The 57,100-nt window shown below is 70.2% G+C and carries 49 protein-coding genes (1 of these 49 running past the window's edge); 14 read left to right on the top strand and 35 right to left on the bottom strand.

The window, feature by feature from the left end; all coding sequences use genetic code 11:
• The 3 genes from RMT89_RS01715 to RMT89_RS01725 form a co-directional block, all read right to left on the bottom strand.
• A protein-coding gene (locus RMT89_RS01715) for a cation acetate symporter (protein ID WP_315882086.1) crosses the window boundary here: on the bottom strand, positions 1-897 show its 5' portion. The gene continues 696 nt to the left of window position 1, outside the view; 897 of the gene's 1,593 nt are visible here — the first part of the coding sequence; the start codon lies at positions 895-897; the stop codon falls past the left edge of the window.
• Positions 894-1,415 (bottom strand): DUF485 domain-containing protein, encoded by a 522-nt coding sequence (locus RMT89_RS01720; protein ID WP_315882087.1) that lies wholly within the window; start codon positions 1,413-1,415, stop codon positions 894-896. Before RMT89_RS01720 ends, RMT89_RS01715 begins: the two co-directional genes overlap by 4 nt.
• A gap of 164 nt (positions 1,416-1,579) precedes the next feature.
• The gene (locus RMT89_RS01725; protein WP_315882088.1) at positions 1,580-3,703 is read right to left on the bottom strand and encodes a DNA topoisomerase IV subunit B; all 2,124 of its coding nucleotides are present in this window, start codon (positions 3,701-3,703) and stop codon (positions 1,580-1,582) included.
• A 439-nt stretch (positions 3,704-4,142) separates the two neighbouring features.
• Between RMT89_RS01725 and RMT89_RS01730 the strand changes: the two genes are divergently transcribed.
• The gene (locus tag RMT89_RS01730) at positions 4,143-4,373 is read left to right on the top strand and encodes a hypothetical protein (RefSeq protein ID WP_250071150.1); all 231 of its coding nucleotides are present in this window, start codon (positions 4,143-4,145) and stop codon (positions 4,371-4,373) included.
• A gap of 112 nt (positions 4,374-4,485) precedes the next feature.
• On the opposite strand, the gene RMT89_RS01735 is transcribed toward RMT89_RS01730, so the two are convergent.
• Positions 4,486-5,346 carry a serine protease gene (locus RMT89_RS01735; protein WP_315882089.1) on the bottom strand — a complete coding sequence of 287 codons (861 nt, stop codon included), beginning with the start codon at positions 5,344-5,346 and terminating at the stop codon, positions 4,486-4,488.
• Between the two features lie 353 nt (positions 5,347-5,699).
• Here RMT89_RS01735 and RMT89_RS01740 point away from each other — a divergent pair, with 353 nt between their 5' ends.
• Positions 5,700-6,284: a hypothetical protein gene (locus RMT89_RS01740; protein WP_315882090.1), complete on the top strand. Its 585-nt coding sequence runs from the start codon at positions 5,700-5,702 to the stop codon at positions 6,282-6,284.
• Positions 6,285-6,319: 35 nt separating this feature from the next.
• Here RMT89_RS01740 and RMT89_RS01745 read toward each other — a convergent pair whose 3' ends face one another.
• From RMT89_RS01745 to RMT89_RS01755, 3 genes are all read right to left on the bottom strand, one after another.
• On the bottom strand, positions 6,320-6,670 hold the full coding sequence (locus RMT89_RS01745) for a hypothetical protein (protein WP_315882091.1): 351 nt from the start codon (positions 6,668-6,670) through the stop codon (positions 6,320-6,322).
• Between the two features lie 75 nt (positions 6,671-6,745).
• Positions 6,746-6,976, bottom strand: coding sequence for a hypothetical protein (locus RMT89_RS01750; protein WP_315882092.1), 231 nt, complete (start codon positions 6,974-6,976; stop codon positions 6,746-6,748).
• On the bottom strand, positions 6,976-7,185 hold the full coding sequence (locus tag RMT89_RS01755; protein WP_315882093.1) for a hypothetical protein: 210 nt from the start codon (positions 7,183-7,185) through the stop codon (positions 6,976-6,978). Before RMT89_RS01755 ends, RMT89_RS01750 begins: the two co-directional genes overlap by 1 nt.
• 194 nt (positions 7,186-7,379) lie before the next feature.
• Here RMT89_RS01755 and RMT89_RS01760 point away from each other — a divergent pair, with 194 nt between their 5' ends.
• The 4 genes from RMT89_RS01760 to RMT89_RS01775 all read left to right on the top strand — a co-directional run bounded on the left by RMT89_RS01760 (position 7,380) and on the right by RMT89_RS01775 (position 9,315).
• A complete protein-coding gene (locus RMT89_RS01760) occupies positions 7,380-7,640 on the top strand; it encodes a hypothetical protein (protein ID WP_315882173.1) in 261 nt (86 codons plus the stop codon).
• Positions 7,612-8,139: a DUF6879 family protein gene (locus RMT89_RS01765; RefSeq protein ID WP_315882094.1), complete on the top strand. Its 528-nt coding sequence runs from the start codon at positions 7,612-7,614 to the stop codon at positions 8,137-8,139. Before RMT89_RS01760 ends, RMT89_RS01765 begins: the two co-directional genes overlap by 29 nt.
• 23 nt (positions 8,140-8,162) lie before the next feature.
• Positions 8,163-9,011 (top strand): helix-turn-helix transcriptional regulator, encoded by an 849-nt coding sequence (locus RMT89_RS01770; protein ID WP_315882095.1) that lies wholly within the window; start codon positions 8,163-8,165, stop codon positions 9,009-9,011.
• 91 nt (positions 9,012-9,102) lie between these two features.
• Complete coding sequence (locus RMT89_RS01775; protein ID WP_315882096.1) at positions 9,103-9,315, top strand: hypothetical protein; 213 nt, start codon at positions 9,103-9,105, stop codon at positions 9,313-9,315.
• 212 nt (positions 9,316-9,527) lie between these two features.
• Here RMT89_RS01775 and RMT89_RS01780 read toward each other — a convergent pair whose 3' ends face one another.
• The 9 genes from RMT89_RS01780 to RMT89_RS01820 form a co-directional block, all read right to left on the bottom strand.
• Complete coding sequence (locus RMT89_RS01780) at positions 9,528-9,917, bottom strand: hypothetical protein (protein WP_315882097.1); 390 nt, start codon at positions 9,915-9,917, stop codon at positions 9,528-9,530.
• Between the two features lie 141 nt (positions 9,918-10,058).
• Positions 10,059-11,009: a tyrosine-type recombinase/integrase gene (locus RMT89_RS01785; protein WP_315882098.1), complete on the bottom strand. Its 951-nt coding sequence runs from the start codon at positions 11,007-11,009 to the stop codon at positions 10,059-10,061.
• Positions 11,010-11,068: 59 nt separating this feature from the next.
• On the bottom strand, positions 11,069-12,604 hold the full coding sequence (locus RMT89_RS01790; protein ID WP_315882099.1) for an RNA polymerase sigma factor: 1,536 nt from the start codon (positions 12,602-12,604) through the stop codon (positions 11,069-11,071).
• A gap of 429 nt (positions 12,605-13,033) precedes the next feature.
• Positions 13,034-13,921: a FadR/GntR family transcriptional regulator gene (locus tag RMT89_RS01795; RefSeq protein WP_315882100.1), complete on the bottom strand. Its 888-nt coding sequence runs from the start codon at positions 13,919-13,921 to the stop codon at positions 13,034-13,036.
• Positions 13,922-14,084: 163 nt separating this feature from the next.
• On the bottom strand, positions 14,085-15,869 hold the full coding sequence (locus tag RMT89_RS01800; protein WP_315882101.1) for an ABC transporter ATP-binding protein: 1,785 nt from the start codon (positions 15,867-15,869) through the stop codon (positions 14,085-14,087).
• Positions 15,870-16,005: 136 nt separating this feature from the next.
• Entirely contained in the window at positions 16,006-16,764 is a 759-nt protein-coding gene (locus RMT89_RS01805) for an NUDIX domain-containing protein (protein WP_188292918.1), read from the bottom strand.
• A 174-nt stretch (positions 16,765-16,938) separates the two neighbouring features.
• Positions 16,939-18,987 carry a glycogen debranching N-terminal domain-containing protein gene (locus tag RMT89_RS01810; RefSeq protein WP_399497433.1) on the bottom strand — a complete coding sequence of 683 codons (2,049 nt, stop codon included), beginning with the start codon at positions 18,985-18,987 and terminating at the stop codon, positions 16,939-16,941.
• Positions 18,988-19,485: 498 nt separating this feature from the next.
• Complete coding sequence (locus RMT89_RS01815; protein WP_315882103.1) at positions 19,486-20,946, bottom strand: DUF4192 domain-containing protein; 1,461 nt, start codon at positions 20,944-20,946, stop codon at positions 19,486-19,488.
• Positions 20,947-21,149: 203 nt separating this feature from the next.
• Entirely contained in the window at positions 21,150-23,306 is a 2,157-nt protein-coding gene (locus tag RMT89_RS01820) for a RecQ family ATP-dependent DNA helicase (RefSeq protein ID WP_315882104.1), read from the bottom strand.
• A gap of 458 nt (positions 23,307-23,764) precedes the next feature.
• Between RMT89_RS01820 and RMT89_RS01825 the strand changes: the two genes are divergently transcribed.
• Complete coding sequence (locus RMT89_RS01825; protein ID WP_315882105.1) at positions 23,765-24,391, top strand: hypothetical protein; 627 nt, start codon at positions 23,765-23,767, stop codon at positions 24,389-24,391.
• A gap of 220 nt (positions 24,392-24,611) precedes the next feature.
• Here RMT89_RS01825 and RMT89_RS01830 read toward each other — a convergent pair whose 3' ends face one another.
• The 3 genes from RMT89_RS01830 to RMT89_RS01840 form a co-directional block, all read right to left on the bottom strand.
• A complete protein-coding gene (locus tag RMT89_RS01830; protein WP_315882106.1) occupies positions 24,612-25,250 on the bottom strand; it encodes a hypothetical protein in 639 nt (212 codons plus the stop codon).
• 68 nt (positions 25,251-25,318) lie between these two features.
• Entirely contained in the window at positions 25,319-26,020 is a 702-nt protein-coding gene (locus RMT89_RS01835; RefSeq protein ID WP_315882107.1) for a ribonuclease HII, read from the bottom strand.
• Positions 26,021-26,102: 82 nt separating this feature from the next.
• Positions 26,103-26,726, bottom strand: a complete 624-nt coding sequence (locus tag RMT89_RS01840) for a TetR/AcrR family transcriptional regulator (protein WP_315882108.1) — start codon at positions 26,724-26,726, stop codon at positions 26,103-26,105.
• A gap of 184 nt (positions 26,727-26,910) precedes the next feature.
• Here RMT89_RS01840 and RMT89_RS01845 point away from each other — a divergent pair, with 184 nt between their 5' ends.
• Entirely contained in the window at positions 26,911-28,458 is a 1,548-nt protein-coding gene (locus tag RMT89_RS01845; protein WP_315882109.1) for an MFS transporter, read from the top strand.
• Between the two features lie 395 nt (positions 28,459-28,853).
• Here RMT89_RS01845 and RMT89_RS01850 read toward each other — a convergent pair whose 3' ends face one another.
• From RMT89_RS01850 to RMT89_RS01860, 3 genes are all read right to left on the bottom strand, one after another.
• Positions 28,854-29,756 carry an ADP-ribosylglycohydrolase family protein gene (locus tag RMT89_RS01850; RefSeq protein WP_315882110.1) on the bottom strand — a complete coding sequence of 301 codons (903 nt, stop codon included), beginning with the start codon at positions 29,754-29,756 and terminating at the stop codon, positions 28,854-28,856.
• 12 nt (positions 29,757-29,768) lie between these two features.
• Positions 29,769-30,428 carry a histidine phosphatase family protein gene (locus RMT89_RS01855; protein WP_315882111.1) on the bottom strand — a complete coding sequence of 220 codons (660 nt, stop codon included), beginning with the start codon at positions 30,426-30,428 and terminating at the stop codon, positions 29,769-29,771.
• A 106-nt stretch (positions 30,429-30,534) separates the two neighbouring features.
• Positions 30,535-31,140 (bottom strand): YdbC family protein, encoded by a 606-nt coding sequence (locus tag RMT89_RS01860; RefSeq protein WP_315882112.1) that lies wholly within the window; start codon positions 31,138-31,140, stop codon positions 30,535-30,537.
• 155 nt (positions 31,141-31,295) lie between these two features.
• Between RMT89_RS01860 and RMT89_RS01865 the strand changes: the two genes are divergently transcribed.
• Positions 31,296-31,829, top strand: coding sequence for a TerD family protein (locus tag RMT89_RS01865; RefSeq protein WP_315882113.1), 534 nt, complete (start codon positions 31,296-31,298; stop codon positions 31,827-31,829).
• Between the two features lie 67 nt (positions 31,830-31,896).
• Here the strand turns inward: RMT89_RS01865 and RMT89_RS01870 are convergent, their stop codons facing one another.
• Together RMT89_RS01870 and nrdR are read right to left on the bottom strand one after the other, a co-directional pair.
• The gene (locus tag RMT89_RS01870; RefSeq protein ID WP_315882114.1) at positions 31,897-34,791 is read right to left on the bottom strand and encodes a vitamin B12-dependent ribonucleotide reductase; all 2,895 of its coding nucleotides are present in this window, start codon (positions 34,789-34,791) and stop codon (positions 31,897-31,899) included.
• 168 nt (positions 34,792-34,959) lie between these two features.
• The gene (gene nrdR, locus RMT89_RS01875; protein ID WP_315882115.1) at positions 34,960-35,517 is read right to left on the bottom strand and encodes a transcriptional regulator NrdR; all 558 of its coding nucleotides are present in this window, start codon (positions 35,515-35,517) and stop codon (positions 34,960-34,962) included.
• A 576-nt stretch (positions 35,518-36,093) separates the two neighbouring features.
• Between nrdR and lexA the strand changes: the two genes are divergently transcribed.
• On the top strand, positions 36,094-36,873 hold the full coding sequence (gene lexA, locus RMT89_RS01880; protein ID WP_250079895.1) for a transcriptional repressor LexA: 780 nt from the start codon (positions 36,094-36,096) through the stop codon (positions 36,871-36,873).
• A 147-nt stretch (positions 36,874-37,020) separates the two neighbouring features.
• Here lexA and RMT89_RS01885 read toward each other — a convergent pair whose 3' ends face one another.
• From RMT89_RS01885 to RMT89_RS01900, 4 genes are all read right to left on the bottom strand, one after another.
• Positions 37,021-39,009: an ATP-dependent DNA helicase gene (locus RMT89_RS01885; protein ID WP_315882116.1), complete on the bottom strand. Its 1,989-nt coding sequence runs from the start codon at positions 39,007-39,009 to the stop codon at positions 37,021-37,023.
• 271 nt (positions 39,010-39,280) lie between these two features.
• On the bottom strand, positions 39,281-40,096 hold the full coding sequence (locus RMT89_RS01890) for a GNAT family N-acetyltransferase (RefSeq protein ID WP_315882117.1): 816 nt from the start codon (positions 40,094-40,096) through the stop codon (positions 39,281-39,283).
• Positions 40,097-40,213: 117 nt separating this feature from the next.
• Positions 40,214-41,962, bottom strand: coding sequence for an IucA/IucC family protein (locus tag RMT89_RS01895; protein ID WP_399497454.1), 1,749 nt, complete (start codon positions 41,960-41,962; stop codon positions 40,214-40,216).
• A 913-nt stretch (positions 41,963-42,875) separates the two neighbouring features.
• Positions 42,876-44,270: a diaminobutyrate--2-oxoglutarate transaminase family protein gene (locus RMT89_RS01900; protein WP_315882175.1), complete on the bottom strand. Its 1,395-nt coding sequence runs from the start codon at positions 44,268-44,270 to the stop codon at positions 42,876-42,878.
• Positions 44,271-44,773: 503 nt separating this feature from the next.
• Here RMT89_RS01900 and RMT89_RS01905 point away from each other — a divergent pair.
• Entirely contained in the window at positions 44,774-45,994 is a 1,221-nt protein-coding gene (locus RMT89_RS01905; protein ID WP_315882118.1) for a hypothetical protein, read from the top strand.
• A 136-nt stretch (positions 45,995-46,130) separates the two neighbouring features.
• Positions 46,131-47,297: a hypothetical protein gene (locus tag RMT89_RS01910; RefSeq protein WP_315882119.1), complete on the top strand. Its 1,167-nt coding sequence runs from the start codon at positions 46,131-46,133 to the stop codon at positions 47,295-47,297.
• 67 nt (positions 47,298-47,364) lie between these two features.
• Here RMT89_RS01910 and hflX read toward each other — a convergent pair whose 3' ends face one another.
• The 6 genes from hflX to miaA form a co-directional block, all read right to left on the bottom strand.
• Entirely contained in the window at positions 47,365-48,858 is a 1,494-nt protein-coding gene (hflX, locus tag RMT89_RS01915; protein WP_315882120.1) for a GTPase HflX, read from the bottom strand.
• A gap of 154 nt (positions 48,859-49,012) precedes the next feature.
• Entirely contained in the window at positions 49,013-50,476 is a 1,464-nt protein-coding gene (locus RMT89_RS01920) for a M1 family metallopeptidase (RefSeq protein ID WP_315882121.1), read from the bottom strand.
• Positions 50,477-50,559: 83 nt separating this feature from the next.
• A complete protein-coding gene (locus tag RMT89_RS01925) occupies positions 50,560-52,689 on the bottom strand; it encodes an HD domain-containing protein (protein WP_315882122.1) in 2,130 nt (709 codons plus the stop codon).
• 297 nt (positions 52,690-52,986) lie between these two features.
• Complete coding sequence (dapF, locus tag RMT89_RS01930; protein WP_315882123.1) at positions 52,987-53,856, bottom strand: diaminopimelate epimerase; 870 nt, start codon at positions 53,854-53,856, stop codon at positions 52,987-52,989.
• A gap of 51 nt (positions 53,857-53,907) precedes the next feature.
• Complete coding sequence (locus RMT89_RS01935) at positions 53,908-54,411, bottom strand: hypothetical protein (protein WP_315882176.1); 504 nt, start codon at positions 54,409-54,411, stop codon at positions 53,908-53,910.
• Between the two features lie 108 nt (positions 54,412-54,519).
• On the bottom strand, positions 54,520-55,458 hold the full coding sequence (miaA, locus tag RMT89_RS01940; protein ID WP_315882124.1) for a tRNA (adenosine(37)-N6)-dimethylallyltransferase MiaA: 939 nt from the start codon (positions 55,456-55,458) through the stop codon (positions 54,520-54,522).
• Between the two features lie 183 nt (positions 55,459-55,641).
• Here miaA and RMT89_RS01945 point away from each other — a divergent pair, with 183 nt between their 5' ends.
• Positions 55,642-55,884, top strand: coding sequence for a hypothetical protein (locus tag RMT89_RS01945; RefSeq protein WP_315882125.1), 243 nt, complete (start codon positions 55,642-55,644; stop codon positions 55,882-55,884).
• A gap of 25 nt (positions 55,885-55,909) precedes the next feature.
• Complete coding sequence (locus RMT89_RS01950) at positions 55,910-56,233, top strand: antitoxin (RefSeq protein ID WP_315882126.1); 324 nt, start codon at positions 55,910-55,912, stop codon at positions 56,231-56,233.
• Between the two features lie 108 nt (positions 56,234-56,341).
• Here the strand turns inward: RMT89_RS01950 and RMT89_RS01955 are convergent, their stop codons facing one another.
• Positions 56,342-57,052, bottom strand: a complete 711-nt coding sequence (locus tag RMT89_RS01955) for a class III extradiol dioxygenase subunit B-like domain-containing protein (RefSeq protein WP_315882127.1) — start codon at positions 57,050-57,052, stop codon at positions 56,342-56,344.
• Positions 57,053-57,100 lie beyond the last annotated feature (48 nt).

The following is a 57,100-nucleotide window of genomic DNA, read 5'->3' on the forward strand; positions in this document are numbered from 1 at the left end:
GCCGAGGACGATCGTCATCAGGTAGAAGCCACCGATCAGCCCGATCGACCAGACCACCGAACGCCGGGCCGCCAGGGCGGTCGGCACGGTGTAGAAGCGGGACAGGATGTGCGGCAGTCCCGCGGTACCGAGCACCAGGGCGAGTCCGAGGCTGATGAAGTCGAAACGCGCGGTCCAGTCGGCGCCGTACTTGAGTCCGGGCGCCAGGAACGATTCACCGTGGCCGCTGCGCTCGGCCGCCGTGAGCAGCAGTTCGTCGAAGTCGCCGTGGAACCGCACCAGGACGAGCACGGTCAGCGCGATGGTGCCGCCGAGCAGCAGGACCGCCTTGACGATCTGGATCCAGGTGGTGGCTCGCATCCCTCCCAACGACACATAGATCACCATGAGCGCGCCGACGCCGATGACGGTCCAGGTCTGCGCCGCCTCGCCCTGGCCGCCGAGCAGCAGCGCGACCATGCTGCCCGCACCCACCATCTGCGCCACCAGATACAGAACGGACACGGTGACCGAGGAAGTTCCCGCCGCGATCCGCACGGGGCGTTCGCTCATCCGCGCGGCCACCACGTCGGCGAGGGTGAACCGGCCGCAGTTGCGGACCAGTTCGGCGACCAGGAAGAGAACGACCAGCCAGGCCACGAGGAAGCCCACGGAGTACAGCAGTCCGTCGTAGCCGTAGAGCGCGATGAGTCCGGAGATGCCGAGGAAGGAGGCGGCCGACATGTAGTCACCGGCGATGGCAAAACCATTCTCCATCGGCGAGAAGAGCCGCCCGCCGGCGTAGAACTCCTCCGCCGAACCGTGCCGGTGGCGGCTCACCCAGGTCGTGATCGCCAGTGTGACGGCGACGAACGCGCTGAACAGCAGGAGCGCCAGGGTCTGGTGATCCCCCGTCACGAGATGCCGCCCCTGATGCCACGGGTCAGCTCCTGGGTGTCCCAGCGCAGTTCGAGCGCGGCACGGTCGCGGCGCAGGCGCGCGTGCCGGGAGTAGGCCCAGGTGAGCAGGAACGTGGTGAGGAACTGCCCGAGCCCGGCGAGCATCGCCACGTTCACCGCGCCGACCACGGGTTGGGCCATCAGCCCCGGCGCGGTGGTGGCGGTCACGACATAGCCGACGTACCAGGCCAGAAAGCCGATGACGGCCGGTACCACGAACCTCCGGTACTGGCTGCGCACTTCCTGGAAGGCGGCGCTGCGCTGCACCTCCAGGTAGACGTCCGCGGCCGTGGTCCCGTCCGCGCGCTCCGCACGGCCCTGCGGTACGGCGGCGGGGGTGTCGTCCGACTCGCCCCAGCCGGAGGCGAGGGCGTCGTACCAGGGGTCGTCGTACCGCACGCTGCCGGGCGCCTCGACCGGGTCCGACCTGTCGGAACCACCCTCGCGCGCGCGGGAGTGACCGTTGCTTGAGTGCATGCCCAAGGATGGACAGAACGGGAAGATCCCCGACTCTTGTTCCCCTCGCGCTTCACCCCATCAGGTGATGTGTCCCGCAGAGGGCTGCGCGCGACCCTTCGCATACGCGTAGGCCGGGGTGGGGCGTGACCGCGGACCGGCCACTCCCCACCCCGGCCAGGGCTCTACGCGTCGATACGCGAGCGGTCCAAGGTCGCCGCCGAGGAGGAGATGAACTCCTTGCGCGGTGCCACGTCGTTGCCCATCAGCAGGTCGAAGACCTGCTCGGCCGCCTCCAGGTCGGAGAGGTTGATGCGGCGCAGGGTGCGGTGGCGCGGGTCCATCGTGGTCTCGGCCAGCTGGTCGGCGTCCATCTCACCGAGGCCCTTGTAGCGCTGGATCGAGTCCTTGTAGCGGATGCCCTTGCTCTGGAACTCCATGAGCTTGTCGCGCAGTTCGCGGTCCGAGTACGTGTAGACGTACTTGTCCTGCCCCTTCTTGGGCTGGACGATCTCGATCCGGTGCAGCGGCGGTACGGCCGCGAAGACGCGCCCCGCCTCGACCATGGGCCGCATGTAGCGCTGGAACAGCGTCAGCAGCAGACAGCGGATGTGGGAGCCGTCCACATCGGCGTCGGTCATCATGACGATCTTGCCGTAGCGGGCCGCGTCGATGTCGAAGGTCCGGCCCGAGCCCGCTCCTATGACCTGGATGATCGCGCCGCACTCGGCGTTCTTCAGCATGTCGGTCACGGACGACTTCTGGACGTTGAGGATCTTGCCGCGGATCGGCAGCAGCGCCTGGAACTCGGAGTTCCGGGCGAGCTTGGCGGTGCCGAGCGCGGAGTCTCCCTCGACGATGAACAGCTCGCTGCGCTCGACGTCGTCGCTGCGGCAGTCGGCGAGCTTGGCGGGCAGGGAGGACGACTCCAGGGCCGTCTTGCGGCGCTGGGCGTCCTTGTGCTGACGGGCCGCGATGCGCGTGCGGGCGGCGGCGACCGCCTTCTCCATGACGACCCGGGCCTGAGCGGCCGCGTCCCGCTTGGTGGACGTCAGGAACGCCTTGAGCTCCTTGGTGATCACGCTGTTCACGATGCGGCGGGCCGCCGAGGTGCCGAGGACCTCCTTGGTCTGGCCCTCGAACTGCGGTTCGGCCAGGCGCACGGTGACGACGGCGGTGAGGCCCTCCAGGGCGTCGTCCTTGACGATGTCGTCCTCGGCGACGCGCAGCAGCTTCTTGGCGCGCAGGACCTCGTTCATCGCGCTGGTCACGGCCGTCTCGAAGCCCGCGACATGGGTGCCGCCCTTGGGGGTGGCGATGATGTTCACGAACGACTTCAGAGTCGTGTCGTACCCGGTGCCCCAGCGCATGGCGACATCCACGTCGAGCTCGCGGGTGACCTGGGTGGGCGTCATCTGGCCGTGCTCGTCCAGGACGGGGACGGTCTCCTTGAAGGTGCCCTGCCCGGAGAAGCGCAGGACGTCGTTGACCGGCTTGTCGGTGGCCAGGTACTCGCAGAACTCGCTGATGCCGCCGTCGAAGCGGAAGGACTCCTCGCCCTTGCTGCCGTCCTGGCCGAGGCCGAGCTCGTCGCGGACGACGATGGTCAGGCCAGGTACCAGGAAGGCCGTCTGTCGGGCGCGCTGGTGCAGGTGCTCCAGGGAGAGCTTGGCGTCCTTGAGGAAGATCTGACGGTCGGCCCAGTAGCGCACGCGCGTGCCGGTGCGCGTCTTGGGGATCTTCTTGGTCTTGCGCAGTCCGCCCTTGGCCTCGAACCTGGCGTCGGCCCCCTCGCCGGCGAAGGCTCCGGGGACGCCGCGCCGGAAGCTGATGGCGTGGGTGTGGCCGTTGCGGTCCACCTCGACATCGAGCCGGGCGGACAGGGCGTTCACCACGGAGGCGCCGACGCCGTGCAGGCCGCCGGAGGCGGCGTAGGAGCCGCCGCCGAACTTGCCGCCGGCGTGCAGCTTGGTCATGACGACCTCGATGCCGGACAAGCCGGTCTTGGGCTCGACGTCGACGGGGATGCCCCGGCCGTTGTCCCGGACCTCGACCGAGCCGTCGTCGTGGAGGACGACATCGATGTGGTCGCAGTACCCCCCGAGGGCCTCGTCCACGGAGTTGTCGATGATCTCCCAGAGGCAGTGCATCAGGCCGCGGCTGTCGGTCGACCCGATGTACATGCCCGGGCGCTTGCGCACGGCCTCAAGGCCCTCAAGGACGAGCAGGTGCCGCGCGGTGTAGTTGGAACCGTCCCGGTCTGCTCCTGCCAGCAGCGCTGTGGACGGCACGGACGTCTCGGCGGTCACGCGGTTCGCTCCTCGCTGAATTTCAGATGGTGCCCTTGTGGGTAAGGGCGCGGCTTCGGTTGCCGCTCAGAGGGTACCGAGGCCTGGTAGAGCCGATGTAACGCCACCCTCGTCTGTGGGCAGACTAGTCCAGAGTCGCATACATGTTCGATCCCTCGATGGGGTGAAGTACATATCACGTTCCCTTCCAGGCATGAACCATTTAGGCTCCGGGCACGTCCTCATGAACAAACCGGCAATCCAGCCGGGAGGACCGACACTGACCGACAGCGCGAACCCGTACGACACACAGACACGCAATACGGCACATTCGCCGCCAACCGGCAGCAGCCAGCCGCTGGAAAGATTTTTTCAAGGAAAAGCCCCGAGCGGGAACGTTTTCCGACTGGTTGGATGTTGACCCTGGTACGACAGCTCGTCGAGCTAGAGAAGAGGCGACGTGACTACTGTTCTGACCCCCGCGAGCCCGCTGACGGCCGCCGACCGCTGCGACCGTTGCGGCGCTCAGGCTTACGTGCGCGTCGTCCTGCTGAGCGGCGGAGAACTGCTCTTCTGCGCCCACCACGGCCGCAAGTTCGAGCCGGGACTCAAGAAGATCGCCGCTGAGATACAGGACGAGACGGAGCGACTGACGGCCGCTCCCGCCACCGCCTCCGAAGAAGAGCGCTGACAACTCGCGTCCACGACGAGCCAGCTCCAGGCATTAGGCCGGCGTAAGGGCGGCTGCCCCTGTTCCTTCAGGGGCAGCCGCCCTTACGCGTGGCCGAGCCGCGCAGACTCGCTCAGGAGGCCGTACGCGGCCCTCGCGCGGCGCTGACGTCCCAGCGCAGGGTCTTCAGGGCGTCGGACACACGCGTGTACACCCCCGGGCTCCCGGGGCGGCCGCAGCCGCTCCCCCAGGACACCAGCCCGACCAGCCGCCCCTGGGCGACCAGCGGCCCTCCGCTGTCCCCCTGACAGGCGTCCCGGCCGCCCAGCACCTCTCCGGCGCACAGCATGCTGTCGGCGAGGTAGGAGCCGTCCCCGCCGCCGGGATACGCCCGCTCGCACAAGCTGTCGGACAGCACCTGCACGCGTGCCGCCCGCAGACCGGACGCGTAGTCGCCACTGCCGGTCATATCGCCCCACCCGTAGACCACGGCCGGCGTGCCCGGCCTGTACGCCGTATCCCCGGCCGCCGCCATCCCGATCACCGACCCCTGGGGCAGCGGCTTGTCGAGGGTGAGCACGGCGAAGTCCCCGGCGTTGGTGGCGTCGTCGTATCCCGGATTCACCCAGGTCTCCCGTACGCCGATCTCCTGGCCCTCGTCCGAGCGCAGATCCGTGCGGCCCGCGACGACGCTGAGGTCCTCCAGTTGGTCCGGCGGTGCCCCGAGGACGTCCTCGCGCAGACAGTGGGCCGCGGTGAGCACAGTGGACGGGCCGACGGCGACGCCGCCGCAGAACTGCCCCGAGCGCGTACCTCCGAACCGGTCACGGCTGGACAGCGCCACCGTCCAGGGGCTGTCGGACACATCGACCGGGAACCCGCCGACGACGACGCTGTCGGCGGCCGCCGGCGCGGCGGACGCGAGTGGTATGACGGCCGCGGCGGCAGCCAGGACCAACGGCCCGGCCAGCGCCCGGACAAGGGGACGACGCATGCGCGCTCCTCACTCAGGGGTGGTCATGAGACACCCAGAGTGATCCACCCGGCCGCGCCCCGCACCCGCGCGGGCACCCGAAAGGCCCGGCTCCCGCTCGGGGAACCGGGCCTTCGACGCCGTACGACCGCGACCTAGTCGAGGTAGTCGCGCAGTATGGACGTGTGAGCGCTGCGCTTGACCTGCATAGATGCAGGTGACGGACGAGCGTGACGGTTGAAATATTTTGGATTGAGCTGCTGATGAACAGCTTGGCTCCCGTGATGGCCAGTGTATGAGGGCGGCGGCCAGCACCGGCCGGACGCATTATGGATGCAGAAGCAGGGGGGCCATCCGCGAAGAAGATCGTCATCATGCACAAGACCGCGAGCATCGCAGTCGTGGTGGCCCTCGTCCTCGGCGGTGCCGCCGCTTGCGGGGACGGTGACACCGTCAGCGAGACCTCGCCGACCAGCCCGCCGCCCGGCATCACGTCGCCCAGCACGCCGCAGGAGGCGACGACACCGCAGTCACCGTCACCGCAGACGCCGCGTGAGTTGAAGATGGGGCAGACCATCTCCGTCACGACCGAGGACGGGCCTGCCGAGATCACCCTGCTGGCCGTCCACAACTCCACCGCGATCGGCGACGACAAGGCGGACGCCGGACAGCAGTACGTCGTCTACTCGATGCAGGTCAAGAACCTCGGCACGAACGAGTGGGACACCTACTGGCTAAGCAACCCGCGCTGGTCCGGCGCCAACGGGGAAGCCGACAGCCCTGTCTTCGTGGTCGGCCCCGAGGACCCCAAGCTGATCCCGTACGACCCGTTCACCAGCACGCCCGCCCCGCGCCCTGGCGAGCACATCAAGGCGACGGAAGTACTGGGGGTCCCCAATACTCCCGGGACGCTGCAGTTCGAGGAAGGCACCGCCCAGTTCAACATCATCATCAAGTAATGGAGGGGCCGGGGTGGCAAGCAAAGCCCGCTGACTCACAGTTGCCGCCTCCGGCTGAGCCGGTAGATGCCGTACGTGACCCCAAGGATGACGTCCACGGCCGCCCACAAGCCGATGATCAGGCCGACACCGATCGCGGTTCCGACGTCTCCCGCATCCCGGCACAGCTCAAGCGCATCGCCCGTCAGCCCTTCACAGGAAGGGTCGTCGTTAGCTGCGATTACGCCCGTGATGATCCAGATCAAGAACAGTACCTGCACGCCAAGGAAGATCCACAAAAAGACCCTTCGCCTCGGCTTCTTCGCCTCGGCATCCGGTGTGGGGCGTGGCGGACCCTGCTCAGGGGGGCGCGGTCCCCACTGCGGGTTTGGAGTGCCGGTCATCATCAGCCCCTCCTCGACAAGCGAGGCAGGCACCTCCGTTTTTCAGTGCACAACCAACATTACGCTCGGCGGTCTGCCCTACTCGACGGCTTCAGCTGGAGCCCTCATAGCCTCGGCCATCTTCTCGGCCGCGTCCGCGCGGACCATGCCGATGTGGACGTACGGCGACCCCTTGTGGGTGACCATCGGGCGCACCGAGCCCCATACACGCTCGGGTAGCCCGAGAGCGGCCAGAGCCGCCCGGACCGCTTCCGCCGCCTCCGTGGCCTCCTTGCGGCCAGCGCGGTACGTGTCCATGTCCATCGTCATCAGTGCCCGTCCCCGGCGTGGTCACGGACCCGAGTGGCGTGCTTCGCGGCCTGCGTGATGTCTCCGAGTTCCTTGGCCTCATTGAGCCGCTGCCATTCGGACTGGCAGGTCGCGCAGTCCCTCACGGGGGCGCAGTCGAGCAGCCACTCAGTCAGACCGACCGGCAGTACAACCGGTGGTTCCTGCGTCGTCTTGTGCTTCGTGGCCATGGATGCTCCCCGACTCAGCTGTTGCGCGTGTTGAGCACGCTAGGAACAGCCGGGAGCCGGTCTCAATGCATGTTCACGAATGTTCAGAGCGATGTACTTCCCCTGGCCGACGCGTACTTGGCCCTCTTGACGCCGTCACCATGGCGGGCAACAGTGGCGAACATTCGTGTACGCCGAAGGAGTTGGAGAGGGCCATGCCACTACAGTTCATCGGGATCGATCCGAACACCGGAGAGGGCGAGAGTCCTACCGTGTGGGCCGACCAGGAACGACAGGAACTCGTCTTCCAGGGGTGGAAGGCCGGTCCAGAACTTGAAGCCGAGTGTGCGGCGTTCGAGGTACCCGGCCACGCGAAGGGCATCCCGGAGCACGAGGCCGTGATCCGTATCCCGGCCAGGATGGTGCACATCATCAGGGAGGCATGCGATGCCATCGAGCGTCCCCACGTGGGATGAGCTGCTCAGCTCCGCCCAACGGTCGGCTGTGCACTGGGAGATGAGAGACAGCTACGCGGTCGACTACGAGACGGGGCCCTTCGCCGACTGGCGAGCCGGCGTCCGCCTCGATCCGGAGGACCGCGAGTCCTGGTGGCGGCCGTGGCACTCCCTGATCGCCGAGACGGTCGCGAAGGGCGTCGTCGTACGGCGCGTCCGCATCGTCTCGGAGCCCGTTTCCGAGTACACGCGCTTCCTCTACGACGGGACGTTCAAGAACATCATCGCCGGGGAGCAGGTGCGGTGGCTCCCGCGCCGACAGGCCTCGGACATCGCATTGCCCGGCAACGACGGGTGGCTGATCGACGGCCGCCTCATCCGGTGGAACCACTTCACCGGAGACGGCGCTTCGGCGGGCGGCGAGATCAGCGAGGACCCGGCGGCGGCGAAACTGTGCGCCGACGCCTTCGAGGCGGCCTGGGCGCGGGCCACCCCGCACGAGAACTACAAGATCAGCTAGCGTAAAGGCAGACCGGCCAGCTCATGCCCATCTCTCCGTCATCCGCTGCTCAGGCCGCGCGTGAAGGTGTTGCTCAACGGTTGCGGGAACTTCGCTCCGAGGCGGGGATCACGGGCAGCGAGCTGGCCGCGCGCTGCGGGTGGACACACCCGAAGACCTCCCGGATCGAGAACGCGAGGACGCCCCCGTCGCCCGAGGACATCCGTCGGTGGTGCGAAGCGTGCGGCGCGGCCGACCAGGCGGCGGACATCATCGCCCAGTCGCACAACGCCGAAGCCATGTACGTGGAATGGCGGCGCAAGCTGCGGACCGGGCTCAAGCAACTCCAGCACAGCTACGTTCCGCTGTTCCAGGCGACCAGCGTCTTCCGCATCTACTCCGCCACCCTGGTGCCCGGCCTGTTGCAGACCGAGGGCTACGCGACCGGGCTGATGACGGCGATCACCGACTTCCGTGAGATCCCTAACGATGTCACCGAGGCGGTCACCGCCCGCCTTGAGCGCTCCCGCGTCATACACGAGCCGGGGCGGCGGTTCGTCATGGTCGTCGAGGAGTCCGCCCTCTACCACCAGGTCGCTGACGCCGAGGCGATGGCCGCCCAGCAGGGCTATCTCCTGACCGCCGGAGCCCTTCCCGCCGTCTCCTTGGGCGTGATCCCGAAGGCGACACCGGCGCGGCCTGTCTGGCCCATGGAAACATTTCACGTGTACGACGACGCCCTCGTGTCGGTCGAGCTGCTGTCGGCCCGCGTCACGGTCACCCAGCCCAGCGACATCGCCCTCTACCTGAAGGCGTTCGAGCAGCTGCGGGGTCTGGCCGTCTACGGCGCGGAGGCACGCACGCTAATCGTCAAGGCCATCGAGACGCTGTAGCTAGGGCGACCAATTTCGAGGCGCCCGGCGCCTGATCTTCGGTTAGACATTACCGCCCGGTAGATGCAAATCCGGATATAGCGTTCTCAATATGAACAACAGGAACCGTTTCCTGGCTGTACTGGCAATAGGCGTCGCCCTCGTCGTTCTCGTCCAGGTCGTCGCGGCTACGGGTAACGCGGCGGCCCAGAACATCGCGCTTCTCGTGTGGCTGGTGGCGCTGCCGATCCTCGCCTTCATCGGCATCCGGGCGGTCATCGCCCTCAACCGCGGCAAGCAGCCGCCCACGCGCTGGAAGCGTTGACCAACATCACAGTGAAGATCATTCTCGGCCAGGGCGAGACCCCGAGAGAGACGGCTCGACGGGCGGGGTGGATGCGGCCCGATTTCGATTTAGGCCGTCGACCCACCCCCCACCTCCCCCTCCTGCGCCACATGGACGGGGTCACTCGCAAAGCCGGGCGGCCTCGTAAGGGCGAATTCGAGGGGCGCAAGCCGCCTCCCAGAAAGCCCGCGTCACGGGTGACGACGGTGCCGGGTAGCGACGGCAAGGGGGCGAGCGGCTGCTGCCACAGGCGCCGACGCCGTTGCACGTCCGGGACGCCGATGCCGGGAGTGGTGCCGGGTTAACCGGGGGTCGCCGCCCCTCTCTGCTGAGAGGCGAGCCGCCGCGCGGGCGCGGGAGGACGCGAGCGCCAGGCGGAGGAAGTACGACCGCCGGGCGTGGTAGGCGCGGCGTGCGCGCTCTTCGGGGCTGAGGGTGCCGTCCGGGTCGACTTCGCGCTCGAAGCGCTCCAGGGCCGCCTTGCGTGCGGGCGCGGTGATGTCGCGGGGATCCTCGCGGGACAGGCGCGCGTTGGCGGCGACCTGGGCGCGCAGACGACGCTGTTCAGGGGTCAGGCTCATGCAGGGCTCTCCCTGATAAAGGAGTGCCCGCCGTATCGGTTACAGGCGGGCTCTACGCCCTGCGGTGGAATTCTTCGTCATCCGGCACATGAGGGACATACTACACAATGGCTCAGCGCTTATCGGACCGGTCCGTGATGATCAGAAGTCGCCCAGGTTGAGCCGACGGGACTCCTCGGCCGCACGCCGCTCGGACGTCGCACGGGTGTACCGGTCGATCATGTCGCGACGCGACCATCCCGCCACGGCCATCAACCCGCCCTCGGAGCCTCCCCGGGCAAGCCACCGCCCGGCAGCCGTGTGTCGGAGAACATGGGGGTGGAAGTCGGGAATCCCCGCCGCGTCGGCGCGCCCCTTCAGTGCGCTGTACAACGCCTGATAGCTGAAGCCCTTGCTCCTGTCGCCCAGCCACAGGTCCGGGAGCGCGGCCAACCGGTGGGTCTTACGGGCCCGCAGGTAGCGGTCGATGGCCCGGCCGGTCTGTGCACCGAAGGGCACGGTGCGACTCTTGCCGCCCTTGCCGCGCCTGACGACCGCCATGCCCGCCTTGAGATCCACATCCCCGACCTTCATGGCCACGACCTCACCTGCCCGGGCGCCGGTCTCGATCATCAGTCGGATGATCGCCTCGTCGCGGCGGTCACGGAAGTCCTTCCCGGAGCACGCCTTGATCAGCAGCCGACACTGGTCATCGTCGAGTTCCTGCACCACCTTGTGGTCGAGCTGGGGCGGCTTGAGGTTCGCCAACTGGTCGGCGTCGATTTCGCCCTCCTCGGCCAGCCAGGCGGAGAAGCGACGTACGGCCAGCTGCCGGGACCGCGCCGTGGCCGCCTCCGCGCCCCCGTCCAGCAGGGAGGAGACGAAGGCATTCACAGTCGGCCGGTCGAGGACCGTCGGACTGTCCACCGCCTCACACCATCGCAGGAAAGCTCTGACGCCGTCGCCGTAGGTCTTCCGCGTCTGCGCACTCTTCCTCTCCGCAGAAAGGTGAAGCAGCCAGGAGTCCAGAAGGGGGCTATGTCCGGGTTTGTGGTCATGCTGCAAGCATATGCCAGAGCGTCGTGATATCTGGGCTAGCAGCGTTGTGCTCACACGCAAAAGCGCCCCTGACCCGAGAAATACCAGGTCAGAGGCGCTTACGAGGAATTGACCTAGTCGAGGTAGTCGCGCAGCACCTGCGAACGCGAGGGGTGGCGCAGCTTCGACATGGTCTTGGACTCGATCTGGCGGATGCGCTCACGCGTCACGCCGTACACCTTGCCGATCTCGTCGAGGGTCTTCGGCTGACCGTCGGTGAGACCGAAGCGCATCGAGACGACGCCTGCCTCGCGCTCGGACAGGGTGTCGAGGACGGAGTGCAGCTGCTCCTGCAGGAGCGTGAAGCTGACCGCGTCGGCCGGGACGACGGCCTCGGAGTCCTCGATGAGGTCACCGAACTCGCTGTCGCCGTCCTCGCCCAGCGGGGTGTGCAGGGAGATGGGCTCGCGGCCGTACTTCTGGACCTCGATGACCTTCTCGGGGGTCATGTCGAGTTCCTTGGCCAGCTCCTCCGGGGTGGGCTCGCGGCCCAGGTCCTGGAGCATCTGGCGCTGCACGCGCGCGAGCTTGTTGATGACCTCGACCATGTGCACCGGGATACGGATGGTGCGGGCCTGGTCGGCCATCGCGCGGGTGATCGCCTGACGGATCCACCAGGTGGCGTACGTGGAGAACTTGTAGCCCTTGGTGTAGTCGAATTTCTCGACCGCGCGGATCAGACCGAGGTTGCCCTCCTGGATGAGGTCCAGGAAGAGCATGCCGCGGCCGGTGTAGCGCTTGGCCAGGGAGACCACCAGACGGAGGTTGGCCTCCAGGAGGTGGTTCTTGGCGCGGCGGCCGTCCTCGGCGATGATCTCCAGCTCGCGCTTGAGCTTGGGGGCGAGCTTGTCGGCGTTGGCCAGCTTGTCCTCGGCGAACAGACCGGCCTCGATGCGCTTGGCGAGCTCGACCTCCTGCTCGGCGTTGAGCAGCGGGACCTTGCCGATCTGCTTGAGGTAGTCCTTGACCGGGTCGGCGGTGGCACCGGCGGCGGCGACCTGCTGGGCGGGCGCGTCGTCCTCGTCCTCGTCGGAGAGCACGAAGCCGGCGCTCTCGGCGCCCTCGGGCTCCTCGCCGGGCTTGGCCGCCTCTTCGAGGACCTCGTCCTCGACGACCTCGGCGTCGTCCTTCTTGGCGGTGGTCTTCTTGGCCGCCGTCTTCTTGGCGACGGTCTTCTTCGCGGCCGCCTTCTTGGCGGTCGTCGTCTTCTTGGCAGCGGCCTTCTTCGCGGGCGCCTCGTCCTCGACGGCCGCGTCGGCGGCAGGTGCCTCAGGCGTGGCGGTGGCGATGGCCTTCTTGGTGGTCACCGTCTTCGCTGCGACCGTCTTGGTGGCGGTGCGCTTGGCCGGACTCTTCGCTGCGACGCTCTTTCGGGTGCGCTTGGGCTCCGCGGCACTGACCATCAGCGTCACACCCTCTTCCTCGAGGATCTGGTTGAGGCTGCGCAGTACGTTCTTCCACTGAGTGGCCGGAATCTGGTCAGCTTCGAAGGCCCGACGCACGTCATCGCCGGCGATCTGCCCCTCAGCCTTTCCCCGCTCAATGAGCGCCATGACAGAGACGGACTCGGCGATCTCCGGCGGGAGCGTACGGGATGTGCTGGCCGACACGAACAACCTCTCGGAACGTTGGAAAACGGCTTCCGGCCCCGTCCACAGTGGACAGGAGCCGACCACCGGCCTGGGGATGGGCCGACGGTGCGGGCGGGGGCCGGGAAGATGCACAGCGCCTTGTATGGCGTCCGTATTCCCTCCGCGGCTGTCACCTCTTAGGTCATCGCGCTGTTCCCACGAGCGTTACGCCCAATCTGCGTGGCCCGAGTCACACCCCGTAAGCGCTCAAAAACGGTCAGACACGGACAGAAGAGGTCAGTCGGGTGTTCCGTCCCGGGTTGTGCCGCCCATGCCGCCGCCTCGCCGCGCCGTCGGACCCCACAGGATCACCCGGATCCTGTGGGGTCCGACGGGAGGCGGTTCGCCGGCCGGGCGATGCCACAGGAGGGGGGTGACATCCCCGGCCGCGCCGCCCGTGGGGCGCGGTCAGTGCTCGCGCGGGGCGGGCACCACGCGCTCCACCTCTGGGTGGACGGTGAGAAGCTGCCGCATCGCCGCCTCCGCGCCCGGGCCGTCACCGGCGGCGAGGGCGTCGACGATCCGGGCGTGGTGCGCGAGCGACGACTCGTTCGGCCGGTCACAGCCCGTGACCGGACCTCCGGAGACCTGGAGCGCGGCCGACACGATCCCGGAGAGGTGCTCCAGCATGCGGTTGCCGGCGACCTGGATGAGCAGGGAGTGGAACTCGGCGTCGGCGCGGGAGAAGGTGAGGGCGTCACCCTGCCCCATGGCATGGCCCATGATCTCGACCATGTCACCCAGCCGCTGCTGGATGTCCTCACGGCCGTGCCCGGCGGCGAGGCGCGCGGCGAGCGGTTCGATCGTCCAGCGCAGTTCGCTCAGCTCACGCCGCTGGTCGTCGCGCTGCGGCCCGAAGGCCCGCCACTCGATGATGTCCGGGTCGAGGAGATTCCAGTCACTGACGGGACGCACGCGCGTGCCGACGTTCGGCCGGGCACTGACCAGGCCCTTGGCCTCCAGGACACGGAGCGACTCACGGACGACGGTGCGGGAGACCTCGAAACGCTGGCCGATCTCCTCGGGAACCAGCGGGCGGTCGGCACCCAGGTCGCCGGAAACGATCATCTGGCCGAGCTGCTGGACGAGTTGGCCGTGCAGGCCGCGTCCGCGGCTGCCCGCGGCGCGTCGGCCCACACGGCCCAGCTCCGGGTCCCCACCCTCCCAGGAGCGGGCTCCGACGCGGTCGGCGACAGTGGCCTCGGCGTAGGGGTAGCGGTCGAGTTCGCCCGGGCCGGCGAGACCGGAGTCGGCGGCGCGGGCGGCGGTCATCATGGTGTGCGCAAGGGTACTCACGGATCCTTTGTCGGCGCCCTCTCCAACTCCCTTGAGGTCTTTGGTGAAAAGCACACGAAAGGGTGATCGCTCACCCCGTCGCAATTGACGCCTTATCGGAAAGAAATGGGCTTTCCACGGGGAGTTGTGGGCAACGCAGGCACGGGAGGCAGAGAGACGGTCGTCATCGGGCCCTTCCGCGCAGGGTCGTGAGCAGATATGCGCACAGCAGTGCGGTGAGCGACAACATCAGCGCACCGCCCACGGGTTGGGCGACCACACGCGCGGCGGCCGCCAGATACCGCTCACCCCCGAAGGGCCACTGCATCAGCAGCACCTCCCTGACCCGCAACGGAAATCCGGCCGCCGACCGCACACCGGGCCCCTCCAGCACCTTGCGCATCAGAGGTACGACGAGAAGGGGCACCGCGACCACCGCGGCGAGCCCGGCACTGGTGGAACGGAACACCCCGGCGGCCAGCACACCGGCCCAGGCACACCCGACCATCAGCCCGATCCAACTCGCGCTCAACGAAAGCCACTCCGCGGGAACCTCCGCGAGCTCCCGTCCGTATACGAGATACAGCACCTCGGCGTCACACCCCACCGTCAGAACGGCCAGCGACAGCGCGATGACCCCGGAGACGAGGAGCTTTGCGGCGAGCAGCCCCAGCCTGCGGGGCACCGTGCCGCGGTCCGCCGCCAGCGCGGGGTGGCGGAACTCGTCCCCGAAGGCCAGCGCGCCGAGCAGCCCCGCGCCGAGTGCCGCGGGCGGCAGCGGCAGCTCCCGCGGCCAGGCGGCCAGCAGCCGCGCCTGCGGGGTGTGCCCGATGCGGGCGAGCACCAGCGCGGTGAGCGCGGACACGACGAGCACCGCGGCCGCGGTGAGGAACCCGGTGCCGACACCCGCGGCGCGGCGGAGTTCGTAGCGGAGGGGGCGGAGGGGGCTGGGGGCGGGGCGGACGGAGATGGGGGGTGGGAGGGAGGGGAGGGGGGAGGGGGCCCCCGGAATCTTCTCGGTGTGACCGGCGTCCTGCGCCTCGCCGGGCCTCTCCGTCACCTCCGCCTGCCCGTCCTCCCTCGCCGCTGCCCTCGGCCCCATGTCCCCGATCTCGTCCGCGAGTTGGTGTACGAGGACGTCGTGGCGGAAGGCGAGTTCGCCGATGTCGGCGCAGGTACTGCCGTACACCGAGAGGCGGTTGGCGCCCTCTCGGACGATCTCCACCGAGCGCTGTGCCGTGCGGGCGTCCTTGGCGAGGAGGGCGGCGAGGCGGGCTGCGTGAGGGGTGCGGACAGCGACGCGGGGGCGCAGGCGGGTGCGGGAGAAGTCCGCGGCGTCCTGGTCGGCGACGAGCCGGCCCTGGTCCAGGGTGATGACTCGGTCGGCGGTGCGTGCGGCTTCCTTGGGGTCCGCGGTGGTGAGCAGGACGGTGCCGCCCTGGGTCGCGTGGGCGCGCAGTACGCCGTACAGCCAGCGGCTCTCGCGGGTGGAGAGTCCGTCGGCGGGGTCGTCGAGCACGAGGGTGTGGGGGTCGGCGAGCAGGGCGCAGGCCAGGCCCAGGCGGCGGTCCATGCCGCGGGAGAGGGTGCCGAGTCGTTCGTCGCGCAGGCTGACTAGGCCGACGACTTCGAGGACTTCGTCGGCGCGGCGGACGGGGACGCCCGCGGCGGCGCAGAGCATGCGCAGGTGGCCGCGGACCGTGCGGGCGGGGTGGCCCGGGACATCGCCGAGGAGTACGCCGACCTCGCGTGAGGGGTGGGCGATCCGGTGCAGGGGGCGGCCTCTGAAGTAGGTGAGCCCACGGCCCTGTTGGAGTTCGAGCATGAGTCTGAGCGCCGTCGTCTTGCCCGCTCCGGGTGGACCGAGCAACGCGGTGACATGGCCCGCGTGTGCCTCGAAGGAGACGTCGTCGACGGCGGGCGGAAGCTCCTTGCGGGGGTCGCTGGTCAGTCCGAAGGCCTGGATCACCTGAAGCAAGATAGCGCGCTATGTCCGGTTTTCCGGGCACCGCAAGGCCCGCTCCACGGGCGGCAGTCGGTGCGCTCGGATCCTTGTTCGCCGTTCGCGCGCGGGCCCGGTCGGCTGCGGGTTCCCGGCGCTCGTCTCAGACCTCGGGGCGCAGCATCGGGGGGTTGAGGAGGGTGGCGCCGCCAGCCCGGAAGAGCTGGGCAGGGCGTCCGCCCTGGCGGGTGGTGGTGCCGCCGGTGGGGACGAGGAAGCCGGGGGTGCCGGTCACCTTGCGGTGGAAGTTGCGCGGGTCGAGGGCCACGCCCCAGACGGCTTCGTAGACGCGGCGCAGCTCGCCGACGGTGAATTCGGTGGGGCAGAACGCTGTGGCCAGCGAGGAGTACTCGATCTTGGAGCGGGCGCGTTCCACGCCGTCGGCCAGGATCTGGGCGTGGTCGAAGGCCAGGGGGGCGACGGGTTCGCCGTCGCGGCCGTAGCCGCCCTGCTGGAGCAGTTCCTCGACCGGTGCCCAGCGGGCGTTGCTGGCGTCGCCGCCCGCGCGTGGGGCGGGCAGGTCGGGGGCGAGTGCGAGGTGGGCGACGCTGACGACGCGCATGCGCGGGTCCCGCTTGGGGTCGCCGTAGGTGGCGAGCTGCTCCAGGTGGGCGCCGTTGTCCTGGACGGGTACGGCGGGATCGTGGGCCCGCATGCCGGTTTCCTCGGCCAGTTCGCGGGCCGCTGCCTGGGCCAGGTCCTCGTCGGCCCTGACGAATCCGCCGGGCAGGGCCCAGCGTCCCTGGAACGGCGGTTCGCCCCTGCGTACCGCCAGCGCGCACAGGGCATGGCGGCGCACGGTCAGCACGACCAGGTCCACGGTGACGGCGAAGGGCGGAAAGGCTGACGGGTCGTAGGGCATGCGGCGATCATAGTCGTCTTCCTGACGATAAACACTCCCTTCGCGGGTCGCTTCGACCGTTGATCGAGTTAGGTGCGTGGTGGGTCGTCTGTCTGTCGTTCGGTGGTCCGTCGGCTGATCGAGTCCGTCCCTGACCGGTCTTCCGGCCGCTGTTCGGTGGCCTGTCCGGTGGGATCACACTCCCAGTTGCAGGCCGTCGGCGGCCTCCTCGACCATGGCGAGGCCGAGTCGGCCCACCCGTACGGAGAAGGGGGCGCCCGCGACTCTCAGGCCGGTGAGGACGATCTCCCCGAGGGGTGCGCCGGCCGCGGGGCGGAGGGTGACGGTGCCCGCGGGGGCGTCGGGGCGGATGCCGGCGAGGGTGGTCAGCAGCAGGACGCCGGCCGCTGCGGCGGTGGCGGCGGGGCGGCAGGCCGCCGGGTGCGGGAGGGGCGCGCTGCCGTCGGTGCGCTGCTGTCCGCCGTACATCTCCGGCAGCCGGTGGCCGAAGGCCTCGGCGGCTGCGATGGCGCCGCGCAGCAGCCCGTTCGCCTCCTTCTCGTAGCCGGCGGCGATCAGTCCCGCCACGGCGACGGCCGTCTCGTGGGTGCGTACGGCGCCGCTGCGGTGGCCGAACGGGTTGAACCCCGCCTCCTTCGCGCCCAGTCCGCGCAGGCCCCAGCCGGAGTCCATCGCCGGGCCGCCGAGGAGTCGGGCGAGTTGCTCGGTCTGCACCTTGTCGAGCAGGGCGGGCGCCGGTTGGCCGGCGCCGAGGAAGCCGGTGTCGAGGAGGTGAGCGGTGGCCGCGCCCAGGTGCGGTACGAGCCGCCCGTCCGGGGTCCGGGCCGCCGCGGGTCGGCCGCCGCCGCGGTCGTCGATCCAGAAGTCCCGCTGGAACGCGGTCCGCAGGTTCCTCGCCCACTGCCGCAGCACGGCCCCGCGCGGTCTGTCGAAGGCGTCGAGGAGTTCGGCGCCGAGCAGCGCCGCGCGGTGGGCGTGTGCCTGCGTTTCGCAGCGCTGCGGGCCGCCGGGGTGGGGGTCGCAGAGGTATGTGTCGTCGCCCACGGTCGTCCGCAGCCAGGTCAGGCAGTTCTCGGCGGCCGGGAGCAATTCCTCCGTCTCCTTCTCCGGGAGCCCCCAGCGGCGGGCTTCGGCGAGGAGCGTCGGGAAGAGCAGGGTGGCTTCCGTGGCCGTGCAGCTCGGTGGCAGATGGGTGCCCGCGTCCCGGCGCGGCGCCGGGATCATGCCGGACCGCGGGCCGGGTCCGGTGAGCTGGGTGCGGGCCAGGGTGCGCAGGGTGCCGGCGGCGAGCCGGGTGCCGAGGGGCAGCGTCATCCGGGCGGCGGCCAGCGCTTCGGCAGGTGCCAGCCCGCATCGCCAGGGTGCTCCGGCGGCGAGGTGGATGTCGGTGGGGTGGGCGGGGTCGCGCAGCAGCAGGGCCTGGAGGTCTTCGACGCAGGTGTGCAGCAGTGGCTGGACACCGGGGTGGTCGCCGGCGGCGCGGGCGGGGGCCAGCGGGGTCGTCGCCGAGGTCCGGCCCACGGACCGGACGGGTCCCGCTGCGTCGGGCCGTACCCGCAGCTCCAGGCTGGCGCTGCCGCCGGGGGGCAGCGCGAACTCCCAGCGCAGCAGGCCCGCGGAGGCGAGCGCGTCGGTGGGCGGGGGGTCGGCGGTGACGGCCGAGTTCCCCGAGGCGCAGGTCCAGCGCAGGCCGGAGTCGTGGACGCTGGCGGGCAGTTCGGGGCCGGTTCTGCCGGACGCGATGGCGCTCAGGTCGGCGAGGTCTGTGCCGAGCGCGACCTCGACCGGCAGACGAAGGGGGCGCGGGGCGGAGCTGTGGAGGGTGATCCGCTCGGTGCCGTCCGCGTGGCGCACGCGCTCGACGACGATGTCCGGGTCAGGGCCCGCGTCCGGGGAGGCGCGGAGGGTGCCGACGAAGCGAGCTCGGTCCGCCGCGGTCATCCCGGCGTGCACGGGCAGGGGTTCGCGTCCGGCGACGCGCACCTGGCATCGGGAGAGCACGCGGCGGCCGCCTCGGTAGAAGCCCTCAAGGCCTCGTCCGGTCAGCTGGCCTTCGTCTGTGGAAATGGCGAGGCCTGGGAGGGCGACGCAGATCAGGGCGGTGTGGGCGGGGGGCAGGTCGGTGGGACGGCGGGGCTGTGAGGGTGGGAGGGGGACCGTCTTTCGGGGGTCGCCTCCGGCCCCGCCGGCCGTGGGGGGCGGGGGTGGGAGGGGGGCTGTCATTCGGGGGTCGCCTGCGGCCACGCCGGCCTCGGGGGGCGGGGGTAGGAGGGGGGCTGTCATTCGGGGGTCGCCTCCGGCCCCGCCGGCCTCGGGGGGCGGGGGCCCGTCGCGGCCCGGTCCGAAGGGTGGTTTGGGTCGGGCGGCGGGCGGGCGGTTGTGGTCGGCGGCGGAGGGCGGAGTCGGCTGGTGCATGGGGCGGCTTCCTCTGCGCTCTGTGCGCCTGGGGCGTGTTCGGCGCCGGGTGGGGGGTCCGGGGGTACCTGGGCAGGTCGGCGGCTCGGCCCGTCCAGGCGTTCCGCCACTCAGGTGAACGGGGCGACGCTCCTCGGGGTCACGCCCGGGTGCGGCCGAACGGGGTCGGCCGGAATGCGGGTCGCGCTCGGTCACGAGTCCCCCCGGTGCCCGTGTTCCTCCCCTCCTGACAGAAGCCGCGCCGCCTGCCCGGGCGCGCGGGGGCCTGAGCCTTCGCGTAGAACCCGGATGCGGGGTGGCGCACGATCACGACTCCCCCTCGGTTCCGGTGTTCGTCCCCTCCTGACAGGAGCCGCGCCGCCTGCCCTGGGCGCGCGTGGGCCGGGGCCTTCGCGTGGAGCCGGGGTGCGTGCCGCTCACGGGTGTGCGCGGGCGCGGCACCCTCGTTCCGGACTGGCGGTCTGACCTGCCGGCCGGTCGGGGCGACGTGCTGTCGGCTGCGGCGGCAGGCCGGGAACGGTGCCTGCGCGTCGACTCGGCAGTCGTGACCGCGGGCGCCCGGCCGGTGCGCTCCGCGCGCAGGCAGCGGCGGACGGACTCCGGGTCCAGTCCCTCGTTGCAGGCCTGGTGCAGAAGGCGGGCGAAGAGGTAGTCGGGGTCCGCGCCGAGGGCCATGGCGAGTGCCTCGCGGGCTTCCAGTTCGTCGCCCGTGGACCAGGCGACCCAGCCGGCGAGGGTGAGCGGTGCCGCGGCATGCTCGCCGTAGGGGCCGACACAGCGCCGGGCCAGGGCTCGCCACAGGCGCAGGGCGGCTCCGGCCTCGTCACCCTCCATCCACTCGGCGGCGCGGTCGCGGGTCGTACGGTCCTGCAGGCCGAGGATGAGCAGGGCCGCTTCGTCATGGGTGAGCAGTTGGTCGTCGCGGAGGTCCGCGGTGAGCGTTCCGGAGACGGGCGATGCTCCGGCGAGGCGCTGCATGACCTGCCCTGCGAGTTCCAGGGTTTCCTCGGCGACCTCCGCGCGGCTCGTCTCGTCGAGGATGCGTGGGACCAGGGCCATCCCGGCGGTGTCCAGGGCGATCTCCTGTTCCAGGGCGGCCCCGGTCTCCCAGGGGAACAACCGGGCCCGCAGCTCACGTAGGGTGCCGCGGACCTGGAGTCCGGCGTAGGTGGCGGCCGCGGCCAGGACGGAGGTGCCGGGCAGGCCCATCGGGGTGCCGTCGGAGGGGCAACAGCCTTCGTTCCCACAGCAGTACGACCAGAAGCGGCCCTCCGAGATGCACAGGGCCTCGATCACCGGTACGTCGAGGTGGCCGCATTCGATGCGCAGCTTCTGTGCCAGCGGCCGCAGGCGTTCCATGACCTGTCGGCCGGACTCGCCCCGTTCGGGCTCCTTGCAGACGTAGGCCACCATCTGCTGGGGGCGGGTGCCCCGGCGTTCGCTGCCCGCGACCAGGCCCTGGGCCAACTGCCGTGCCGCGGAGGGCCAGTCGTCCGGGTTGGTGGGGATGCCGAGCCGGGCCCGTCCGCCGAAGCGGCCGCGGCCGTCCCGGTCGTGCAGGGCGACCAGGACGATGCTGTCTTCGGGCCGGTATCCGAGCAGATACGGCAGCGCGTCGGCCAACTCGGCCGGGGTCCGCAGCGTGACCTGCTGGTCGCTGCCGTGGCCTTCGTACGCGGTGCAGTCGAGTGGGTCCGTGGAGTGCGTCTCGGGACCCACGATGTCGGCGTTCTCAGGGTTTCCAGCGTTTTCGCCGTGATTCGTCATGCCCTGACGATCTCGCGGATTACGAACCTCCGCTTGAGCCTGTGGATAACTCCGAGCAGGGACATGGCAATTCACCCCTGGCGCGGCGCGCCCTTGGCGTACCGAGCGGCCGGGCGACCGACCGAGCGATCAAGCGATCAGGCGGCCGACCGTCCGGGCGATCGCGCCCTCAGGCGGCGGACCGGCCGGTCGACCGTGCATGCTCAGCCCGCCGCGGCAAGGACCAGCGGAAGAACCTCCCCGCTACCCGCCCGCCGCAACAGACGGGCCGCGACCGCCAGAGTCCAGCCAGAGTCGGTGTAGTCGTCCACGAGCAGCACCGGGCCAGGAGAGCTCGCCAGTGCCTCTGCCAGTTCCCCGGAGACACTGAACGCCCCGGACAGTGCCCTGAGCCGTTGTGCGGAGTTGCTGCGACGTACCGCGTGCGCGCCGCCCGGCCCCGTGCAGGTCAGCGTGCCGAGAAACGGCAGCCGCCCGATGTCCGCGATCCCCTGCGCCAGAGTGCCCACCAACCGTGGGCGCGTCAGGGACGGCACCGCCACGACTCCCACCGGCCGGGCCGGGGCATCCGGCACGCCCGATGCCCAACCGCCCGGAGAGCGCGCCCAGTCGGCGAGCACGGCCACGGCCGCCCGCAGGACTTCGTCGGGGACCGGGCCGTCCGGCGCGTTCCCGGCCAGCAGTGGCCGCAGTCGGTTGCCCCAGCCGATGTCCGAGAGCCGTCCCAGGGCGCGCCCGGTGGAGCACTGCTCCCCGGCGGGGATACGGCCCTTGAGCTCGATGCCCAGGGCGGGCATTCCCGTGGGCCACATCCGGCGTGGCTCGACCTCCACCCCGGGACGGTCGAGTTCCTTGGTCGCCCCCGTCAGCGCCTCCGCCGTAACACTGGAATCGGCCCAGGGGCCCGCGCAGTTGTCACAGCGGCCGCACGGTGTCGCGCCCTCGTCGTCCAGCTGTCGTCGCAGGAACTCCATCCGGCAGCGGGTCGTGCCGACGTAGTCGCGCATGGCCTGTTGTTCGGCGGCCCGCTGGCGCGCGACCCAGGCATAGCGCTCGGTGTCGTACTCCCAGTCGGCTCCCGTGGCGATCCAGCCGCCCTTGACCCGCTTGACCGCGCCGTCGACGTCCAGCACCTTCAGCATGGTCTCCAGCCGGCTGCGCCGTAGGTCCACGGCCGCCTCCAGCGCGGGCACGGACAGTGGCCGTCCGGCGTCTGCGAGGGCCGAGAGGGTCTGGCGGACCTGGGTCTCGGGCGGAAAGGCGGTGTCGGCGAAGTAGCGCCAGATGGCCTCGTCCTCCTTGCCGGGCAGCAGGAGTACGTCGGCGTGGGCGACGCCTCGGCCCGCCCGTCCGACCTGCTGGTAGTAGGCGATCGGCGAGGACGGTGAGCCGAGGTGCACCACGAAGCCCAGGTCCGGCTTGTCGAAGCCCATGCCGAGCGCCGAGGTCGCCACCAGCGCTTTCACCCGGTTCGCCAGCAGGTCTTCCTCGGCCTGGAGCCGGTCGGCGTTCTCCGTGCGGCCCGTGTAGGAGGCCACGGGGAAGCCGCGCTGCCGCAGGAAGGCGGTGGCCTCCTCGGCCGCGGCCACGGTGAGGGCGTAGATGATCCCCGAGCCGGGCAGTTCGTCCAGGTGCTCGGCGAGCCAGCCCAATCGGTGTGCCGCGTCCGGCAGTTGGACGACGCCGAGGCGCAGGCTCTCCCGGTCCAACGGGCCGCGTAGCACCAGGGCCTCGCCGGCGCCGGTCCCCAGTTGCTCGGCCACATCGGCCGTCACGCGTGCGTTGGCCGTCGCGGTGGTGGCCAGCACCGGGACGCCGGGAGCGAGCTCGGCCAGCATCGCCCGCAGCCGGCGGTAGTCCGGGCGGAAGTCATGTCCCCAGTCGGAGATGCAGTGCGCCTCGTCGACCACCAGCAGACCCGTCGTGGCCGCCAGCTTGGGCAGCATCTGGTCGCGGAAGTCGACGGAGTTGAGCCGCTCCGGACTCACCAGGAGCACATCGGTCTCGCCTCGCTCGACCTCCTCGTGGATGGCGTCCCACTCCTCCGGGTTGGCCGAGTTGATCGTACGCGCCTGAATGCCGGCTCGCTGCGCGGCCTCGACCTGGTTGCGCATCAGCGCCAGCAGCGGCGAGACGATCACCGTCGGGCCGGAGCCGCGCCGGCGCAGCAGGGCGGTGGCGACGAAGTACACCGCTGACTTGCCCCAGCCGGTGCGCTGCACCACCAGGGCGCGCCGATGCTCCCGCACCAGGGCGGCGACCGCCTGCCACTGGTCCTCCCGCAGGCGCGCCGCTCCTGGGTCGCCGACGAGCTGCCCGAGGACGGCATCGGCTTCGGCACGGAGTTCCAGTTCGTCCATACCCCCATGCAACCCGATGGCACTGACAGTCAGCCACCGCAGATGCGAGTTGAGCGGGCTGATGGTGCCCCGCGCGCGTGGGCGCATGATCAGTGCGGCGGCATGATCGCGGGCTGCGGGGGTACATCGACCGAGGTCATCGGATGGCCAGCTTTACAAGGCGCGCGACTCTGTACGGCGCGCAGAACCGGCCAGTCACCCGGCCCGCTCTTCATCCCGTCGAAAGAGCTTCGCGCCCCACGCGTCGCCAGGTGACGCAATGGGTAGGGATATAAAACGCACACCGCCCTATATCGGTCGGTCGTCCCAATTGCTCGTTGCCGCAACCAAGTTCGACAGGAAGAATTGAGGTCCGCTCCCCGCACGGCTCGCCCGTGGTCCGGCAGGGCTCCGCCGCGGTGTGCGCTCCCCCGATTCCACCCCGCCCGCAGTGTGGGCGCGTAGCCGAAGGGAGGACCGTGACCTTCGGATTCGCTCCGTCCCCCGCGGCATCCACGTCGACCTCCAACGACCTGTCCACCACCACACCGGGCCGTGTGCTGGAGCCCGCGGAGTGGGCCGCAGCCGGGATCCCCCTGCTGCGCAACCCCCGCGAGGTCGTCAGCGGACTGCACTCCCGGCACCGCCCCGAGCCGGCGACCGCGATCGTGGCCGTTCTCGACCCGGACGAGCGACTCCGGGCGAGCGCCTCGTTCACCCGCCGGACGACCCCGGCCGACGGCTGGATGTTCCGCAACGTCCTGCTCGACCAGTTGCGCCGGGTCATCCCGCACGACCTGCGCCGCCGCACCCCCGTGCGCACCGCCGTCCTGCTCTACTGCCGTGAGGGCGGCGGGCGTTGGACGGAGGAGGACGGGGCGTGGATGTGGGGCCTGCGTGACGCCTGCACGCTGCACGGCCTGCGCTGCGGCGCGTACATCACGCTGACCCGGGACGGCTGGCAGGTCCTCGGCGAAGGGCGTGGCGGCCGTCGTCCCCACGTGGACTCCGCACCGGAGCCGTTCGCCACCTCCGAGTCACCGCCCCCGCTCCCCCGCACCGGCGGCGCCGCCTCGGAGCTGCTGCGCCGCGCGGCGGCCCGCTGAGCCGGCCAGCACCGGCGGAACGTTTCCCCGCCGACAGCGGCACTCGTGCGTCCCCCGGGACGGCTCATGAGGAGATCGGCCGACCCGCGCATCGAAACACCCATGCCGACGGCGTCGAACCGGACGAACGCTCACGCGGGCACGACGAAGTCCCCACCGTGCTTGTACCGCCATGGCTGCACCCAGGCCGCCGACCGCTCCCGGACGAACCGGAAGCGGCTCAGACGCCCGCGCCCAGCACCGAGTTGATCTGCTGCGGGTCGCCGCAGACGATCAGCAGGGCGCCGGCCCGGCCGAGGGCCAGAGGCAGGGCGGTGGCGGCAGCGGCGTCGGATCCGCCGTTGACGGCAACCACGACGACGGCACGCGAGGCAGCACGGCTCGCGACGGCGGCGTCCGCGTAGAAGACGTCGTCACCCGCGTCGTGCTGGGCCCAGTAGGAAACTTCACCGAAGGACATTTCGTGGGCGGCCCACGGGTGCTGTTCGCCGGTGGTGATCACCAGCACATCACCGGGGGCACGGCCCGACTCCAGCAACAGGTCGACGGCTTCCTCGGCAGCGTCCAGCGCACCCTCGGCCGAGGCCGGGATCAGCTGGATCTGCGGAGTCGCCGCAGCCGGTGCGGAGACGGGGGCAGCCGGATCGGTCGGTCCGGGCTTGGCCGGGGCCTGGTCACGGGGCGTGCGTTGCGCCGGCGCCGTGGGCCGCGGGGGCCCGGGACGGCCGGGACGCGACGGAGCCGCGGGACGCGGACCGGGTACGGGGCGGGGGGTCGGCGCGGTGCGGCCACTGGCCGGCGTGACGCGGGGACCCTGGGCACTCTCGTGAATCTGAGGCTCCTCGGGAATGAGAGGCATGGGCTGATATTTATCAAACGTTGGTGCGGCTCACGTGAACGGGTGGCACATGAGTGCGAACAGAACGGTCAGAAATCGAAGCCGAGCTGCCCCTCGATCTCCGGAACGCTCCGTTCCGCCCAGCTGCGGACCTTCTTGAGGTGCCGCCACTGGGGCAGCGCATCAAGATACGCCCACGACAACCGGTGGAACGGGGTGGGTCCCCGCTCCTCCAGCGCGGCCCTGTGCACGGGCGACGGATACCCGGCATTGTCCGCAAAACCGAAGTCTGCATGGTCGATACCCAGTTCGGCCATCATTTTGTCGCGCTGAACCTTGGCGATCACCGACGCCGCCGCGACCGCCACGCAGGACTGGTCACCCTTGATCACCGTACGGACCTTCCAGGGGTCCCCGAGGTAGTCGTGTTTGCCGTCGAGGATCACCGCGTCGGGACGGACCGGCAGCGCCTCCAGGGCACGTACCGCGGCCAGTCGCAGCGCGGCCGTCATCCCCAGATCGTCGATCTCCTCCGGCGAGGCATGACCCAGGGCGTACGACGTCACCCACGTCCGCAGCGCCAGGGCGAGCTCGGTGCGCCGTTTGACGGTGAGCAGCTTGGAGTCGGTGAGCCCCTCGGGGGGCCGGCGCAGTCCGGTGATCGCCGCGCAGACGGTGACGGGCCCGGCCCAGGCGCCGCGCCCCACCTCGTCGACACCGGCAATGATCTTCGCTCCGGTCGTGGCGCGGAGTGAGCGCTCGACGGTGTGAGTAGGCGGTTCGTACGGCATGGCGCCCTTAGCGTACGCCGCCCGGATCACCCGGCGGTACCCCGGTTTCCCCTGACGGTGTCAGGGCCTCCGCCCCAGCCCGTCAGCCTCCGCTCGGCCGGAGCAGCGGCAGCATCAGCTGATCGATCATCTCCGCCAGTTCCTCGTCGCCCCATTCGCTTCCGCGCATCTTGGACCGGTACATCATCATGGCCGGGATGGCGTCGAAGACGTATTCGTTGGCGGCGTCGGAGCGCACATCACCCCGCTCTATTCCACGGGTGATGACCTCACGAAGGAGCCTGAGGGTGGGCCCCACGACACCGTCGTAGATCACGCTGTGGAAACGCTCCGCCTGCAGCTGGTCGCATTCGTGAATGACCGCACGGAGGGCGAAACCGGGGCGCGAGTACATGGCGTCCCGCGCGAGGCGGCACAGCGCGAGCAGGTCCTCCCTCACACTGCCCAGATCGGGCACGGCGTCGATGCGCGGCAGTCCGGCCTGCAGCGCGTCGGCGACGAGGTCCTCCTTCGACGGCCACCGGCGATAGACCGCGGCCTTGCCGGTCTGGGCCCCGGCGGCGACGCCCTCCATCGTGAGGCCGTTCCAGCCGACCGTACTGAGCTGTTCCAGCGTGGCGTCGAGGATCGCGCGTTCGAGCACGGCGCCGCGCCGGCGCATCGAGGCCGCCTGAGCGGGGGCGGCCGTCCAGCGCGAGGTAACCATCAGCGTCTCCAGCGAACAAGCAAGCGGGTATTTCGGGGGATTCAGGGAGACCGCGCGGCAGCGACAGGGGGAACGACACGCGGCGACAAGCTGAGTGAACGCTTGCGTTCACTACTGGGGACTCACTACCGTTGACGCGACAGTGAACGCGAGCGTTCACTAACGCACTTGTGGGGGACCCATAGTGACAACCTCTCAGTTGATTCAGGACCAGAAACCAGGTGCGGCCCGCAGGCAGGGCCACCCCGGCATAGCACTCACCGTCATCGCGGCCTGCCAACTCATGGTGGTACTCGACGCGACGATTGTGAACATCGCACTCCCGCACATTCAAGACGCCCTCAAGTTCAGCACCACCGACCTCACCTGGGTCGTCAGTTCCTACACGCTGACCTTCGGCGGTCTGCTGCTCCTCGGCGGCCGGGCCGGGGACATCCTCGGTCGCCGCCGGGTCTTCATGACCGGCATCCTGCTGTTCACCTTCGCCTCGCTGCTCGGCGGACTCGCACAGGAACCCTGGCAGTTGCTGGCCGCGCGCGTGCTCCAGGGCGTGGGTGGCGCCATCGCGTCGCCGACCTCGCTGGCGCTCATCACCACGACGTTCCCCGAAGGCCCGGAACGCAACCGGGCGTTCGGCGTCTTCGCCGCAGTCTCCGCGGGCGGCGGTGCCATCGGACTGCTCGCCGGCGGCATGCTCACCGAGTGGCTCGACTGGCGATGGGTGCTGTTCGTCAATGTGCCGATCGGCATCCTGATCGCCGTCCTCACCCCGCTCTACATCAACGAGTCCGAACGGCACACCGGCCGCTTCGACATCGCGGGCGCGATGACCTCGACACTGGGCATGGCGTCCCTCGTGTACGGGTTCATCCGGGCGGCGGACGAAGGCTGGCGGGACAGCCTGACCATCGGTTCCTTCGTGGCGGCGGTGGTTCTGCTGCTGGCCTTCGCCTTCATCGAGAGGCGGGCCAAGGAGCCGATCACTCCGCTGCGGATGTTCGCCGACCGCAACCGATCCGGCACGTACGTGATCATGCTGAGCCTCGCCGCGGCGATGTTCGGGATGTTCTTCTACATCGTCCTCTTCGTGCAGAACGTGCTGGGGTACACCCCGATCGAGGCGGGTCTCGCCTTCCTTCCGGTGACGGTGGTGATCGCCGTCGGCGCGGGTCTGTCGCAGCGGTTCCTGCCGGTGCTGGGTCCCAGGCCGTTCATGCTCGCCGGCTCGGCGCTCGTCGTGCTCGGACTGGCCTGGCAGGCCCTCATCAGCGCCGACAGCTCGTACGTGGGCGGAGTGCTGGGACCGATGCTGCTGTTCGGTTTCGGCATGGGGCTGAACTTCGTGACGCTGACGATCACGGCCGTCTCCGGGGTCGCCCAGCACGAGGCGGGCGCGGCGTCCGGACTGCTCAACACCACACAGCAGGTGGGCGGGTCGCTCGGCCTGTCCATCCTGACCACGGTGTTCGGCTCGGCCAGCAGGGACGAAGCGGAGAAGCAACTGCCGCAGTTCATGGCCGACGCCTCTCCGGAGCAGAAGGCGCAGTTCGCCGAGACGCAGCAGCTGCCCGGCCCCTGGGGACACGAGGTACTCACCCAGGGCATCTCGATGGGCTTCGTGGCGGCCGCCGCGATGGGTGTCCTCGCCCTGGCCACCGCCTGGTTGGTGATCAAGGTCCGCAAGAGCGACCTGGAAGCCCTGGCCGGTACGGCGGGCCCCATGGCCGGTTGATCCGGCCGGATCCGCAGGGGACCGCGGATGACCGGACCTCGCCCGGGGGACCAACGGCGAGGGCGACGGCCCGGTCATCCGCACTCGTCCCGGCAATGGGAGGCCCACCAGCCGAAGAATCAGCCTCAGCACCACGTACGTGTCCACCCCCCGCCCCCCTTTCGCATCCCCTGGCCGTGCGAGCCCATGGACCACACAGCGGTTGCCAGGAGAACGGGTAGGCGGTCACGGAGAGTTCCCGACTTACACGGAGAGTTTCGAAACCAGCTGCCGCCTGCTGGAGCGACCCTCAGATTCCGCGCCGTGGGGCCCAGGGGTCAGCCCAGTCAGAACCCCGCTGCCGATGGCCCGGGACCCCAAGACCCGCTCCGTCCGGCCCCGGAGCAGCCGGCCCGTCAAACTCCCGGAACCCACTCCGGCAGCGCCTCCGTCCGCTCCACCCACTCAGCCGGCGGAGCTCCCGCCTTACCCGCGGCAAGCACCCCGCCCACGATGGCGCACGTGGTGTCCATGTCGCCGCCGACCTGCGCCGTCGTCCAGAATGCCTGCTCGTAGTCGCCTAGGCACCGCGCGGCCGACCAGAGCGCGAAGGGCACGGTGTCATGGGCCGTCGTCCGCCGACCGCAGCCCAGCACGGCGGCGACGGTGGCGGCGTCGGCGTAGTCCAGCATGTCGCGCGCCCGGCGCAGCCCCGCGCCGACGGCGCTCTTCGGCACGAGCGCGATCACCCCGTCGAGCAGCGCCTCCGGGCTGGGCGGACCGCCCGGGGCGCCGGCCAGCGCCGCGGCTGCGGCGACAGCCATGGAACCGACGACGGCCTCGCGGTGCTGATGCGTGGGGTACGCCGAGATCTCGGCCTGGTGGGTGGCCTGCTCCGGATCATCCGCGTACCAGGCGCCCAGGGGCGCGATCCGCATCGCCGCGCCGTTGCCCCAGGAGCCCTGCCCCTTGAACAGCGCGGAGGCCAGCTCCCGCCAGTCACCGCCCTCCCGGACCAGCCGCAGCAGACGGTTCATGGCAGGGCCGTAGCCCCGGTCGAAGTCGTGGTGCTCGGCAAAGGAACGGGCCAGAGCGTCCTGGTCGATGCGGTGGTGGACGGCGAGGATCGCGACCACGGAGCAGGCCATCTCCGTGTCGTCGGTCCATTGCCAGGGGCCGGCCGGCAGCTCACGACGCTTCAGCAGCGGATAGTTCGCCGGCACGAAGAACTGGGAGCCCAGCGCGTCACCCACCGACACTCCGCGCAGGCTGGCAAGGGCGCGGTCCAGGCGCCCGTCGGGTGAGGAATCAGCGGTCATCGCTCTGCCACTCTATCCGGTGATCCCGTACGGTTCCGGATCTCGCCAGCGTTCGAAAGGCCGGTCAAGCGCGTACTTGCCGTCGTCCCCGAGAACGAGCATCCGCATCTCGGCGTTCCCGGGATTCGACAGCGACTCGAACTCCGCGACCGTCCAGTGGAACCACCGCATGCAGAACAGGCGCATCGCCAGGCCATGGGTCACCAGCAGCACGTTCGGCGGGTGGTCTGGGGCCTCGAAACTGCGGTACAGGCTCTCCAGGAAGCCGCCGACCCGGTCGTACACGTCGGCGCCGGACTCACCTTGGGCGAAGCGGTAGAAGAAGTGTCCGTAGGCGTCCCGGTAGGCCTTCTGCAAGCGTACGTCGTCGCGGTCCTGCCAGTTCCCCCAGTCCTGCTCGCGCAGCCTGGGCTCCTCGCGGATGCGTATGAGTTCGGGGTCCAGGTGGAAGGCGCGCAGCGTTTCGTGCGTACGGCGGTAGGGGGAGACGTACACGCTGACCCGCTCGCGGCCGAACACCTCACGCAGCCGCTTGCCCGTCTCCTCGGCCTGCCGCCAGCCCCGCTCGGTGAGGGCCAGTGCGTGGTCGGGTTCGCGCTCGTACACGGTGTCATCAACATTGCCCCTTGACTCGCCGTGCCGGACAAGGACGATGCGCCGTGGTCGTGCCATGCCAAAACCCTAGATCGGGTGACGGCCCATCGAGCACCCGTACGGGCTCCATACGGCGTAGGTCACACATTTCCGGGAGCGATCCATCCGGAGATGCGCGTGATGATCACACCGTCCAGGTGGTTTCCAGGTCCACGATGTCGCCGCTGAGAGAGGCGACGTCCGCCTCCGTCTGGGCCCGCAGGGCCAGCCGCTCGACGCGTTCGGCCCGGTATTTGCCGTGCTCGGCGGCGGACAGCCACATCGACAGTACGAGGAACTCGTGGCCCGGCGCCTCGCCGAACAGTCCGCGGACCATGCCGGGCGAGCCGGCCATCGCCGGGTTCCAGACCTTCTCCTGCATCAGCGTGAAGTGCTCGGCACGCTCTTCGTGCACCCGGCAGTGTGCGACCCGCAACAGATCGGCGTCCGTGAAACGCGGCTCGAAGCCGGTCTTCACATCGAACCGGTGGTCGAAGAGTTTGACCTGGGCGTCCTTGAACGTGCCCGACTGGGACGCCGCCAGCCGGTCGTGGGAGCGCGCCATGAAGGAGTCGTAGAAGGCGCGGCTCTCCCAGAAGGCGAAGATGTGCGCCACCCCCGGCCGTCCCCGGCTCCAACCACCGCCCTGTCCCCGAAACCCCGGCTCCCCCAGAAGCCCCGCCCACTTTCGCTGCCCCCGCTCAAAACCGCGGCGGTCCACCACGGTGCAGCGAATCCACTTGACCAGCACCGCGCCATGGTAAGGCCACGGAGCGTGGCGCCGGCCGCCCTCGCCGCGAGAGCTCTTCCGCAAGGGCACGCGCGCGCGTGGCAGGATGGGCAATCGGCCCTGTCTGTCGGGCAGTTCAGGCCGCACGCGGATGGCGAACGGGGAAGGGGAGTCTGGTGAACGGCCTCAACAAGGGGATCCGGAAGGTCGAGATCGCGCTCAAGTGGGACCCGAGTCCCGCGGGGCAGCCGCCCACCGACCTCGATCTGGTCGCGGGGACGTACCTGGCGAGCGACCCCTATGGCGATCCGGCCTTCGTCGTGCACTTCGACAGCCGGTCCCCCGACGGCACCATCTATCTCAACCGCGACAGCCACGACGGCAAGGGCTTCGGCTGGGACGAGGTCATGACGGTGGAGCTCAACCGCCTCGACAACCGCTACGCGCGCGTGGTGGTCGGCGTCGTCATCCAACAGCGCTCCGCGCGACGCACCTTCGTCAGCGTGACCAACCCGGGCCTGCGCATCCGCGAGGGCTACACCGACCTGACCACGGACGACTTCGGCAGCGTCCTGGGTGCTACGGCCGCCACGGTCGCGGAGTTCGCCCGCCAGGAGGACGGCACCTGGGACTTCCACCCCGGTATCCACGGCTACGAAGACGACCCCGCGACCTTCACCCGCACCATGGGCAAGACGCACCGGCCCTGAGCACGGCCCACGACGAAGGAGGGGCGCCGACCCACGGTCGGCGCCCCTCCTCGTCAAGGACTGCTGATCAGCTGCAGCCGCTGGTCGAGCCGCAGCCCTCGCAGATGTAGCAGGAGCCCGCCCGCTGCATCTTCGTGCCGCAGGAGAAGCACAGCGGGGCGTCGGCCTGGATGCCCAGCTGCATCTCCACCAGCTCGGCGCTGGTGTGGGCCTGCTGCGGGCCGGGCTTGGCCGCCTCGACCTCGGCCTTCGGCGTGGCGACCGCCTTCAGCTCCTGGGCGCGCGGCGCCGACTGGGCCAGGCCCTCGACGTCGACCTCGTCGTCGGCCGGCTCGTACGAACCGGTCTCCAGGTGGCGCTGACGCTCTTCTGCGGAGTGGATGCCGAGCGCGGAGCGCGTCTCGAAGGGCAGGAAGTCCAGCGCCAGACGGCGGAAGATGTAGTCGACGATCGACTGCGCCATCCGCACGTCCGGGTCGTCCGTCATACCGGCGGGCTCGAAGCGCATGTTCGTGAACTTCGAGACGTACGTCTCCAGCGGCACGCCGTACTGGAGGCCGACGGAGACCGCGATGGAGAAGGCGTCCATCATGCCCGCGAGGGTCGAGCCCTGCTTCGACATCTTCAGGAAGACCTCGCCGAGACCGTCGTCCGGGTAGGAGTTGGCGGTCATGTAGCCCTCGGCGCCGCCGACGGTGAAGGAGGTGGTGATGCCGGGGCGGCCCTTCGGGAGGCGCTTGCGGACCGGGCGGTACTCGATGACCTTCTCGACCGTCTCGCGGATGGTCGCCTCGGCCTTCTCCGTGACCTCGGCCTTCTCCTTCTCCTTGGTCTTCGCGGAGAGCGGCTGGCCGACCTTGCAGTTGTCGCGGTAGATGGCGAGCGCCTTGACGCCCATCTTCCAGGCCTGGAAGTAGACCTCCTCGACGTCCTCGACGGTCGCCGACTCCGGCAGGTTGACCGTCTTGGACAGGGCGCCGGAGATCCACGGCTGGATCGCGGCCATCATGCGGACGTGGCCCATCGCGGAGATGGAGCGCTCGCCCATGGCGCAGTCGAACACCTCGTAGTGCTCGTGCTTGAGGCCGGGGGCGTCGATCACGTTGCCGTGGTCGGCGATGTGGGCGACGATCGCCTCGATCTGCTCCTCCTGGTAGCCCAGGCGGCGCAGGGCCTGCGGGACGGTGCCGTTGACGATCTGCATCGAGCCGCCGCCGACCAGCTTCTTGAACTTGACCAGCGCGAGGTCGGGCTCAAGACCGGTGGTGTCGCAGGACATCGCCAGACCGATGGTGCCGGTCGGGGCGATGACGGACGCCTGGGAGTTACGGAAACCGTTCTTCTCACCGAGACGCAGCACGTCCTGCCAGGCCTCCGTGGCGGCGGCCCAGATCGGCGTGTCCAGGTCGTCCATGCGGACGGCCTTGGTGTTCTCGTCGGAGTGCTGCTTCATGACCCGCAGGTGCGGCTGCGCGTTGCGGGCGTAGCCGTCGTACGGGCCGACGACCGCGGCGAGCTCGGCGGAGCGCTTGTACGAGGTGCCGGTCATCAGGGAGGTGATGGCACCGGCGAGGGCGCGGCCGCCGTTGGAGTCGTAGGCGTGGCCGGTCGCCATCAGCAGGGCGCCGAGGTTGGCGTAGCCGATGCCGAGCTGGCGGAACGCGCGCGTGTTCTCGCCGATTTTCTGGGTCGGGAAGTCCGCGAAGCAGATGGAGATGTCCATCGCGGTGATGACGAGCTCGACGACCTTGGCGAAGCGCTCGACCTCGAAGGACTGGTTGCCCTTGCCGTCGTCCTTCAGAAACTTCATCAGGTTCAGCGAGGCAAGGTTGCAGGACGTGTTGTCCAGGTGCATGTACTCGCTGCAGGGGTTCGAGCCGTTGATACGGCCGGACTCCGGGCAGGTGTGCCAGTGGTTGATGGTGTCGTCGTACTGGATGCCCGGGTCGGCGCAGGCCCAGGCGGCCTCGGCCATCTTGCGGAACAGGGACTTGGCGTCGACCTCTTCGATGGCCTCGCCGGTCATCCGCGCGCGGAGGCCGAACTTCCCGCCCTGCTCGACCGCCTTCATGAACTCGTCGTTCACGCGGACGGAGTTGTTGGCGTTCTGGTACTGGACCGACGTGATGTCGTCGCCGCCCAGGTCCATGTCGAAGCCCGCGTCGCGCAGGGCGCGGATCTTCTCCTCCTCCTTCACCTTGGTCTGGATGAAGTCCTCGATGTCGGGGTGGTCGACGTCGAGGATGACCATCTTGGCCGCGCGGCGGGTGGCACCGCCGGACTTGATGGTGCCGGCGGAGGCGTCGGCGCCGCGCATGAAGGAGACCGGGCCGGAGGCGTTGCCGCCGGAGGACAGCAGTTCCTTGGAGGAGCGGATACGGGAGAGGTTCAGGCCGGCGCCGGAGCCGCCCTTGAAGATCATGCCCTCTTCCTTGTACCAGTCGAGGATCGACTCCATGGAGTCGTCGACGGACAGGATGAAGCAGGCGGAGACCTGCTGGGGCTGGGGCGTGCCGACGTTGAACCAGACGGGGCTGTTGAAGCTGAAGATCTGGTGCAGGAGGGCGTAGGCCAGCTCGTGCTCGAAGATCTCGGCGTCGGCCGGCGAGGCGAAGTACTTGTAGTCCTCACCCGCCTTCCGGTACGTCTTCACGATGCGGTCGATGAGCTGCCTGAGGCTCACCTCGCGCTGCGGGGTGCCCACGGCACCCCGGAAGTACTTGCTGGTGACGATGTTGACCGCGTTCACCGACCAGAAGTCGGGGAACTCGACGCCGCGCTGTTCGAAGTTCACAGAGCCGTCGCGCCAGTTGGTCATGACGACGTCACGACGCTCCCACTGGACCTCGTCGTACGGGTGCACGCCGGGGGTGGTGTGGATGCGCTCGATACGCAGTCCCTTGGTCGCCTTGGTGCCCTTGGCTCGGGAACCTCGTGCCGGACCGCTCGCCGTCTCTGTCATGCCGCCTCCCTGGTACGGGCTAAAACGCCCTGAAGTGCCCCGATGTTCCCGTGGCACGGTGTTCTGTCTGGTGTTGCGGGCATCTCTCGCTGCCGCCCGCAACAGGTCTTCGGTCGCCGCCGCGCGGATGGATCCCGGAGTGCTGGATCTCCGGCTCCGGTCCGCCGGTCAGTCGGCGGCGTTGGCGGGCACGGGGACCTGTGCAGTCCCTCCGGGCCCGCGCTCGTCTTCCTGGCTCCCCGCTCCTGCGTCGTCGCGGTCGTCGTCGTCCGCGGCGGGGCGTTCCGTCTGCCTGAGTTCCGCGATCGCCGCCTCGAAGTCCTCAAGCGAGTCGAACGCCCGGTAGACGGAGGCGAATCGCAGATAGGCGACGAGGTCGAGCTCCTGCAACGGGCCGAGTATGGCCAGCCCCACGTCGTGGGTGGTCAGCTCGGCGCTCCCGGTGGCCCGCACCGCCTCCTCGACCCGCTGGCCGAGCTGGGCGAGTGCGTCCTCGGTGACAGGTCGTCCCTGGCACGCCTTGCGCACGCCGTTGATGACCTTGGTACGGCTGAATGGCTCGGTGACTCCGGACCGCTTCACCACCATGAGCGAGCACGTCTCCACGGTCGTGAAACGACGGGAGCAGTCAGGGCACTGGCGGCGCCTGCGGATCGACGTGCCGTCGTCGGTCGTACGGCTGTCGACCACACGGCTGTCGGGGTGCCTGCAGAAGGGGCAGTGCATGAACTCCCAACCCTCCTCACAGCAGACTCAATAGCCTCGCTGGACCTCATGGGCCCCTCGAAGCAGCCCCAAGCATAGGCGATGGCCGGGAGTCCGAAGACCCGGGGGACCACAACTTCTGGGCTGCTACTGCAATCCAACCACTAGATGTGGGGATTGGCTCATACATACACGCCACGCGCGCGTGTCGCGCCCGTACGGACTGAACTCACCGGGCCGCACCACGTGGACACTGTCCCGCGGCAACACGTGGGTGCACAGCCGTACCGTTACGGCACATGCGGAGATACCGTGAGCGCCACAGGGAGGCGTCGTGGGACTCCCGCAGAGATGGGGACCAGGTCACGGTCGGCCAGGCGTTGGATGGCAGACTGGGGCAACAACCCACGAGGTCGTCATCCGGCGGTGAAGAGTACAGCAATGGGCCCCTTTGTCCGCCAGGCGCCGCGTTAGCCATACACCCAGACACATGATCGCGTCAGGTGAACCGCGATTTTTCACTCGAACGTGTGTTTGGCGCAACCTTTCGAAAGCAACTACCGTTGTCCAGCAGGGAGACCATCGAGAGGGGCCGACGTGACCACCACCGCAGACAGTGCCACCATCACTGCCCAGGACCGCTCCCAGGGCCGACTCGAGCCGGTGCATGCGATGAACGAAGCCGCGAATCCCGAGGGGCACAAGCGCTCCCTGCCGGGCCGACCTCCAGGAATCCGGGCGGACAGCTCCGGGCTCACCGACCGGCAGCGCCGGGTCATCGAGGTCATCAGGGACTCGGTGCAGCGGCGCGGTTACCCGCCGTCGATGCGCGAGATCGGCCAGGCCGTCGGCCTTTCCAGCACCTCCTCGGTCGCACACCAGCTGATGGCACTGGAGCGCAAGGGCTTCCTGCGGCGCGACCCGCACCGCCCGCGCGCGTACGAGGTGCGCGGCTCCGACCAAGCCGCCTCCGTGCAGCCCACGGACACCGCCGGCAAGCCCGCCGCGTCCTACGTCCCGCTGGTCGGCCGGATCGCCGCCGGTGGCCCGATCCTCGCGGAGGAGTCCGTAGAGGATGTGTTCCCTCTCCCCCGGCAGCTGGTCGGTGACGGTGAGCTCTTCGTCCTGAAGGTCGTCGGTGACTCGATGATCGAGGCCGCGATCTGCGACGGCGACTGGGTCACGGTCCGGCGCCAGCCCGTCGCCGAGAACGGCGACATCGTCGCCGCGATGCTCGACGGCGAGGCCACCGTCAAGCGCTTCAAGCGCGAGGACGGCCACGTCTGGCTTCTCCCGCACAACTCCGCGTACGAGCCGATCCCCGGCGACGACGCGACCATCCTCGGCAAGGTGGTGGCGGTGCTGCGGCGCGTGTGAGCACCGCGCGGCAGATCTCGCCGATCTGACCGGGCCCCGGGACCCCTGCGCCGGTCCCGGGGCCCTGTTTCTTTTCCGACCCCGGTTGACGCTCGGTCACCCAGGGGTGGTTGGCCTGTCCCGGCTGCGGGACAGGCCAACCACCCCTCACTCGGCTCCGGCCTGCGCTTCCGCCGCCTGTGCCGCCGCGTCGATCGCGGCCAGCGACTTTCGGACCTGGTTACGGTCCGTGGTGTACCAGAAGTCGGGGAGTGACGCCTTCAGATAGCTCCCGTACCGCGCCGTCGCCAGCCGCTGATCCAGTACGGCGACCACACCGCGGTCCCCCGACGCTCGTACGAGACGGCCGGCGCCCTGGGCCATGAGCAGTGCCGCATGGGTCGCGGCCACCGCCATGAAGCCGTTGCCGCCCGCGTCCTCGACCGCCTTCTGGCGGGCGCTCATCAGGGGGTCGTCGGGACGGGGGAACGGAATCTTGTCCATGACGACGAGCTGACAGCTGGGGCCCGGGACGTCGACGCCCTGCCAGAGCGAGAGCGTGCCGAAGAGACAGGTCTTCGGGTCGGCCGCGAAGTTCTTGATCAGCTCACCGAGGGTCTCCTCGCCCTGGAGGAGGATCGGGAACTCGGGGATGCGGGAGCGCAGCTCCTCCGCCGCGAGCTGAGCGGCCCGCATCGAGGAGAAGAGGCCGAGGGTGCGCCCGCCCGCCGCCTGGATCAGCTCCGTCAACTCGTCCAGCATGTCCGCCCGGTCGCCGTCCCGCGCGGGCCGCGACAGATGCTTGGCGACGTAGAGGATGCCCTGCTTGGGGTAGTCGAAGGGCGAGCCGACATCGATGCCCTTCCACTGTGGGAAGTCGTCTCCTTCCGTGCCCTCGGGGGCGAGACCCAGGGAAGCACCGACGCCGTTGAAGTCGCCGCCCAGCTTCAGGGTCGCCGAGGTCAGGACAACCGAACGGTCGGCGAAGAGCTTCTCGCGCAGTAGACCGGAGACCGACATGGGCGCGACATGGAGGGAAGCGCCGAAACGGTCGTGACGCTCGTACCAGACGACGTCCCACTCGGAGCCGTTCGTGATCCGCTCCGCCACGTCGTGCACGGTCTCCACCGAGGCCAGCGCCTGCTTGCGGACCGCGTCCTCGTCCTGGACGGACTTGTCGCGGGTCGCGCCGATCGCGGAGATCACCGTGCGGCAGGCGTCGCGCAGAGCCATCAGCGCGTAGCCGAGATCCTCGGGGATGTCCTCCAGACGGCCCGGGAGTGCCAGCTCCATCAGCCGCTCGAAGCCCTCGGCGGCGGTCTGGAGCTGGTCTGCGGCCTTCTCGTTGACGAGCTTGGCGGCACGGCGCACGGCTCGGTTGACCTGCCCCGGAGTGAGTTCGCCGGTGGCGACGCCGGTGACCCTGGAGACCAGTTCGTGCGCCTCGTCGACGATCAGCACCTCATGCTGCGGGAGCACCGGGGCGCCTTCGATGGCGTCGATCGCGAGCAGGGCGTGGTTCGTGACGACGACCTCGGCGAGTTTGGCGCGCTCGCGGGCCATCTCCGCGAAGCATTCGGCGCCGTAGGCGCATTTCGTGGCGCCCAAGCACTCACGCGACGAGACGGACACCTGGGCCCAGGCGCGGTCGGAGACGCCGGGCGTGAGGTCATCGCGGTCGCCCGTCTCGGTCTCGTCGGACCAGTCGCGCAGTCGCAGTAGGTCCTGGCCCAGCTTGCTGGTGGGCGCGGCCGCCTCGAACTGGTCGAAGAGGCCCTCCTCCTCGTCCTGTGGAACGCCCTCATGGAGGCGGTGCAGACACAGGTAGTTCGACCTGCCCTTGAGCATCGCGAACTCCGGACGGCGGCGCAGCAGCGGGTGCAGGGCGTCGACCGTGCGCGGCAGATCCCGCTCCACCAGCTGGCGCTGCAGGGCCAGCGTGGCCGTCGCCACGACGACGCGCTCCCCGTGTGCGAGCGCGGGAACCAGATAGCCCAGCGACTTTCCGGTGCCGGTGCCGGCCTGGACCAGCAGATGGGAACTGTCGTCGATCGCCTCCGCGACAGATTCGGCCATGGTCACCTGGCCGGGGCGCTCCATACCGCCGACAGCAGTGACGGCAGCATGCAGGAGTTCGGGGAGTGAGGGCTTCGTCATAGCGCAACCACCCTACGGCCCGGCACTGACAAACGGGTGATCACGGCGGTGGCGGGGGTCTGGATCAAGACCGGGGTCCTCGGGGGTGGGGGTGAGTGGGATGCAGCAAGTGGGGGCGGCGCATGGGGCGGGTCATGTGGTGACCCTGTATCCCGGGACTGCCGACCACTCCCGTCCGCCGATTTCGGCGCGGCTTGAAATCGGTCCACCGGGCGTGGGAACCCCAGCCGCCCGAGTGGTGTACCAAAAGTGACGACACCGCAGCGTGGCGTTACAGCAGATCGCGCAAGGCCCGGTCCCGGACCATGAGGGCGGCCCGCTTGGCGGGCAGATCGACCTCGGCGGAGAACCGGAAACCGGCGCTCAGGAAAGCAGCGACGGAAGGGGTGTTGCGAAGGTCGGGTTCCGCGATGACGCGCGCACAGGCGAGCCGCCTGTCGAGTGCGCGGTCGGCAACTGCTCGCAGAAGTGTGGTGCCGAGGCCTCGCCCACGGTCGGCGACATCACCGATGAGGAGGTGGATTCCGGTGTCATGAGGACGGGCGGGATAGTGGCGGGCCAGCGGGTCGAGGTCCGCCCGGTAGATCTCCCAGTAACTCATCGGGGTGCCGTCCAGCACGCCCACACACGGCACGCTGCGCCCGTCCCCGACGAGCTGGGACAGCAGGTGTTCCTCCGTCACGCTCTGGGGCCCGGCCAGCTCCCAGAAGGCAGCGACGGCGGGGTCGTTCATCCAGCGGCTGATGAGCGGAAGGTCGTGTTCGACGCGCACGGGGACGAGCTGAAGCACGCCGGCATCCGTGGTGATCGGCCCCCAGTCGACGACGCGGTCGAGGAGGTCGTCGCCAGTCGGTACGACGGAGGCGGCCCGGGCGGGCTGGGCTGTGCCTTCGGCCCCGTCACCGAAGGCATCAGCCTCAGCGTCCTCCGTCGCCGTGAACAGAGCGAGGAATTCGTCGGTCAGGCGCAGGTCCAGCGTGTCCTCGCTGTCCCCGTCGGGGCAGGCACCGGGTGCCGTGTCGGTGCGTGTCCCGGCGGAGGCGGCGGGGTCGATACCGGCGTCGGTGCTTGCGTCGTTGGGAGGCACGGCGACGCTCCTCTCATGAGGCGGAGTGGGTCATGTTCCTCGGAAGTGCGGGGAGTTGCGGTGATGAAGGAGTGGGCTTGAGGTGGTTCGGCGGTTCAGGTCGTCCGACGGCGTAGCTCAGGAATGAAGGGGGTTGGCGATGGTGACGTACACGGACTGGGTGTCGACCGGGCCGACGAGTTCGTCCAGGCCGTGCAGCCGGGTCAGGAGGTTGGCCTTGCAGCGCAGGGTGGAGGAGTCGAGCAGACGAGCCGGAAGCGAGGTACGCAGCCGCGCGGAACCGCGGGCCACGTCGCCGAGAAAGCGGCGGAAGGCGGCGAGCAGCAGCCGTTCGTCGGCGAGACCCTGGGAGCCGAACGCTCCGATGAGGCCGAACACGTTGTTGATGGCGAGGTAGTAGGTGAAGCGTTCGTCCGTCACATCGTCGGAGACAAACGTGTCGCTGTGCCGGCCGATGCCGGGGAGCCGGGCGTCGAGATCCGCGCGACGGGACTCACGGAAGTAGTAGCCCTGGTTGTCGCGGTAGCGGCCCCCGCTGGGCCAGCCGTCCGTGTCCAGGAAAAGCACGGTGTTCTGCTGGTGCGCTTCCAGTGCGATGCCCGCCTCCGCGTCCAGCCAGAGCACCGGGCGGACGATGTGTTCCAGGTAGCGCAGGAACCACTCGGCGGACACGGCGCCACAGGGGCGGCCGGTACGCGCGGCGAGGCGGGTGACGACCTGGGCGAGGCGGGACCGCCAGGCCGGCCGATGGCCGTCGAGGGCGGTGGTCGGCTCGGTGTGCGGACGGGGCGAGACGAGCCCGGCGACACAGGAGGCGTCGACGGCGGGATGGAACGGGTTGTGCCTGATCATCACGTCGAGACCGGGCACCGGCTCACCCTGCGGCCCGTAGACGCCGAGCCAGGCCGGGTCGCGGACGATGTCAAAGCCCGGGTGGGCGGCCCGCCACTGCCTGGACAGGCCGGTACGCAGCAGGCGGTGGACCTCGACACCGCGATGCAGTTCCTTGCGGAGGTTCTCACGACGGGAGTTGGTGATGCGCAGGCCCAGCGAGAGTTTGAGCATGGCGGGGGCCCCGGACCGGTGGACGGTCCGCACGGAGGAGGTGGGATGCCACGGGCCACCGTGAGGGCCGAGGTCCCGGAGCAGTCCGGCGTCGAACAGGGCGGCGGCCTCGGGGCGGTTGCGGACCTCGCGCAGTTGCCAGGGGTGCAGGGGCAGGGCCGCGTAGGAGTCGGGCACCGGCAGGCCTGGCCCGGCGAGCCTGGTCGTCAGCTGGGGCGCAGCGACGGGGCGTCCGCGCTCGGTCCAGGCCGAGTCCGCGGCGAGTGCGGATGGAGCGACGGCGATCCAGTGGAGGGGAAAGGAGCCGCGCAGTTCGGGTGAGTACGGCTGGACTTCGGATTCCGAGAGGCCTTCGCGGCTCTTCGGGGCTGGGTGCAGCGGGTGCCCCAGGACGAGTGCCTGTTCGGCGCTGAGGAAGAGGTCGGGGCCGTCGGCAGGCCGCTCCCTGCGGTCGCTGATGAACAGGGCGGTGCGGCGGACCGAGTCGGCGACACGGGCGACGAGGTCGGTGCGATCGGCGGAGGCGGGGCCCTGGCCTGGGCCCGGGCTCGGGCTCGGGCTCGGGCTCGGGCTCGGGCTCGGGCTCGGGCTCGGGCTCGGGCTCGGGCTCGGGCTCGGGCTCGGCGGGGCATCGGGCGGCGCCGTGGAGGGGGCGGCTGTTGGCGGGCCGGATGCGTCGACTCCCGTCGACGTCTGGCCGGGTGCATCGAGGGCGCTCGGCGTCTGATCGCCTGCATCGACTCCCTTCGGCGACTGGCCGGATGCATCCACGCCCTTCGGCGACTGGCCGGACGCATCCACGCCCTTCGGCGACTGGCCGGACGCATCCACGCCCTTCGGCAGCTGGCCGGACGCATCCACGCCCTTCGGCAGCTGGCCGGACGCATCCACGCCCTTCAGCGACTGGCCGGACGCATCCACGCCCTTCAGCGACTGGCCGGACGCATCCACGCCCTTCGGCAGCTCACCGGACGCATCCACGCCCTTCAGCGACTGGCCGGACGCATCCACGCCCTTCGGCAGCTCACCGGACGCATCCACGCCCTTCAGCGACTGGCCGGACGCATCCACGCCCTTCGGCAGCTCACCGGACGCATCGGCTCCCGTCGGCGTCCGGCTCGCTGTGTCGGCTCCCGTCGGCATCTCCCGGGCGAGCAGCGTCGCGACCGTGACCGCGTCGGCGGGCGGGGACTGTTCGGGGGTGCCTGCCAGATGGGGGCGGCCGAAGCGGTGCCAGCCCGTCGGGGACCAGTAGTGGACCGGTGTGACGAGGGCCGTGCCGCTGGCGGGGAGGGGGATGCGGAGGGTTCCGTCGGAAGGAGCTGGGAGGCCGGTCTCCCTTACCCAGCAGCGGAGCAGGTTCTCCACGGCGGCGGCCTGGGCCGCGGTGTGGGGGTCGGGGTGCTCCAGGAGGTCGGCGGCTGGGCGGGGTGACTGTTCGGCGTCGGGTGCGCCGCCCTGTGCGGGAGTCCGCTCAGGTGCAAGACCGGCTGCCTCTCCTCGCGGCGTGCCGGCGGTGCCGGATCGGCCCAGCTCCGGGCTGGCCCCCTGCTGCCGGGGGACCGACGCGGTCGGCGGCGCGGGCGGCTCCGGCTGGGAGAGGCGGGCGTCGGTCGGGACTGCCGCACCCCTCGGAGTGTGCTCGTCGGATGCGCGGGTGGTGTTCAACTTCTGCTCTGTTCCTAGGGAGGTGGCTCTGTTGGAGAGGAAGCCGTCAGTGGAGAGGCCGGGTTCCGGCGTGGTCGCGGGCGACCGTGTGCACGGCGTCGGTCAGACGGTCCAGTACCGCGGCCGCCTGCTCCTCGCTGATCGTGAGCGGCGGGAGGAGCCGTACGACACTGCTGTGGCGGCCGCCGAGTTCGACGATCAGGCCTCTCCTCAGGCACTCCCGTTGGACGGCGGCGGCGAGTTCGGGGGCTGGAGGGCGAGGATCGCGAGCGGCATCCGGTCGCATCGGATCCTGGCGCGGCTCAGGACGCTGCTTCGGCGTCGGCTCCCGCGCGGGGTCCACGACCTCCACGCCGATCATCAAGCCTCTCCCCCGGACATCGCCGACGCAGGCGAATTCGCCCATCGATGCGCGGAGTTCGACGAGCAGGCGGGTGCCCAGGTCATGGGCGCGTGCGGAGAGGCCGTTCTCGCGGACGTAGGCGAGGGTGGCGGTGCCCGCGGCCATGGCGAGTTGGTTGCCGCGGAAGGTGCCCGCGTGGGCGCCGGGTTCCCAGACGTCGAGGTCTTCGTGGTAGACCACGACGGCGAGGGGAAGGCTGCCGCCGATGGCCTTGGAGAGGACCATCACATCGGGTGTGACGCCACTGTGCTCCACGGCCCAGAAGGCGCCGGTGCGTCCGACTCCGGTCTGGACCTCGTCGACGATCAGCGGGATGGACCGGTCTTGCGTGAGCTGCCGCATGCGGCGCAGCCAGGTGTCGGGGGCGGGGATCACTCCGCCTTCGCCCTGCACGGGTTCCAGGATCATCCCGGCGGGGCGCGGTACGCCCGACTGGGGGTCGTCGAGGACGGACTCGGTCCAACGGGCGGCGAGTTCGGCACCGTGCTCGCCGCCGACGCCGAACGGGCAGCGGTAGTGCTGCGGGTAGGGCAGGCGGGCGACGCGTACGTCGAAGGCGTTGCCCGAGGCTTCGAGGGCGCCGGCGGTCATGCCGTGGTAGGCGCCGGTGAAGGCGAGCATCCCGTTGCGGCCGGTGGCGGTGCGGACGAGCTTGAAGGCGGCCTCGACGGCGTCGGTTCCGGCGGGGCCGCAGAACTGCACGCGCGCGTGGTCGGCGAGTTTCGGGGGAAGTGTGCGGAACAGTTCGGTGGTGAAGGCGTCCTTGACGGGGGTGGCGAGGTCGAGGACGTGCAGCGGTGCGCCGGAGTCGAGGACCTTGCGGATGGCCTCCAGGACGACGGGGTGGTTGTGGCCGAGAGCGAGAGTTCCGGCCCCCGAGAGACAGTCCAGGTAACGGCGCCCGTCCGCGCCCTCGATGGTCATCCCGCGCGCCCGCACCGGCACGATGGGCAGGGCCCGCGCGTAGGTGCGTGCCGCCGACTCGCGCGCCGACTGCCGCCGCAGAATCCCCTCGTGCCACGAGGAGCGCTCCCCCATGGCCTCACGCCCCACGCCCCTGCGCCCGCCGGGCTCACGCGCCCCCGGCACCAGCACCTCGACCTCGGCAGTGCCGTCCTCACCCACCTCTGGCGCAGGCGCCCCGCCCTCACGGGCCCCGGCCCAACACACCCCCTGCCCACCGCCCGCAGGCTCGGTCACAGTCACCGTTCCCCGTCCTCCCGCCGTCCAGGGGCGAGCGGGTCACTGATGTCCTCGCCCGTCCCGACATACGCACCCCCGCGAGGCTTCGCTCGAAGCTCCGGGGAGTTGGGCACAGGGGACCGCGCACCGGCAGCAGGACCCCCACCGCTACCAACCCCGCACCGCTCACCCGGTTACGGGTTGCTTCAAGATCCTTGCCGTGACGGAACCGTTGCCGTTCCGTCGGGAGTCCCTCACAGCGAGCGCATAGTGTGTGTTGCCGTTCCCGGTCGCCGCGTTGAGCGGCGCGGGAGTGCGGCAGTGCTGCCAAGTTCGTTCACCTCAGGGGGAGTCAGCTCATGCGATCGATACGGCCGTCGTTCATCACTCGCCGAGGGAGGGGCGCGCGGCGCGGAACCTCCCCCCTGCCCGCGGCCGTCGCCCTCGCCGCGGTCCTCGCGCTCACCGCCACCGCCTGTGACTCGGGCGACGCGGACGCCGGTGGCGGCTCCTCCGCGACCGCCGCCGCTGGTGACGACAAGATCTCGATCCCGGACGACATCAAGGACCGTCTCAAGGAACGCGGGATCGACATCGACAAGTGGAAGGATGGCGCCTGGAAGAACTGGAACAAGGACGACTGGCTGCGCGAGGCCGAGGACTTCGTCAACCCGATCATCGAGGACCTGTGGGACCCGGACCGGATGCGCGAGGCCGAGGAGCCGGACAAGGGTGTCGACGAGGGTGACCTCTCCGGTGACCAGGGCGTGACCGACCCGACGCCGGCTCCGGTGAACGCGCAGGCCGTACCGGCCACGTACCACGACAGCGCGCCGACGGCCGGCAAGGTGTTCTTCGACTCCCCCGAGGGCACGATGGTGTGTTCGGCGACGGTCGTAGCGGACCCGGCCAACCCCGGTAAGTCCAACCTGGTGTGGACGGCCGGCCACTGCGTGCACGCCGGCAAGAGCGGCGGCTGGTACCGGAACATCGCGTTCGTGCCGTCGTACAACAACGACGCCATGGAGACGGCTCAGCTGGAGAGCGCCACCCGGGAGCAGGTCGCTCCGTACGGGGTCTGGTGGGGTGACTGGGTGCAGACCTCGGACCAGTGGATCGAGCAGGGCGGTGCGACCGGCGGGGACGGTGCCAGTTATGACTTCGCCGTCATTCATGTGACGCCGGAGGAGGGCAGCGAGGGCAAGTCGCTGGAGGAGATGGTCGGTTCGGCGTTGCCGGTGGACTTCAACGCTCCGGCCGTGCCGGAGGTGGACAGCATCACCGCGACCGGATACCCGGCGGCGGCGCCGTTCGACGGGCAGAAGCTGTACCAGTGCCAGGACAAGCCGGGACGGCTGTCGCTGAACAAGGCCGACCCCACTATGTACCGCATCGGGTGCACGATGACCGGTGGTTCGTCGGGCGGTGGCTGGGTCGCGAGGGGCTCGGACGGCAAGCCCGCGCTGGTCTCCAACACCTCCATCGGACCTGTGGAGTCGGGCTGGCTGGCCGGACCGCGGCTCGGCGAGGCGGCCAAGGGCGTGTTCGACGAGGTCAGCGGGAAATTCGCCGGCCAGTGATCGCCGGTGGCGGTGGGACCGGGAAACCTTCACGGTCCCACCGCCGTTCGCCCTCAACTCCCCGGGCATAGTGGGGTGTCGCGTGCCAGGGGCACGTCAAAATCAGTCAGAGCAGTTCTACGGGGGTCACCGCACCATGCGTTCCACACGTACCCGCCTCGCCGCCACCGCGCTTTTCGCGGCCGTGGCGCTGACCGCCACCGCGTGCAGCGGGTCCGGCGACGACAAGGCGAGTGACAAGCCCAGCACCTCTCAGGCCGCAGACCTGGGCAAGGCCGAGGTTCCACAGAGCATCGCCGACAAGCTGAAGGAAAACGGCATCGACGTCGACGCCTGGGCCGACGGCGGCTGGCAGGACTGGGACAAGGACAAGTGGCTCAGTGAGGCCAAGGACTTCGTCAACCCGGTGATCGAGGGCCTGTGGAAGCCCGACCGGATGCAGTCCGCGAAGGAGGCCGACAAGACGGTCTCGACGAAGGACGCCTCCGCCGACCAGGGCGTCAGCGACCCCGAGCCGGCGCCCGTGGAGGCGACCGCGGAGAAGACGCCGTACCAAAAGAACGCGGGCCCGGTCGGCAAGGTCTTCTTCGACTCCCCGGACGGTCCCGCGGTCTGTTCCGGCACGGTGATCAAGGACGTCAACAACCCGGGCAAGTCCAACCTGGTGTGGACGGCCGGCCACTGTGTGCACGCGGGCGGTAAGGGCGGCTGGTACCGCAACATCGTCTTCGTCCCGGCCTACAACGACCTGGGCAAGTCCGAGGCGGAGCTGGGCAACGCCGACTCCACGGAGATCGCCCCTTACGGCAACTGGTGGGCGGACTGGGCCTCCACCTCGAACGAGTGGATCCAGGGCGGCTCGGCCACCGGCGGCGCGGGTGCGGCGTACGACTACTCGGTGCTGCATGTGAAGCCGGAGCAGGGCGCCAAGTCGCTGGAGGAGACGGTCGGGGCCGCGCTGGACGTGGACTTCTCGGCGCCGTCCGCGACCGAGTCCGGCACGATGGGCGCCTGGGGCTACCCGGCGGCGCCGCCGTACAACGGTCTGAAGATGTTCAAGTGCCTCGACCAGCCGGGCCGCTTCTCACTGAGCCCGAGCCTGCCGACGATGTACCGGATCGGCTGCACGATGACCGGCGGTTCCTCCGGCGGCGGCTGGTTCCGGGTGGTGGACGGCGAGACCAAGCTGGTGTCGAATACCTCCATCGGCCCCGAGGACAACACCTGGCTGGCCGGGCCGCAGCTCGGTGCGAACGCCGAGGCGCTGTACCAGAACATGAGCAAGGCCTACGGCGGTCAGTGACGCCGCCGGCATGACGAAGGCCCGCCCCCGTGCGCGGCGCGCTACGGGGGCGGGCCTTCGTCATGGATCAGCCCGCGGGAGTGGGGACGTACGGCGCGAGATCCGCCGCCAGTGCCTCGTGCACCCGCACCTTGAGCAGGGTGCCCTCCGGGGTGTGCTCCTCGGAGATCACCTCGCCCTCGTCATGCGCGCGGGCGACCAGCTTGCCGTGCGTGTACGGCACCAGCGCCTCGATCTCGACCGACGGCCTCGGCAGCTCGTTGTCGATGAGCGCGAGCAGCTCGGTGATGCCCCGGCCGGTGCGGGCCGACACGGCGATGGAGCGCTTCTCGATCCGCATCAGCCGCTGGAGCGTCAGCGGGTCGGCCGCGTCGGCCTTGTTGATCACGACGATCTCCGGTACGTCGGTGGCGCCGACGTCCCTGATCACCTCGCGTACGGCGGCGAGCTGCTCCTCCGGGTTCGGGTGCGAACCGTCGACCACGTGCAGGATCAGGTCGGACTCGCCGACCTCCTCCATCGTGGAGCGGAACGCCTCGACCAGGTGGTGCGGCAGGTGCCGGACGAAGCCGACGGTGTCCGCCAGCGTGTACAGCCGGCCGCTCGGGGTCTCGGCCCGGCGGACGGTCGGGTCCAGGGTCGCGAACAGGGCGTTCTCGACCAGGACGCCCGCGCCCGTGAGGCGGTTGAGCAGCGAGGACTTACCGGCGTTGGTGTAGCCCGCGATGGCGACCGAGGGCACCTTGTGGCGCTTGCGCTCCTGGCGCTTGATCTCGCGGCCGGTCTTCATGTCCGCGATCTCCCGGCGCATCTTCGCCATCTTCTCGCGAATGCGGCGCCGGTCCGTCTCGATCTTGGTCTCACCGGGACCACGGGTGGCCAGGCCGCCGCCCTTGCCGCCGCCCATCTGACGGGACAGCGACTGACCCCAGCCTCGCAGCCGCGGCAGCATGTACTGCATCTGCGCGAGCGCGACCTGCGCCTTGCCCTCTCGGGACTTGGCGTGCTGGGCGAAGATGTCGAGGATCAGGGCCGTACGGTCGATGACCTTGACCTTGACGACGTCTTCGAGGTGGATGAGCTGGCCCGGGCTGAGCTCACCGTCGCAGATGACGGTGTCCGCGCCGGTTTCGAGGACGATGTCGCGCAGCTCCTCGGCCTTGCCGGAACCGATGTAGGTGGCGGCGTCGGGCTTGTCGCGGCGCTGGATCACACCGTCGAGCACCAGTGCGCCCGCGGTCTCCGCGAGGGCGGCGAGCTCCGCGAGGGAGTTTTCCGAATCCTGCACGGTCCCCGTGGTCCAGACACCGACGAGCACGACCCGCTCCAGGCGGAGCTGGCGGTACTCGACCTCGGTGACGTCCTCAAGCTCGGTGGAGAGGCCCGCCACGCGGCGCAGAGCCGCGCGCTCGGAGCGGTCGAACTGGTCGCCGTCCCGCTCTCCGTCGATGTCGTGGCTCCAGGCGACGTCCTCTTCCATCAGGGCATCGGCCCGAAGACCTTCGGGGTGGGTGTGCGCGAGGCGCTGCGTGTCCTGGGAAGGGGAAGAAGAGGAGGTCATTGGGTCCTTACGTCGTTGAGGATTCCTGTACGGCGGTCATTGTTCACAACGTACGGGTGCCCCGGGAGATTCCCGCGGAATCGCCCGCGCTTCCGGGCCCGTACCCGCGCCGACCTGAAGATGGTCGCACGGGACGGGCCGTCTCGTCATCGGCTTATTTCGCGGCCGGGGCTTTCACGGGAGCGACCGGCTTCCAGTCCGGGTGGCCGGGCATCGGCGGGGTCTTCTCGCCGTACAGCCAGGGCTGGAGGAAGCCGCTCAGGTCGCGCCCCGCGATCTCGGACGCGAGGGAGACGAAGTCGTCGGTGGTGGCGACGCCGTCCTGGTGGCGGGCGACCCAGACGCGTTCCAGGCGTTCGAAGGCCGGGCGGCCGATCTCCTGGCGGAGGGCGTAGAGGACGAGGGCCGCGCCGTCGTAGACGTTCGGACGGAAGATGCTGATCTTCTGGCCGGGGACAGGGGCCTTCGGCGCGGCCGGGGGGCCGCCTGCGGCGCGCCACCGGTCGGAGGCGCCGTATGCGGCCTTCATCCGGGCCGCCAGGGGTCGGTCGGCCTTCTCCTCCGCGTACAGGGCCTCGTACCAGGTGGCGTGCCCTTCGTTGAGCCACAGATCGGACCAGGTGCGGGGGCTGACGCTGTCGCCGAACCACTGGTGGGCCAGCTCGTGCACCATGATCGACTTCACGTACCAGGCGGGGTAGGCAGGCTCGGTGAACAGGTCTTTCTCGAAGAGGGAGAGGGTCTGTGTCTCCAGTTCGAAGCCGGTGTCCACGTCCGCCATGAGCACGCCGTACGTCTCGAAGGGGTAGCGGCCGACCCTCTCCTCCATCCAGGAGATCTGGTCCGGCGTCTTCTTCAGCCACGGTTCGAGGCGCTCGCGGTCCTTGGTGGGGACCACGTCGCGCACGGGCAGGCCGTGGGGGCCGGTGCGGCGCAAGACGGTGGAGCGGCCGATGGAGATCTGGGCGAGCTCGGTGGCCATGGGGTGCTGGGTGCGGTACGTCCAGGTCGTCGCCGCGCCGGCGCGGTCCACGTCGGTGGGCAGGCCGTTCGCCACGGCCGTATATCCGTTGGGGGCGGTCACCCTGATGGTGAACATCGCCTTGTCGGAGGGGTGGTCGTTGCCGGGGAACACCAGGTGGGCGGCGTCGGCCTGGTTGGCCATCGCCAGGCCGTCCGCGGTGCGCACCCAGCCGCCGTCGCGACCCTTGGCCGGCCTGGGGTCGCTGGTGTACCGCACGGTGATCCGCATCCAGCTGCCGGTGGGCAGCGGCTCGTCCGGGGTGACGACGAGGTCCTCGCCGGCGGTGGTGAAGGCGACCGGTTCGCCGTCCAGCTCCACGGACTCGATGTCGCCGTGGGCGAAGTCGAGGTTGACGCGGTCGAGGGTGGCCGTCGTCCAGGCGTCGATGGTGGTGACCGACTGGAGGGGCTCGCTGTTGGTGCCGGGATAGGTGAAGGAGAGGTCGTACGACGCCACGTCGTAGCCGGGGTTGCCGAGGTGGGGGAAGAGGCGGTCGCCGATACCTAGGGGCTCGGCCGGGGCGCCGGCGGCGAGGAGGCAGACGGTGACGGCCGAGGCGAGGAGGGCAGTGGCCTTGCGGGGCGTGTGCGGCATGGACCACCGCTACCAGCGGGGGCGGGCGGGGCGGCGGCGACGCGCGATCGGCCCACCCGAAAGGGGTCGTGGCCGCTGCGTCCTTACGACACTCCGGGCTGCGTCTGCGTCCGGCTCACGTCGTACACCCCGGCCACGTTCCGCATCGCCCGCATCAGGCCGGGCAGGTGCGTCGCGTCCGGGAGTTGGACGGTGTACGTGTGGCGGACCCTTTGCTGGGCGGGGGGTTCGACCGTGGCCGAGACGATTTCCGCGCCCTCCTGGGCCATCGCTTCGGTCAGGTCGGCCAGGAGGTGGGGGCGGACGAACGATTCGGCTACCAAGGTCACCCGGACTTCCGTCGTGTCACCCCAGCGCACCCCGATCTCCGGTCGGCCCGTGCTTTTCATCCGGGCCACCCCCGCGCACTCGACGCGGTGGACGGTCACCACTCCCCCGCGTACCGAGAACCCCGTGATCTCGTCCGGCGGTACCGGTGTGCAGCACCCGGCCAGACGTACCGTCGCGTCCGGCAGGTCGGCCACGACGTTCGCCGCGGGGCGGGTCGTGGGGGAGCCCTCCATGGACAGCGCCTCCGTGGTGGGGCGGGGCGTCGTCGCACCCTCGTCGGCGCGGCCCTCGTCGTCCTCGTGCGAGGGGTGGGCGGCCAGCCAGCGCTGGATGGCGATGCGGGCCGCGGCGGTGTGGGCGTGCTCCAGCCACTCCCTGGACGGCTCGGACGCCGGGTCCTGGCCCATGAGGAGCTGGACGGTGTCGCCGTCCCGCAGCACCGTGCTCAGGGTCGCCAGACGGCCGTTCACGCGGGCGCCGATGCACGCGTGCGCGTCCTCGCCGTACTGCGCGTAGGCCGCGTCCACGCAGGTCGCGCCCTCGGGCAGGCCGAGCGTGCCGCCGTCGGGTCGGAAGACGGTGATCTCGCGGTCCTGGGCGAGGTCCTCGCGCAGGGTGGACCAGAAGGTGTCGGGGTCGGGCGCGCCCTCCTGCCAGTCCAGCAGGCGGGAGAGCCAGCCGGGGCGGGTCGGGTCGGCGCGCTCGCCGTCGACGGGCTCGTCCGAGGACGGGGCGTAGGGGTTGCCGAGCGCGATCACCCCCGCCTCCGCCACCTTGTGCATCTGGTGGGTGCGGATGAGGACTTCGACGGCCTGGCCGTCCTCACGGGCCACCGCCGTGTGCAGGGACTGGTACAGGTTGAACTTCGGTACGGCGATGAAGTCCTTGAACTCCGAGACCACCGGCGTCATACAGGTGTGCAGTTCGCCGAGGACGCCGTAACAGTCCGCGTCCTCGCCCACCAGCACCAGCAGCCGCCCGAAGTCGGCGCCGCGCAGCCGGCCGCGTTTGCGGGCCACCCGGTGCACGGAGACGAAGTGCCGTGGCCGGATGAGCACTTCGGCCTGGATGTCGGCGTCCCGCAGGACCGTGCGCATCTCGTCGGCGACCTCGGCGAGCGGATCGTCCGCGCGGGAGGCGTTGTCGACGATCAACTCCCTTGTGTGCTCGTACTCCTCGGGGTGCAGGATCGCGAAGACCAGGTCCTCCAGCTCGGTCTTGAGCGCCTGGACGCCCAGCCGTTCGGCGAGCGGGATGAGGACGTCGCGGGTCACCTTGGCGATGCGCGCCTGTTTCTCGGGGCGCATCACGCCGAGGGTGCGCATGTTGTGCAGCCGGTCGGCGAGTTTGATCGACATCACGCGGACGTCGTTGCCGGTGGCGACGAGCATCTTGCGGAAGGTCTCGGGCTCGGCGGCGGCGCCGTAGTCGACCTTCTCCAACTTCGTTACGCCGTCGACGAGATAGCGCACTTCCGCACCGAACTGCTCGCCGACCTGATCGAGGGTCACCTCGGTGTCCTCGACGGTGTCGTGGAGCAGGGAGGCGGTCAACGTGGTGGTCTCGGCGCCGAGTTCGGCGAGGATGAGGGTCACCGCGAGCGGGTGCGTGATGTACGGCTCACCGCTCTTGCGCATCTGGCCTCGGTGCGAGGACTCGGCCAGCACATAGGCGCGGCGCAGGGGTTCGAGGTCGGCGTCGGCGTGGTGGGCGCGGTGGGCCTCGGCGACATGGCCGATGGCGTCGGGCAGCCGGTCACGGGCGGCCGGACCGAGCAGCGCGGCACGCCCGAGGCGTCGCAGGTCGATCCGTGCCCGCCAGCGCGCGGCTGGCCCGGCGGTCACCGGACCTGGCGTCGCGGGGTTCGTGGCCTCCGCACTCATGGGCACCTCCGGCTGCGTGGACCGGCGGACGGGGTGCCCCATGGCGGACACGGCTCAGGGGACTGGCAATCCCCCGTCCGGGCCGGTGCTTGATGCTACCGAGCCCATCACGCGCGGCTGACCGCCTCTCGCCGAGCGTGAAACGGATCACCCATTCGAGCGAAGGTTCGCAGGTTTACGGTTTCGAACCGTGCGACCTGGGGCCGACCGGGGATTCGATCCTCGACCGGGCGGGCGGGGAGGGAGCGCCTCCGCCGACCGGATGCCCGGCACACCGATATCAAGTCGTTGCCCGGCTCAGCGGGCGAGCGTCTCCAGCCAGTCGGCGTCGATGGTGCCCTCGGCGACGATCACCGCGGGTCCGGTCATCTCGATCTCGCCGTCCGGCCGTTCGGTGATCACCAGGGTGCCACCGGGCACATCGACGGTGTACGTCGCCGGCGTACCGGTCACCGCCGGGTCGGTGCCGTCCCGGCGGGCCGTGGCCACGGCGACCGCGCACGCGCCCGTGCCGCAGGAGCGGGTCTCACCGACGCCGCGCTCGTGCACACGCAGGGCGACGTGCCGGGGGCCGCGGTCCACCACGAACTCGACGTTCACCCCGTCCGGGTAGGCCGACGCCGGGCTGAACTGCGGCGGGGAGTACAGGTCGCCCGCGTGCGCGAGGTCGGCCACGAAGGCCACGGCGTGCGGGTTGCCCATGTTCACGTTCCGCGCGGGCCAGCTGCGCTCGCCGACGCTCACCGTGACGTCCCCTTCGGGCAGCCGCGCCTTGCCCATGCCGACGGTGACGTCACCGTCCTTGGCGAGGTGCACGCGCTTGACGCCCCCGCGCGTGGCGACCGCGAGGTCTCCCTCGGTGACATGTCCGGCGCGCTGGAGATAGCGGGCGAAGACGCGGACGCCGTTGCCGCACATCTCCGCGATCGAGCCGTCGCCGTTGCGGTAGTCCATGAACCACTCGGCCTCGGCCGCCATGTCCTTCGCCTCGGGGTGTGCGGCGGACCGCACGACGTGCAGCAGGCCGTCACCGCCGATGCCCGCGCGGCGGTCGCACAGGGCGGCGACGGCGGTGGCGGGCAGGTCGATGGCGTTCTCGGGGTCCGGGACGATCACGAAGTCGTTCTCGGTTCCGTGACCCTTGAGGAAGGCGATCGTGGCGCTCATTCCTCGATCGTACGGTGCCGCTCCGACACCGCCCAAAGCGGCGCCGTCGGCTCAGCGCAACCGCGCCACGCGCCACACCGCAAGCACGATCACCGCGGCGACCACCAGCACGTACGCCAGGACGACCCGCCAGTCCGGTCTGCGGCCCGAGCCGCGCTGCGGCAGCCCCGGCCACGTGTAACCCACGCGGCGCGCCGCCATCATGCCCCAGCCCGCCGCGCACGAGCAGATCAGCAGGCCCAGCATGGCGATCACCGCGCCGCTGTCGCCGAAGTCGAAGGCCAGCGGGAAGGCGAACATCAGGGAGCCGACCGCGGCCAGCGACACGATGGGGGCGAGCTGCCAGATACGCAGCTTGCGCTGCGGGCGCAGCTCGACCTCGACCTCGGGGCCGCTCGTGAACATCTCCTCCGGCTCGGGGCCGTCGGCGGTCACGCCGCCCTGCGTCTCGTCGGGCCCGTCCGGGCTCAGACGGTCGCCGTCCTGCTCCGGTTCGCCCCGGTCACTGGTGACGGGTTCGGTGCCTTGTGCGGTGTCGCGAGGGCCGGCCTCCATCGCCACGCGCCCTCCCAACTCGGACTCCACTTGGTCGATCGAAGCTCGATGATGGCACGGCGCCGGAGGCCACGATGACGGCCGGAGCGTCCCGATGCCAGGACGTGATCAGGCTGTAACCGGTCGTTCGACCAACGCCAGTGCGAGGTCCGGCAGTTCTGTGAGATCCGCCGCAGCCCCACTGAGCCAGTGCACCCGCGGATCGCGCCTGAACCATGAATCCTGCCGGCGCGCGAAGCGTTTGGTGGCACGGACGGTCTCGGTGCGGGCCTCCTCCATGGTGCACTCCCCGGCGAGCGCCGCGAGCACCTGCTGGTAGCCGAGCGCGCGCGAGGCCGTACGCCCCTCACGCAACCCCCGCGCCTCCAGGGCGCGCACCTCGTCGACGAGCCCCGCGTCCCACATCCGGTCGACGCGGCGGGCGATGCGCTCGTCAAGTTCGGGGCGGGCGACGTCGACGCCAATCTGCAGGGTGACGTAGACCGAGTCATGGCCCGGGAGGTTGGCGGTGAAGGGCTGGCCGGTGATCTCGATCACCTCAAGGGCGCGGACGATACGGCGGCCGTTGCTGGGCAGGATCGCGTGCGCGGCGTCCGGGTCGGCGGCGGCCAGCCGGGCGTGCAGCGCGCCCGAGCCGCGCAGGGTCAGCTCCTCTTCGAGCCGGGCGCGGACCTCGGGGTCGGTGCCGGGGAACTCCAGGTTGTCGACGGCGCCACGGACGTACAGGCCGGAGCCGCCGACCAGGATCGGCCAGCGTCCTTCGAGGAGCAGCGCGTCGATCCGCTCGCGCGCGAGCCGCTGGTACTCGGCGACGGACGCGGTGACGGTGACGTCCCAGATGTCCAGCAGATGGTGCGGGACGCCGGCCCGCTCCTCGGGCGTCAGCTTGGCGGTGCCGATGTCCATCCCTCGGTAGAGCTGCATGGAGTCGGCGTTGACGACCTCGCCGCCGAGCTCTCGGGCCAGGAAAACGCCCAGATCGGACTTTCCGGCCGCAGTGGGGCCGACGACGGCGATGACGCGGGGGGCGGAGGGTGTGCTGCTCACCGCCCCAGTCTCGCAAACCTCACAGGGTGGCCTCGAACGAGTTACGTGACGACGCCGGTCCGACGTCGTTGCCAGTTGCGAGGTTCGCGCCGCCGGTCCCCTGGAGGCGGCGGACCGGGCGACGCAAACGGACGCACCGGACGACGCGGGATTTCGCCCGCACGAGTAACGTATGGAGTTGATATGGGCGTTTTGGCACGGCTTCTCCGGAGGTCGAAGACTGCGGAGGAGACGTCGACCGCCGAGGCATCGGCCGACAGTCCGACGGCCGAGCCCGAGGCGGAGGAGACGGCTGAGGCGAACGAGCCGGCCGAGGGCTCGGGCAGGGTGCCGGAAGCCATCGACGGCGAGAGCGTCGAGATTCCCAAGCAGCAGTCCACCGACGAGGCGGCCGACCGAGAGGCCGGCGAGGGCGCCCGCACCTGAACGATCCCGCGTGGGAAGGTGAACGATGGGTCTCCTGGACAATTTGAAGGCCAAGCTCAGCCCGGCCAAGGGCAAGGTGTCCGACCTCGCCCAGCAGCACGGGGGCAAGATCCAGCACGGTCTGGACAAGGCCGCCAAGGTCGCCGACGAGAAGACCAAGGGCAAGTACAGCGACAAGATCCAGAGGGGCACGGGCAAGGCCAAGGACGCCATGGACCGACTCGCGCACAAGGACGACGGCACGGGCGGCGGCACGGGCGGCGGCACGGGCGGCGGCACGGGCGGCGGCACGGGCGGCGGCACGGGCGGCGGCACCCCGCCGCCGAGCACCCCGCCTCCGGCATCCTGAACACCGCAACACGGCACACCGACGGACGGCCGCGGAGCACACGCTCCCGGCCGTCCGCCGTTGTTCCGGGCGGCGCTACGACCCGGTGGCGCTACGACCAGGCCGGCGCTACGACCAGGTGGCGACGAGATACCCCACGCCGTACGGCGCGCTGTCGTACAGCAGCGCGCCGTACAGCCCGGCGTCCTCCGCGGCGCCCGCGAGCACCTGCCAGGGCGCCCGCCCCGACGCCTTCAGCTCGTACGCCAGCTCGGTGTCCAGCACCCTGAGCGCCGCCAGGTCCGCCGCGCCCAGCGCCCTCGCGACGGCCGCGTCGAAGGGCTCCGCGCGCTCGTCGAGGTAGCCGGGTGCCTTGAGCGTGCGGCAGGCGCTGGCGTCGCCCATCACCAGCATCGCCACCCGGTCCGGGCCCGCGGCGATCTCCCTTCCGACTTCAATACACCGCTCGGCGGCCAGAGGTTCCCCCACCCCGAGTCCCTCGATCCGGGCATCGGCCCACCCGACCCGCTCCAGCAGCCAGGCCGCCACCGCCAGCGAAGTCGGCAGTTCACGCGCGGACTCCGCCGCCGCCCTCCCCAGCTGTACGTCGAGATCGACACCGAAGCCCCGGAACGACCCCCGCGCCCCCTCCGGGTACGCCCCGCGCCCTTCCTCCCCGGCGGGCCCGACGACGAGCAGCCGGTCGGGCCGCGCGGCGGCGAGCACCCCGAGCGCGTCCGTACACGCGGCACGCGCGGCATCCAGCTCGGGCGCGGCACCCGCGGCGACCTCGGGCACGAGCACGGGCGGACAGGGACAAACGGCAGCGGCGACAAGCATGATCGGCAGCGTAGCCCCGTACGACCTCGGACGTCAGATGACGTAAAC

This window comes from Streptomyces sp. P17, from assembly GCF_032436805.1.
Taxonomy (GTDB): Bacteria; Actinomycetota; Actinomycetes; order Streptomycetales; family Streptomycetaceae; genus Streptomyces.

What these genes read in the sequence shown, in the direction of transcription:
- RMT89_RS01720 (WP_315882087.1), bottom strand. Translation starts at nt 1,415, where the DNA reads ATGCACTCAAGCAACGGTCACTCCCGCGCGCGCGAGGGTGGTTCCGAC.
- RMT89_RS01735 (WP_315882089.1), bottom strand. Translation starts at nt 5,346, where the DNA reads ATGCGTCGTCCCCTTGTCCGGGCGCTGGCCGGGCCGTTGGTCCTGGCT.
- RMT89_RS01740 (WP_315882090.1), top strand. Translation starts at nt 5,700, where the DNA reads ATGCACAAGACCGCGAGCATCGCAGTCGTGGTGGCCCTCGTCCTCGGC.
- RMT89_RS01745 (WP_315882091.1), bottom strand. Translation starts at nt 6,670, where the DNA reads ATGATGACCGGCACTCCAAACCCGCAGTGGGGACCGCGCCCCCCTGAG.
- RMT89_RS01750 (WP_315882092.1), bottom strand. Translation starts at nt 6,976, where the DNA reads ATGACGATGGACATGGACACGTACCGCGCTGGCCGCAAGGAGGCCACG.
- RMT89_RS01755 (WP_315882093.1), bottom strand. Translation starts at nt 7,185, where the DNA reads ATGGCCACGAAGCACAAGACGACGCAGGAACCACCGGTTGTACTGCCG.
- RMT89_RS01760 (WP_315882173.1), top strand. Translation starts at nt 7,380, where the DNA reads ATGCCACTACAGTTCATCGGGATCGATCCGAACACCGGAGAGGGCGAG.
- RMT89_RS01765 (WP_315882094.1), top strand. Translation starts at nt 7,612, where the DNA reads ATGCCATCGAGCGTCCCCACGTGGGATGAGCTGCTCAGCTCCGCCCAA.
- RMT89_RS01770 (WP_315882095.1), top strand. Translation starts at nt 8,163, where the DNA reads ATGCCCATCTCTCCGTCATCCGCTGCTCAGGCCGCGCGTGAAGGTGTT.
- RMT89_RS01775 (WP_315882096.1), top strand. Translation starts at nt 9,103, where the DNA reads ATGAACAACAGGAACCGTTTCCTGGCTGTACTGGCAATAGGCGTCGCC.
- RMT89_RS01780 (WP_315882097.1), bottom strand. Translation starts at nt 9,917, where the DNA reads ATGAGCCTGACCCCTGAACAGCGTCGTCTGCGCGCCCAGGTCGCCGCC.
- RMT89_RS01805 (WP_188292918.1), bottom strand. Translation starts at nt 16,764, where the DNA reads ATGCCCTACGACCCGTCAGCCTTTCCGCCCTTCGCCGTCACCGTGGAC.
- RMT89_RS01810 (WP_399497433.1), bottom strand. Translation starts at nt 18,987, where the DNA reads ATGACAGCCCCCCTCCCACCCCCGCCCCCCACGGCCGGCGGGGCCGGA.
- RMT89_RS01815 (WP_315882103.1), bottom strand. Translation starts at nt 20,946, where the DNA reads ATGACGAATCACGGCGAAAACGCTGGAAACCCTGAGAACGCCGACATC.
- RMT89_RS01820 (WP_315882104.1), bottom strand. Translation starts at nt 23,306, where the DNA reads ATGGACGAACTGGAACTCCGTGCCGAAGCCGATGCCGTCCTCGGGCAG.
- RMT89_RS01830 (WP_315882106.1), bottom strand. Translation starts at nt 25,250, where the DNA reads ATGCCTCTCATTCCCGAGGAGCCTCAGATTCACGAGAGTGCCCAGGGT.
- RMT89_RS01835 (WP_315882107.1), bottom strand. Translation starts at nt 26,020, where the DNA reads ATGCCGTACGAACCGCCTACTCACACCGTCGAGCGCTCACTCCGCGCC.
- RMT89_RS01840 (WP_315882108.1), bottom strand. Translation starts at nt 26,726, where the DNA reads ATGGTTACCTCGCGCTGGACGGCCGCCCCCGCTCAGGCGGCCTCGATG.
- RMT89_RS01850 (WP_315882110.1), bottom strand. Translation starts at nt 29,756, where the DNA reads ATGACCGCTGATTCCTCACCCGACGGGCGCCTGGACCGCGCCCTTGCC.
- RMT89_RS01855 (WP_315882111.1), bottom strand. Translation starts at nt 30,428, where the DNA reads ATGGCACGACCACGGCGCATCGTCCTTGTCCGGCACGGCGAGTCAAGG.
- RMT89_RS01870 (WP_315882114.1), bottom strand. Translation starts at nt 34,791, where the DNA reads ATGACAGAGACGGCGAGCGGTCCGGCACGAGGTTCCCGAGCCAAGGGC.
- nrdR (WP_315882115.1), bottom strand. Translation starts at nt 35,517, where the DNA reads ATGCACTGCCCCTTCTGCAGGCACCCCGACAGCCGTGTGGTCGACAGC.
- RMT89_RS01885 (WP_315882116.1), bottom strand. Translation starts at nt 39,009, where the DNA reads ATGACGAAGCCCTCACTCCCCGAACTCCTGCATGCTGCCGTCACTGCT.
- RMT89_RS01900 (WP_315882175.1), bottom strand. Translation starts at nt 44,270, where the DNA reads ATGGGGGAGCGCTCCTCGTGGCACGAGGGGATTCTGCGGCGGCAGTCG.
- RMT89_RS01905 (WP_315882118.1), top strand. Translation starts at nt 44,774, where the DNA reads ATGCGATCGATACGGCCGTCGTTCATCACTCGCCGAGGGAGGGGCGCG.
- RMT89_RS01910 (WP_315882119.1), top strand. Translation starts at nt 46,131, where the DNA reads ATGCGTTCCACACGTACCCGCCTCGCCGCCACCGCGCTTTTCGCGGCC.
- hflX (WP_315882120.1), bottom strand. Translation starts at nt 48,858, where the DNA reads ATGACCTCCTCTTCTTCCCCTTCCCAGGACACGCAGCGCCTCGCGCAC.
- RMT89_RS01920 (WP_315882121.1), bottom strand. Translation starts at nt 50,476, where the DNA reads ATGCCGCACACGCCCCGCAAGGCCACTGCCCTCCTCGCCTCGGCCGTC.
- RMT89_RS01925 (WP_315882122.1), bottom strand. Translation starts at nt 52,689, where the DNA reads ATGAGTGCGGAGGCCACGAACCCCGCGACGCCAGGTCCGGTGACCGCC.
- dapF (WP_315882123.1), bottom strand. Translation starts at nt 53,856, where the DNA reads ATGAGCGCCACGATCGCCTTCCTCAAGGGTCACGGAACCGAGAACGAC.
- RMT89_RS01935 (WP_315882176.1), bottom strand. Translation starts at nt 54,411, where the DNA reads ATGGAGGCCGGCCCTCGCGACACCGCACAAGGCACCGAACCCGTCACC.
- RMT89_RS01945 (WP_315882125.1), top strand. Translation starts at nt 55,642, where the DNA reads ATGGGCGTTTTGGCACGGCTTCTCCGGAGGTCGAAGACTGCGGAGGAG.
- RMT89_RS01950 (WP_315882126.1), top strand. Translation starts at nt 55,910, where the DNA reads ATGGGTCTCCTGGACAATTTGAAGGCCAAGCTCAGCCCGGCCAAGGGC.
- RMT89_RS01955 (WP_315882127.1), bottom strand. Translation starts at nt 57,052, where the DNA reads ATGCTTGTCGCCGCTGCCGTTTGTCCCTGTCCGCCCGTGCTCGTGCCC.